This window comes from Micromonospora echinospora (assembly GCF_900091495.1).
Classification (GTDB): Bacteria; Actinomycetota; Actinomycetes; order Mycobacteriales; family Micromonosporaceae; genus Micromonospora; species Micromonospora echinospora.
The window spans coordinates 1940327-1996583 of record NZ_LT607413.1 but is presented as its reverse complement, the minus strand read 5'-3'; the positions used below and the strand labels follow the sequence as shown (position 1 = coordinate 1996583).

General features: G+C 72.7%; 54 protein-coding genes and 2 pseudogenes (2 of these 56 cut by a window edge). 30 read left to right on the top strand and 26 right to left on the bottom strand.

Annotated elements, in window-relative coordinates:
* Positions 1-744, bottom strand: partial view of an LOG family protein gene (locus GA0070618_RS09120; RefSeq protein WP_088981254.1) — the 5' portion only. It extends 474 nt beyond the left edge of the window; the window shows 744 of its 1218 coding nt (coding positions 1-744); it begins with the start codon at positions 742-744; its stop codon lies beyond the left edge, outside the window.
* A 250-nt stretch (positions 745-994) separates the two neighbouring features.
* On the opposite strand from GA0070618_RS09120, the gene GA0070618_RS09115 reads away from it, so the two are divergent.
* Positions 995-1423, top strand: a complete 429-nt coding sequence (locus GA0070618_RS09115) for a DUF3151 domain-containing protein (RefSeq protein WP_088981253.1) — start codon at positions 995-997, stop codon at positions 1421-1423.
* Positions 1424-1598: 175 nt separating this feature from the next.
* Here GA0070618_RS09115 and GA0070618_RS09110 read toward each other — a convergent pair whose 3' ends face one another.
* Together GA0070618_RS09110 and GA0070618_RS09105 are read right to left on the bottom strand one after the other, a co-directional pair.
* Positions 1599-3566 carry a MinD/ParA family ATP-binding protein gene (locus GA0070618_RS09110; RefSeq protein WP_414467602.1) on the bottom strand — a complete coding sequence of 656 codons (1968 nt, stop codon included), beginning with the start codon at positions 3564-3566 and terminating at the stop codon, positions 1599-1601.
* 638 nt (positions 3567-4204) lie between these two features.
* Positions 4205-5221: a diacylglycerol kinase family protein gene (locus GA0070618_RS09105; protein ID WP_088981252.1), complete on the bottom strand. Its 1017-nt coding sequence runs from the start codon at positions 5219-5221 to the stop codon at positions 4205-4207.
* A 125-nt stretch (positions 5222-5346) separates the two neighbouring features.
* On the opposite strand from GA0070618_RS09105, the gene GA0070618_RS09100 reads away from it, so the two are divergent.
* Together GA0070618_RS09100 and purD are read left to right on the top strand one after the other, a co-directional pair.
* Positions 5347-6636: an adenylosuccinate synthase gene (locus GA0070618_RS09100; protein ID WP_088985396.1), complete on the top strand. Its 1290-nt coding sequence runs from the start codon at positions 5347-5349 to the stop codon at positions 6634-6636.
* Positions 6637-6753: 117 nt separating this feature from the next.
* Positions 6754-8001: a phosphoribosylamine--glycine ligase gene (gene purD / locus GA0070618_RS09095; RefSeq protein WP_088981251.1), complete on the top strand. Its 1248-nt coding sequence runs from the start codon at positions 6754-6756 to the stop codon at positions 7999-8001.
* An 82-nt stretch (positions 8002-8083) separates the two neighbouring features.
* Here purD and GA0070618_RS09090 read toward each other — a convergent pair whose 3' ends face one another.
* The 4 genes from GA0070618_RS09090 to GA0070618_RS09075 all read right to left on the bottom strand — a co-directional run bounded on the left by GA0070618_RS09090 (position 8084) and on the right by GA0070618_RS09075 (position 13105).
* Complete coding sequence (locus GA0070618_RS09090) at positions 8084-9628, bottom strand: N,N-dimethylformamidase beta subunit family domain-containing protein (RefSeq protein ID WP_088981250.1); 1545 nt, start codon at positions 9626-9628, stop codon at positions 8084-8086.
* Between the two features lie 73 nt (positions 9629-9701).
* Positions 9702-11264 carry an AMP-binding protein gene (locus GA0070618_RS09085; protein ID WP_088981249.1) on the bottom strand — a complete coding sequence of 521 codons (1563 nt, stop codon included), beginning with the start codon at positions 11262-11264 and terminating at the stop codon, positions 9702-9704.
* Positions 11265-11436: 172 nt separating this feature from the next.
* Positions 11437-12651, bottom strand: a complete 1215-nt coding sequence (locus GA0070618_RS09080) for an acyl-CoA dehydrogenase family protein (RefSeq protein WP_088981248.1) — start codon at positions 12649-12651, stop codon at positions 11437-11439.
* 1 nt (position 12652) lies between these two features.
* Entirely contained in the window at positions 12653-13105 is a 453-nt protein-coding gene (locus GA0070618_RS09075; RefSeq protein ID WP_088981247.1) for an SCP2 sterol-binding domain-containing protein, read from the bottom strand.
* Between the two features lie 120 nt (positions 13106-13225).
* Here GA0070618_RS09075 and GA0070618_RS09070 point away from each other — a divergent pair, with 120 nt between their 5' ends.
* Positions 13226-13864: a TetR/AcrR family transcriptional regulator gene (locus GA0070618_RS09070; RefSeq protein WP_088981246.1), complete on the top strand. Its 639-nt coding sequence runs from the start codon at positions 13226-13228 to the stop codon at positions 13862-13864.
* 84 nt (positions 13865-13948) lie between these two features.
* Positions 13949-15316, top strand: a complete 1368-nt coding sequence (locus GA0070618_RS09065) for a HEAT repeat domain-containing protein (RefSeq protein WP_088981245.1) — start codon at positions 13949-13951, stop codon at positions 15314-15316.
* Here GA0070618_RS09065 and GA0070618_RS09060 read toward each other — a convergent pair.
* The 6 genes from GA0070618_RS09060 to GA0070618_RS09035 form a co-directional block, all read right to left on the bottom strand.
* Positions 15275-16573 carry an adenylosuccinate synthetase gene (locus GA0070618_RS09060; protein WP_088981244.1) on the bottom strand — a complete coding sequence of 433 codons (1299 nt, stop codon included), beginning with the start codon at positions 16571-16573 and terminating at the stop codon, positions 15275-15277. The genes GA0070618_RS09065 and GA0070618_RS09060 overlap by 42 nt on opposite strands.
* The gene (locus tag GA0070618_RS09055; protein ID WP_088981243.1) at positions 16570-17580 is read right to left on the bottom strand and encodes a hypothetical protein; all 1011 of its coding nucleotides are present in this window, start codon (positions 17578-17580) and stop codon (positions 16570-16572) included. Before GA0070618_RS09055 ends, GA0070618_RS09060 begins: the two co-directional genes overlap by 4 nt.
* A gap of 10 nt (positions 17581-17590) precedes the next feature.
* Positions 17591-18574, bottom strand: a complete 984-nt coding sequence (locus GA0070618_RS09050) for a serine/threonine protein kinase (protein WP_088981242.1) — start codon at positions 18572-18574, stop codon at positions 17591-17593.
* Positions 18571-19323 (bottom strand): NUDIX hydrolase, encoded by a 753-nt coding sequence (locus GA0070618_RS09045; protein WP_088981241.1) that lies wholly within the window; start codon positions 19321-19323, stop codon positions 18571-18573. Before GA0070618_RS09045 ends, GA0070618_RS09050 begins: the two co-directional genes overlap by 4 nt.
* Before the next feature lie 90 nt (positions 19324-19413).
* A complete protein-coding gene (locus tag GA0070618_RS09040) occupies positions 19414-20268 on the bottom strand; it encodes a MaoC/PaaZ C-terminal domain-containing protein (protein WP_088981240.1) in 855 nt (284 codons plus the stop codon).
* Positions 20268-21647, bottom strand: a complete 1380-nt coding sequence (locus GA0070618_RS09035; RefSeq protein ID WP_088981239.1) for a 3-oxoacyl-ACP reductase — start codon at positions 21645-21647, stop codon at positions 20268-20270. The genes GA0070618_RS09040 and GA0070618_RS09035 overlap by 1 nt, the downstream gene beginning before the upstream one ends.
* Before the next feature lie 55 nt (positions 21648-21702).
* Between GA0070618_RS09035 and GA0070618_RS09030 the strand changes: the two genes are divergently transcribed.
* From GA0070618_RS09030 to GA0070618_RS09010, 5 genes are all read left to right on the top strand, one after another.
* Positions 21703-22995 carry an acetyl-CoA C-acetyltransferase gene (locus GA0070618_RS09030; RefSeq protein ID WP_088981238.1) on the top strand — a complete coding sequence of 431 codons (1293 nt, stop codon included), beginning with the start codon at positions 21703-21705 and terminating at the stop codon, positions 22993-22995.
* 137 nt (positions 22996-23132) lie between these two features.
* A complete protein-coding gene (locus tag GA0070618_RS09025) occupies positions 23133-23996 on the top strand; it encodes a TNT domain-containing protein (RefSeq protein ID WP_088981237.1) in 864 nt (287 codons plus the stop codon).
* 31 nt (positions 23997-24027) lie between these two features.
* Positions 24028-24276: a hypothetical protein gene (locus tag GA0070618_RS09020; RefSeq protein ID WP_088981236.1), complete on the top strand. Its 249-nt coding sequence runs from the start codon at positions 24028-24030 to the stop codon at positions 24274-24276.
* A 129-nt stretch (positions 24277-24405) separates the two neighbouring features.
* A complete protein-coding gene (locus tag GA0070618_RS09015; RefSeq protein WP_088981235.1) occupies positions 24406-24924 on the top strand; it encodes a SigE family RNA polymerase sigma factor in 519 nt (172 codons plus the stop codon).
* Positions 24921-26228: a hypothetical protein gene (locus tag GA0070618_RS09010; RefSeq protein WP_088981234.1), complete on the top strand. Its 1308-nt coding sequence runs from the start codon at positions 24921-24923 to the stop codon at positions 26226-26228. Before GA0070618_RS09015 ends, GA0070618_RS09010 begins: the two co-directional genes overlap by 4 nt.
* Positions 26229-26425: 197 nt before the next feature.
* Here the strand turns inward: GA0070618_RS09010 and GA0070618_RS09005 are convergent, their stop codons facing one another.
* A complete protein-coding gene (locus tag GA0070618_RS09005) occupies positions 26426-27292 on the bottom strand; it encodes an AraC family transcriptional regulator (RefSeq protein ID WP_088981233.1) in 867 nt (288 codons plus the stop codon).
* Positions 27293-27587: 295 nt separating this feature from the next.
* Here GA0070618_RS09005 and GA0070618_RS33365 point away from each other — a divergent pair, with 295 nt between their 5' ends.
* From GA0070618_RS33365 to GA0070618_RS08990, 3 genes are read left to right on the top strand one after another with little or no spacing between them, the layout of a single operon-like run.
* Positions 27588-28058, top strand: a complete 471-nt coding sequence (locus tag GA0070618_RS33365; RefSeq protein ID WP_157748924.1) for a GNAT family N-acetyltransferase — start codon at positions 27588-27590, stop codon at positions 28056-28058.
* A 50-nt stretch (positions 28059-28108) separates the two neighbouring features.
* Positions 28109-28654: a VOC family protein gene (locus GA0070618_RS08995; RefSeq protein WP_088981232.1), complete on the top strand. Its 546-nt coding sequence runs from the start codon at positions 28109-28111 to the stop codon at positions 28652-28654.
* Positions 28638-29441, top strand: a complete 804-nt coding sequence (locus tag GA0070618_RS08990) for a MerR family transcriptional regulator (RefSeq protein WP_088981231.1) — start codon at positions 28638-28640, stop codon at positions 29439-29441. The genes GA0070618_RS08995 and GA0070618_RS08990 overlap by 17 nt, the downstream gene beginning before the upstream one ends.
* A 64-nt stretch (positions 29442-29505) precedes the next feature.
* Here the strand turns inward: GA0070618_RS08990 and GA0070618_RS08985 are convergent, their stop codons facing one another.
* From GA0070618_RS08985 to GA0070618_RS08975, 3 genes are read right to left on the bottom strand one after another with little or no spacing between them, the layout of a single operon-like run.
* Positions 29506-30714, bottom strand: a complete 1209-nt coding sequence (locus GA0070618_RS08985; RefSeq protein WP_197701736.1) for an MAB_1171c family putative transporter — start codon at positions 30712-30714, stop codon at positions 29506-29508.
* Positions 30715-30717: 3 nt separating this feature from the next.
* The gene (locus GA0070618_RS08980) at positions 30718-31236 is read right to left on the bottom strand and encodes a hypothetical protein (RefSeq protein ID WP_197701735.1); all 519 of its coding nucleotides are present in this window, start codon (positions 31234-31236) and stop codon (positions 30718-30720) included.
* Complete coding sequence (locus tag GA0070618_RS08975; protein ID WP_088981230.1) at positions 31233-31697, bottom strand: helix-turn-helix domain-containing protein; 465 nt, start codon at positions 31695-31697, stop codon at positions 31233-31235. Before GA0070618_RS08975 ends, GA0070618_RS08980 begins: the two co-directional genes overlap by 4 nt.
* Positions 31698-32081: 384 nt before the next feature.
* On the opposite strand from GA0070618_RS08975, the gene purB reads away from it, so the two are divergent.
* Positions 32082-33506, top strand: a complete 1425-nt coding sequence (gene purB / locus GA0070618_RS08970; RefSeq protein ID WP_088981229.1) for an adenylosuccinate lyase — start codon at positions 32082-32084, stop codon at positions 33504-33506.
* 10 nt (positions 33507-33516) lie between these two features.
* Here purB and GA0070618_RS08965 read toward each other — a convergent pair.
* Together GA0070618_RS08965 and GA0070618_RS08960 are read right to left on the bottom strand one after the other, a co-directional pair.
* A pseudogene (locus GA0070618_RS08965) lies at positions 33517-34039 on the bottom strand (YbjQ family protein).
* A 113-nt stretch (positions 34040-34152) separates the two neighbouring features.
* A complete protein-coding gene (locus GA0070618_RS08960; RefSeq protein ID WP_088981228.1) occupies positions 34153-34839 on the bottom strand; it encodes a S1 family peptidase in 687 nt (228 codons plus the stop codon).
* A gap of 377 nt (positions 34840-35216) precedes the next feature.
* On the opposite strand from GA0070618_RS08960, the gene purS reads away from it, so the two are divergent.
* The 4 genes from purS (at position 35217) to GA0070618_RS08940 (ending at position 39747) form a co-directional block, all read left to right on the top strand.
* A complete protein-coding gene (purS, locus tag GA0070618_RS08955) occupies positions 35217-35480 on the top strand; it encodes a phosphoribosylformylglycinamidine synthase subunit PurS (protein WP_088981227.1) in 264 nt (87 codons plus the stop codon).
* Positions 35477-36160 (top strand): phosphoribosylformylglycinamidine synthase subunit PurQ, encoded by a 684-nt coding sequence (purQ, locus tag GA0070618_RS08950; RefSeq protein ID WP_088981226.1) that lies wholly within the window; start codon positions 35477-35479, stop codon positions 36158-36160. The genes purS and purQ overlap by 4 nt, the downstream gene beginning before the upstream one ends.
* Before the next feature lie 73 nt (positions 36161-36233).
* Positions 36234-38987: a phosphoribosylformylglycinamidine synthase subunit PurL gene (gene purL / locus GA0070618_RS08945; RefSeq protein ID WP_088981225.1), complete on the top strand. Its 2754-nt coding sequence runs from the start codon at positions 36234-36236 to the stop codon at positions 38985-38987.
* A gap of 4 nt (positions 38988-38991) precedes the next feature.
* The gene (locus GA0070618_RS08940) at positions 38992-39747 is read left to right on the top strand and encodes a 2-phosphosulfolactate phosphatase (RefSeq protein ID WP_088981224.1); all 756 of its coding nucleotides are present in this window, start codon (positions 38992-38994) and stop codon (positions 39745-39747) included.
* A 136-nt stretch (positions 39748-39883) separates the two neighbouring features.
* Here GA0070618_RS08940 and GA0070618_RS08935 read toward each other — a convergent pair.
* Positions 39884-41940: pseudogene (locus tag GA0070618_RS08935) on the bottom strand (carboxypeptidase regulatory-like domain-containing protein).
* A gap of 103 nt (positions 41941-42043) precedes the next feature.
* On the opposite strand from GA0070618_RS08935, the gene GA0070618_RS33970 reads away from it, so the two are divergent.
* The 5 genes from GA0070618_RS33970 to amcA all read left to right on the top strand — a co-directional run bounded on the left by GA0070618_RS33970 (position 42044) and on the right by amcA (position 46818).
* Positions 42044-42406 (top strand): sterol carrier family protein, encoded by a 363-nt coding sequence (locus tag GA0070618_RS33970; protein WP_172900273.1) that lies wholly within the window; start codon positions 42044-42046, stop codon positions 42404-42406.
* A gap of 153 nt (positions 42407-42559) precedes the next feature.
* Positions 42560-44125, top strand: a complete 1566-nt coding sequence (gene purF / locus GA0070618_RS08925) for an amidophosphoribosyltransferase (RefSeq protein WP_088981223.1) — start codon at positions 42560-42562, stop codon at positions 44123-44125.
* 93 nt (positions 44126-44218) lie between these two features.
* Positions 44219-45376, top strand: a complete 1158-nt coding sequence (gene purM, locus GA0070618_RS08920; protein ID WP_088981222.1) for a phosphoribosylformylglycinamidine cyclo-ligase — start codon at positions 44219-44221, stop codon at positions 45374-45376.
* Positions 45377-45509: 133 nt separating this feature from the next.
* Positions 45510-46613 (top strand): cyclophane-forming radical SAM peptide maturase AmcB, encoded by a 1104-nt coding sequence (gene amcB / locus GA0070618_RS08915; protein ID WP_331253156.1) that lies wholly within the window; start codon positions 45510-45512, stop codon positions 46611-46613.
* Positions 46582-46818, top strand: a complete 237-nt coding sequence (amcA, locus tag GA0070618_RS08910) for a multiple cyclophane-containing RiPP AmcA (protein WP_088981220.1) — start codon at positions 46582-46584, stop codon at positions 46816-46818. Before amcB ends, amcA begins: the two co-directional genes overlap by 32 nt.
* Before the next feature lie 145 nt (positions 46819-46963).
* Here amcA and GA0070618_RS08905 read toward each other — a convergent pair whose 3' ends face one another.
* Positions 46964-47179, bottom strand: a complete 216-nt coding sequence (locus GA0070618_RS08905; RefSeq protein ID WP_088981219.1) for a DUF3073 domain-containing protein — start codon at positions 47177-47179, stop codon at positions 46964-46966.
* Positions 47180-47519: 340 nt separating this feature from the next.
* On the bottom strand, positions 47520-48602 hold the full coding sequence (locus GA0070618_RS08900) for a Glu/Leu/Phe/Val family dehydrogenase (RefSeq protein ID WP_088981218.1): 1083 nt from the start codon (positions 48600-48602) through the stop codon (positions 47520-47522).
* Between the two features lie 175 nt (positions 48603-48777).
* Between GA0070618_RS08900 and GA0070618_RS08895 the strand changes: the two genes are divergently transcribed.
* Together GA0070618_RS08895 and GA0070618_RS08890 are read left to right on the top strand one after the other, a co-directional pair.
* Positions 48778-49617, top strand: coding sequence for a hypothetical protein (locus tag GA0070618_RS08895; protein ID WP_088981217.1), 840 nt, complete (start codon positions 48778-48780; stop codon positions 49615-49617).
* A 251-nt stretch (positions 49618-49868) separates the two neighbouring features.
* Entirely contained in the window at positions 49869-50078 is a 210-nt protein-coding gene (locus tag GA0070618_RS08890) for a BldC family transcriptional regulator (protein ID WP_007073996.1), read from the top strand.
* Positions 50079-50180: 102 nt separating this feature from the next.
* Here GA0070618_RS08890 and GA0070618_RS08885 read toward each other — a convergent pair whose 3' ends face one another.
* Positions 50181-50558, bottom strand: coding sequence for a PPOX class F420-dependent oxidoreductase (locus tag GA0070618_RS08885; protein ID WP_088981216.1), 378 nt, complete (start codon positions 50556-50558; stop codon positions 50181-50183).
* A 54-nt stretch (positions 50559-50612) separates the two neighbouring features.
* Between GA0070618_RS08885 and GA0070618_RS08880 the strand changes: the two genes are divergently transcribed.
* Entirely contained in the window at positions 50613-51392 is a 780-nt protein-coding gene (locus tag GA0070618_RS08880) for a class I SAM-dependent methyltransferase (protein ID WP_088981215.1), read from the top strand.
* Between the two features lie 58 nt (positions 51393-51450).
* Here the strand turns inward: GA0070618_RS08880 and GA0070618_RS08875 are convergent, their stop codons facing one another.
* A complete protein-coding gene (locus GA0070618_RS08875) occupies positions 51451-51732 on the bottom strand; it encodes a hypothetical protein (protein WP_088981214.1) in 282 nt (93 codons plus the stop codon).
* A gap of 91 nt (positions 51733-51823) precedes the next feature.
* Between GA0070618_RS08875 and GA0070618_RS08870 the strand changes: the two genes are divergently transcribed.
* Together GA0070618_RS08870 and GA0070618_RS08865 are read left to right on the top strand one after the other, a co-directional pair.
* Positions 51824-52681: a 3-hydroxyacyl-CoA dehydrogenase family protein gene (locus GA0070618_RS08870; protein ID WP_088981213.1), complete on the top strand. Its 858-nt coding sequence runs from the start codon at positions 51824-51826 to the stop codon at positions 52679-52681.
* 37 nt (positions 52682-52718) lie between these two features.
* Positions 52719-53459 carry an enoyl-CoA hydratase/isomerase family protein gene (locus GA0070618_RS08865; RefSeq protein ID WP_088985391.1) on the top strand — a complete coding sequence of 247 codons (741 nt, stop codon included), beginning with the start codon at positions 52719-52721 and terminating at the stop codon, positions 53457-53459.
* 33 nt (positions 53460-53492) lie between these two features.
* Here GA0070618_RS08865 and GA0070618_RS08860 read toward each other — a convergent pair whose 3' ends face one another.
* On the bottom strand, positions 53493-54833 hold the full coding sequence (locus GA0070618_RS08860; protein ID WP_088981212.1) for an ABC transporter substrate-binding protein: 1341 nt from the start codon (positions 54831-54833) through the stop codon (positions 53493-53495).
* Between the two features lie 171 nt (positions 54834-55004).
* On the opposite strand from GA0070618_RS08860, the gene GA0070618_RS08855 reads away from it, so the two are divergent.
* Complete coding sequence (locus GA0070618_RS08855; protein WP_088981211.1) at positions 55005-55409, top strand: hypothetical protein; 405 nt, start codon at positions 55005-55007, stop codon at positions 55407-55409.
* Here the strand turns inward: GA0070618_RS08855 and GA0070618_RS08850 are convergent.
* The gene (locus tag GA0070618_RS08850) at positions 55403-55834 is read right to left on the bottom strand and encodes a hypothetical protein (protein ID WP_088981210.1); all 432 of its coding nucleotides are present in this window, start codon (positions 55832-55834) and stop codon (positions 55403-55405) included. The genes GA0070618_RS08855 and GA0070618_RS08850 overlap by 7 nt on opposite strands.
* A gap of 136 nt (positions 55835-55970) precedes the next feature.
* Between GA0070618_RS08850 and GA0070618_RS08845 the strand changes: the two genes are divergently transcribed.
* Positions 55971-56257: the 5' portion of a DUF2786 domain-containing protein gene (locus GA0070618_RS08845; protein WP_088981209.1), read on the top strand. 424 nt of this gene lie beyond the right edge of the window; 287 of the gene's 711 nt are visible here — the first part of the coding sequence; it begins with the start codon at positions 55971-55973; its stop codon lies off the right edge, out of view.

Here is a 56257-nt window from a genome sequence, read left to right as displayed (position 1 = left end):
GGTGTACCGGTCGTGGTCGGTGAAGTCCGGCGCGGTGGCGAGCAGGTCGATCGCCGTCGCCAACGTCTCCGCCGGGTGGGAGGACAGGTACGCGCCGAGGTTCGCCGCCTCCATCACCCCCGGGCCACCACCGGTGACGATCAGCCGGTCGGCCCGCGCCAGCTCCCAGCCGAGCATCGCCGCCATCCGGTACGGCACGCTGCCCCGCGCCACCGCGTGCCCGCCCATGACGCCCACCACCGACTGCGGCCCGTGCGTGGCGAGCCAGGCCCGGGTGGCATCGGCCAGCGCGTTGTCCACGCCGTGGTCGTGCAGCCGCTGGCCGAGTGCCTCCTTCACGTCCGGCAGCGCGCCGCCGTGCGCGCGGAAGTGCTCGTACACCCGGGTGTCGTACATCGTGGCGAAGCCGCCCTCGGCGAAGCCGGCAGCCAGCTCCTCCGGGGTGTAGAGGTGCGACGGCTGGGTCGGATAGGGCAGCCCGGAGAAGGGCGGCACCACGTTGGCACCCCGTCGGACCAGGTCGGCGCCGACCTCGCGGGAGGCGAACCGACAGCCGACGAAGAGCGTCCCGGCGACGTCCGTGCCGGTCAGATCGGGTACGGGATCCAGGTCGAGGCGGAGCCCCTGCACGGTCAGTCCGGCCAGGCTGCCGGTGACGAGTCGCCGGTCGAAGGCGGTGCGGGTCTCGATCTCGTCGGGGGCGGTGTGCGGCTCGATGACGTCCGCGGGGGGTGGGGTCGGCACGGGATCATCCTGCCCAGCCCGGTCAACCGGTCAAACCAACCGCTGTCGCCGCCCGCCCGGCGGGAGCCCGGCGACCAGGGTCACCGGGCTCCCGTGAAACCGGTTCCTGGGGAGGCTCCGGAACATCATTTGTAGTCGAGGTGAACAGTGGTCGACATGGGCCACAGGCGTGGCCGGGGCTCAGCCGTTCAGCCGACGACCTGGCCGGACCCGCTCGCGGCCCGGCCGACGAAGCGGGTTGAATGAGACGATGCAGAACCTCTTGCCTGAGCCACCGGCCACCCTCCTGCCCGTCAACGACGAGGCCGAGGCAACGCTGGCCACCGCCTACGAGGCGGACACCGACGAGGCGTACGCCGAGGTGGCGGCCCGCTTCCCGACCTTCAGCGCGGGCTGGGCCGTGCTGGCCACCCGGGCACTCGCGCAGGGCCAGGTCGTTCCGGCGTACGCGTTCGCGCGGACCGGCTACCACCGGGGCCTGGACCAGCTCCGTCGCAACGGCTGGCGCGGGCACGGTCCGGTGCCGTGGTCGCACGAGCCGAACCGCGGTTTCCTCCGTTGCCTGTACGTGCTCTCCCGGGCGGCCGACGAGATCGGCGAGGCGGACGAGGCCGCTCGCTGTGCCCAGTTCCTCCGCGACTGCGACCCGGCTGCCGGCGACGCCCTCGCCAGCGACTGACGTGGTAGCAGGGGTCCCCTGTTACCGCTTTTTGAGTAGCAGGGGGCCCCTGCAGGCACCCAACCCGGCACCCCGCGCACCCCGCGCACCCCGCGCACCCCGCGCACCCCGCGCACCCCGAGCACCCCGAGCGCGCTCCGGGCGCCTCGGGCGGGGTGCGCGGGGTGCCGGTCGCTCAGAGCCCTTCGGCGACCGAGGCGGCGATCTTCAACCAGGCGTCCCGGGTCGCCGAGGAAAGCTGGCCGTACCGGATCGGCTCGCCGGTGTCGATCAACCGCTCGTACGGCGCGAGCAGCACCGCCCTGGTCCGGGCCGCGAAGTGTTCCTGGATCGCGGGCAGGTCGATCTCCTTCCGGGACGGCGGCATCGACACCACCGTCACCGCCTGCCGGACCAGTCGCTGCCGTCCGCTCTGCTCCAGGTGGTCGAGCATCCGCGCGGCGGTCTCCGCCGAGTCGTTCCGGGCGGACATCGTGACCACCAGTTGGTCGGTCGCGTCCATCGCGGCCTGCCAGTTCTGTGCCCGGACGTTGTTCCCGGTGTCCACGAAGATCAGCTTGTAGAACCGGCTCACCACGTCCCGGATCTCGGCGAACGCCGAGGCGGTCAGCATCTCGCCGCCGGTCGCCGACTCGTCCGAGGCCAGGACGTCGAACATCCCCTCGCCCTGGGACCGTACGTACTGCGACAGGTCGCCGACCCGCCCGTGCGCGCCCTGGAACTGGGCGAGGTCCCGCAGCATGTCCCGGACCGTCCGGGCGTGGAAGTCCTGCTGGGCACGCATTCCCAGGGTCCCCTGGGTCTCGTTGTTGTCCCAGGCCAGGACGTAGCCACCGCGCTTCTGGCCGAAGGTCATGGCGAGCAGCAGGATCGCCACCGTCTTGCCGGCACCGCCCTTCGGGTTGACCACCGTCACCTGACGGAGGCCGCCGAAGTTGCGGCGGACCATCTCGATGTCGTGCTTGACCTCCTGCTCGTGCCGCCCGGGTGGAAGCTTGACCAGACCCAGGGTCGTACGGTTCAGCACGGCCCGTACGCCCATGGTCGCCACCGGGTCGGCGGGGCGGGCCTGCCGCCGCCGGGCGAAGTCCTCGGCGGTCGGCGTCGCGCCGTCCGACCAGAGCGGCTCCGAGTAGCTCGCGGGTGGCGTCGGTACCCGGGGCGGGGCGGGCTCCGCCGTCAGCCCGTCCGGCTGGGCGGGAGCCGGATGGTGCTGGCCGGCCGGTGGGCCCGATGCTGCCGGACCCGGGGCGGCGGCGGTGGCCCAACCGCCGCTCACCGGCCAGCCGGGCGGCGTGGCCGCCGGTAGCGGTGCCCAGCCGGACGGGGGTGGGCCGTCGGCTGGCGCGAAGGTGGGGTCACCGTTGCCCGCGTACGCCCCGCCCGGCGGGCCGACCTGCCCGTTCGTCCAGGTCGCGTCGCCCGGCTCGGCCGGCTGCTCACCGACGTGGTACGCCCCACCGTGGAACTGGTGCACATGAGGCGGCAGGTTCGGCGGCTCGGGTCCGAATCTGGTGGCGGGTCCGCCTGCGCCCGCTGGCCTGTCCGCTGGTCCGCCGCCTAGGCCTGCTGGTCCGCCTGGGCCCGCTGGTCCGCCGGCTGGCCCGGCTGCGTCCGCTGGTCCGCTGGCTGGTCCGGCTGGTCCGGCTGCGCTGGCTGGTCCGGACCGGTCCATCGGCGCGATGCGGTCGGCCGGAACCCCGGTGCCCGCCGGTGCTGCCTCCGCTGTCGGCACTGCGTCGTCAGCCGGCAGGTCGGCGTGCGGCCGAGAGTCACCGACCGGCGGCGGAGCGGTGGTGCCCGGCGCCGGGCCAGCGGTCGGCGCAGTGCCAGCCGCGTCCGCGAGGCCGGCCGGCGTCGGGTCGGCTGTCGCGCTGCCGGCGTCGGCCGGCGGCACGTCGGCTGGCCTGGCCGGGTGGCTGCCGGGCGGCAGCGGACCACCGCTCACCGGGGGTGCCGGCAACGGGTACCAGCCGGGGATGCTGCCGCCGTCGGCCTGCTGTTGACGGGGCACCGGCGGCTGGTCGGCATCGACCGGCGCGTGGTGCGACCGTTGCGGCGGGTACGCCCACGGCGAGTCCGCCTGCGGTCGTGGCCCGGCCGCCGGGCGGGCCGGGTCGGGGCGTCCGCCGCCGAGCGCCACTCCACCGCCCGAGCCGTCGCGCGCCGGATCGCCGGCTGCCGCCGCACCGCCCGGACGGCCGGTCGACGCGCCACGCGTGGGGGTGCCGTCGGCACGGCCGGGCGGAGCGCCGTCCGTGCCGTGGGTGGGGGTGGTGTCCGCGCGGCTGGGCGGAGCGCCGTCCGTGGCGTCGACCGGGATGCGGGCGACCGGAGCGCCCTCCGCTGCTGCGCCGTTCGGGCCGCTGTCGGGCGGGGCCGCGCCGAGCGGGGTCCCGGTCGACGGAGGCGCCGGGTGCCAGCCGGGATGTCCGTCCGGCGCCCACACCGTCGGATCGTCCGCTGTCGCGGCATCGCCGGTCGTCGGAGGTGTCACCCGGGACGCCGGTCGTGGCACCGATCCACCGGCCGCCGGGATCGGGGCAGCCGGACTTTCCGTCGGCGTCCATTGCCGGGCGGGAGTCCGGCTCTCCGGGGCCTTCTCGGGCCGGGCCGGATCCGGCGGCCAAAGCGGTTCGATGTCCCGTTCGGGGACCGGTCCCCCCTGCTGGCCCGGCAGACGGACCCGGTCGGCGTTCTCGTGCACCACGGTTCCTCCCCCTGTCCCCTCGTGCCGAGGATAGGCCCTGGAAGTCGCCCATCCGGTGCGGAACAGGGCGGTCAGGCCGTGTAGACCGCCCACGCTCCCGGTTCGGTCCACCAGGATCGCTTCCGGTTCAGCTCGCCCTCGACGCCGTCGTCGAGGTACGGCACCCGTTCGTCCCGGGGCACGACGGCAACCGCCCGGCCCCGGGCCCGGCGTACCTCGAACCGGACCCGCTTCCTGCCTAACCGGGTCCGGGCCACCACGGGAACGGCCACCGCCACCTCGACCACGCCGTCGGTCGGGTCCGGGTCGGTGAGCAGGGGGAGGCCGTCGAGTCGCGCGTACCCACCGGCGTTGCCGATCGCGCAGGCCAGCAGGGGATCGTCCCCGGAGGTGAGGATGGCGTCGTCGACCTCCACCCGTCCCCGCCAGTAGAGCGGCCGTCCGGCCTCGTCCGAGGCGCCCAGCAGCGCCCCGTCCAGGGTCACCGAGCCGCCGTCGTTGCGCAGCAGGTCGAGGCGGCGCACCGGACCGTCGAGCACCGCGGCGGCCACCGCAGCCGGGTCCCGGGGCAGCCCGAGTCGCGCCGCGAGGTCACGCTGTGTCGTGGCCCGCGCCGGATCGAGCGGCAGGACGCCGATCGGGGGCAGGTCCGGCACCGTACGGTTGCCGGCCAGGTCGGCGGGGCGACGGCTGGGCGGTGGGGCGTACCGGCGGACGAGTCGGCGCACGACGGCGCGCAACTGGGCGTCACTGGCGGTGGCGACGACCAGTCGGGTCTTGGAGTCCGGGTCGGGCCAGGTGAGGCCGTCGGGCCGGGCCGGGGCGTCGAGCCGGGCCAGCACCTCGTCGATCTCGGCGTCCGATCGGGCGGTGACCGCCTCCGTCCGGGCACCCCGTTCGGTCAGCGCGTCCACGCAGGCCAGTACCGGTACGCGCGGTGTGTCGCAGCGTTCGGCGGCTTCCGGCGCGCAGTGTTCGGCCGGTTCGGTACCGGTCTTCCCGTCGGCTCCGCAGCAGCCGCCACCGCTACCGCACGTTCCGGCGGCGTCGCGCTCCGAGCCGAGGGTGAGCAGTACCACGTCGTACACGGGAGAGGGCCTCCTGCCTCGTCACGCAGCCCCTGCCGGCTGCGCCTCCACCACTTGTTAGCCTGACACCTCGGGCTCGCCACGCGGTCGCCACCTGGCACCCGAGCCCCCTGGAGGCGGTGAAGATGCCAGCGATCGTGCTCCTCGGTGCTCAGTGGGGCGACGAGGGCAAGGGCAAGGTTACCGACCTGCTGGGCGAGCGGGTCGACTACGTCGTGCGCTACTCGGGCGGCAACAACGCCGGCCACACGGTGATCACGCCCGACGGCCAGAAGTACGCCCTGCACCTGATGCCTTCCGGCGCGCTCTCGCCCAGTGCGATGATCGTCATCGGCAACGGCGTGGTGGTCGACCCGAAGGTGCTGCTCGGTGAGATCGACGGCCTGGCCGAGCGGGGTGTCGACGTCTCCCGGCTGCGGATCTCCGGCGACGCGCACCTGATCATGCCGCACCACCGGGCGCTGGACCGGGTGGTCGAGCGGTACCTCGGCTCGTCCCGGATCGGCACCACCGGTCGGGGCATCGGCCCGGCGTACGGCGACAAGGTCGCCCGGATGGGCATCCGTCTCCAGGACCTGCTCGACCCGGGCATCCTGCGCAAGAAGCTCGAACTGGCGCTGCGCGAGAAGAACCAGATCCTGTTCAAGGTCTACAACCGCAAGGCGATCGACGTCGAGGCCACCGTCGAGGAGTACCTCGCGTACGCCGAGCGGCTGCGGCCGTACATCGCCGAGACCCGGGTGATGCTCTGGGACGCCCTGGACCGGGGCGAGACGGTGCTGCTGGAGGGTGCCCAGGCCACCATGCTGGACATGGACCACGGCACGTACCCCTTCGTGACCTCGTCGAACCCGACGGCCGGCGGGGCGTGTGTCGGGGCCGGTATCCCGCCCACCGCCATCAACAAGGTGATCGCGGTGAGCAAGGCGTACACCACCCGGGTCGGCTCCGGCCCGTTCCCCACCGAACTCTTCGACGACAACGGCCAGCACCTGCGCAAGGTCGGCCACGAGTACGGCACCACGACCGGTCGGGAACGTCGGTGCGGTTGGTTCGACGCGGTGGTCGCCCGGTACGCCTGCCGGCTCAACGGGGTCACCGACCTGGTCGTCACCAAGCTGGACGTGCTCACCGGCCTGCCGAAGGTGCCGATCTGCGTCGGGTACGAGATCAACGGCAAGCGGTTCGACGACATGCCGATGACGCAGACCGAATTCCACCACGCGACTCCGGTCTACGAGGAGCTCGACGGCTGGTGGGAGGACATCACCAAGGCCCGGACCGAGGACGAGCTGCCGGAGAACGCCCGCCGCTACATCGCCCGCATCGAGGAGATCTGCGGCACCCGGGTCAGCGTGGTCGGTGTCGGTCCCGGTCGCGAGGAGAACGTCCACCGCCACCCCCTGCTTCCCTGATCCCCTCCCCGCCGCCTCCCCTCGTCGATCAGGAAGTGGCGGCACCGGACGAGCCGATCCGGACGCGAACTTCTTGATCAACTAGAGCGGGCGGCGGGATGGGTAGGATCGGGGCCCGTGCGGGTACTTCTTGTGGGATCAGGTGGACGGGAACACGCGCTGGCGCTCGGGCTGGCGGCTGATCCGTCCGTCGAACGACTGATCGCGGCACCGGGTAATCCGGGGATCGCGGGTGTGGCGGAGCTTCGGCAGGTCGACACCGCGGATCCGGCGGCGGTGGCCGGGTTGGCCGTCGAGGAGGGCGTCGACCTGGTGGTGATCGGGCCGGAGGCGCCCCTCGTCGCCGGGGTCGCCGACGCGGTCCGCGCCAAGGGCGTCGCCTGCTTCGGGCCGTCCGCCGAGGCCGCCCGGCTGGAGGGGTCGAAGGCGTTCGCCAAGGACGTGATGATCGCCGCCGGGGTGCCGACCGCCCGCGCCTACACCTGCACCGACGAGGCGGGCACCGCCCGCGCGCTGGACGAGTTCGGCGCGCCGTACGTGGTCAAGAACGACGGGCTGGCCGCCGGCAAGGGCGTGGTGGTCACCGACGACCGGGCCGCCGCGCTGGCCCACGCCGCCGAGTGCGGGCGGGTGGTGGTCGAGGAGTACCTCGCCGGCCCCGAGGTGTCCCTCTTCGTGGTGACCGACGGCGAGGCGGCGGTGCCGCTGCTGCCGGCGCAGGACTTCAAGCGGGTCGGTGACGGCGACGCCGGCCCGAACACCGGCGGCATGGGGGCGTACGCGCCGCTGCCGTGGGCTCCGCCCGGCCTGGTCGAGCAGGTGATGCGGGAGGTGGTGCACCCGACCCTGGCGGAGATGCGCCGCCGGGGCACCCCGTTCGCCGGGCTGCTCTACGTCGGCCTGGCGATCACCGCCGCCGGCCCCCGCGTGATCGAGTTCAACGCCCGGTTCGGCGACCCGGAGACCCAGGTCGTGCTCGCCCTGCTGGAGTCGCCGCTCGGCGGGCTGCTGCACGCGGCGGCCACCGGCACGCTCGCCGCGCACCCGCCGCTGCACTGGCGTGACGGTGCCGCGGTGACCGTGGTGCTGGCCGCCGCCAACTACCCCGGCACGCCCCGCACCGGCGACGTGATCACCGGTGCGGAACGACCGGGCGTCATCCACGCCGGCACGCGGCGGGCCGCCGACGGCGCGTTGCTCTCCGCCGGGGGCCGGGTCCTCTGCGGTACGGCCACCGGCCCGGACCTCGCCGCCGCCCGGGACGCGGCGTACGCGCTGGTCGCCGGGGTGGAACTGCCCGGCTCGCACCACCGGAGCGACATCGCCGACGCGGCGGTACGCGGCGAGGTGCGCCTGCCGAGCTGAGGCCGGGACGACGCGGCCGGGGACGGCTGACCGGGGCTGGGGACGGCTGACCGGGGCCGGGGCGGACCGCCCTCCGGCCGGGTCAGCTGCGGATAATGCGGTCCAGCAGGTTGGCGGTGGCCCGCTCCACCCGTTCGTCCCGGTGTCCGTTCCGGTGCAGGGCCATCGTCCAGAAGAGCGTCCCGGCGGCGAAGACCACGCCGCCCCGGGGCGTCTCGTACAGGTGGGTCTTCTGTACCCGCTGCTGCCGGTACCGGTTCGGGTAGGAGGCGGTGCCGAGGGTGACCCCGGTGACCCCGGCGGGACGCGGGTTCCCCGACACGGTGCCGTCGGCCTCCCCACCGACCAGACCGGGGATGCGGTCCCCGTCGGCCACGCCGCAGCCGGCCCAGAACCAGTGCTCCGCGGCGGCGACCACCAGCGGCTGCGGGGTCGCCACGATGCCGTTGTACTGGATGCCGAGCAGGCGCTGTTCGGCGTCGCTGCCGTCCGGGGCGACCGACCGCCAGTGGGTCGTCGCGCCGGCCGCGTCCGCGCCCGGATCCGGTGACGTCTTGTAACAGGTGACCAGCCGCTCGGGTCGCCCGTCGGCGGACGGGCCCAGCCGGATGTGCCAGTAGACGCTGTTCGCGGCGAGGAAGGCCAGGCTGGTCCCGGCCGCCACCGCGCGTTCCGCCGCGATCCGCATCGCCCTCGACCAGTATTCGTCGTGGCCGCAGAACACCAGACCCCGGTGCCGGGCCGGGGCGAGCCGACCGCTGTGCAGGTCCTCGGTGGTGGCGTACGTCAGGTCGTAGCCCCGCTTCTCCGCCCAGCGGACGAAGTCGTGGTCGCGGTCCAGGTGCTTGGGCCAGCCCTCGCCCGCGTACGGGCGGTCGTACGAGACGTCGAAGGACCGCCGTTCGTAGTCGAGCACCCCGTGCCGATAGCCGTAGTAGAGGCTCCGCCCGACGGTGCCGTCCATCGGCCACTGGTTGTACGCCTGGTACGTGGTGAACGGCACCACCACGCAGAGCGCGGCGGCCCGGCGGTCGTCGCGTACCACGAACGGGGTGTATCCCCGCCAGCCCTCGGCCGAGGTGAAGATCGCCTGGTAGAGCCCGGACGTCCAGTCGTCGGGGATGCGCAGCGTCCAGGAGACCGGCCAGCGGCAGGCCAGCGCCCCGGTCTCCGGGTGGGGCACGGGCAGCGGCTGCGGCCCGCCGGTCAGCTCGGGGCTGGTCAGCAGTTCCCGGGCACCCGCCCCGCCGTACCAGCCGAGCCGGACGACCGTGATCCGGTACGGTCCGGCCGGGTCGACCGCGACATGGAAGTCGATGGTCTCGCCGTGGGCGACGCTGGTCGCCGAGGCGTACCCCTGGATCTGCCGACGGCGGTCGTCGACACCCGGCCGCCGGCCGTCGGTGGGCGGCCAGGTGATGCCGGGCGCCTGGTTCTCCCGGACGACCGGGACAGGGCCGGTGGGCGCGGCGGCCCGGGTGGAGCCGATGGAGTTCCGGTCGGAGCCGAGCCGCCCCGCGACGACCCGCCGGTCGTCGGACGCCGTGGGCCAGAAGGCGCCTGCGGTCGCTGCGGACGCACCGAGGGCGAGCAGGCCGAGGGCACGACGGCGACGAACTCCTGCCATGGCGGCTCCTGGACGTTCCCGGACGGGGGAGAAGGCGACCGAAAATACCACTGTGGACGGAATGCGCTGACGGTCAGTCGAGAAGACGACGGAGTTCCCTGGTCACGACCTTGCCGGTGGCGTTCCGGGGCAGGGCCGCGACGAACGTCACGTCCCGGGGGACGGAGAATCGGGCGAGGTGGTGGCGGACGTACTCGCGTACCGCCTCCGGGTCGAGGGTCTCGCCGGGGTGCAGGCTGACGAAGGCGGCGAGACGCTGCCCGTACCCGTCGTCGGGGACGCCGATCACCGCGACCTCGCGTACCTGGGGGAGACGGGCGAGCAGGTCCTCCACCTCGGACGGAAAGACGTTCTCCCCACCCGAGACGATCATGTCGTCGGCCCGGCCGTCGACGAAGAGCCGCCCGTCGGTGTCGAGCCGCCCCAGGTCACCGGTGTCGAGCAGGCCGTCGTGGCGCTCGCGTCCGGCACCGGAGGTGTACCCGTCGAAGAGCATCTCGTTGCCGACGAGGATCCGCCCGACCCGACCCGGCGGCACCGGCCGCCCGGCCTCGTCGACGACCGCCACCCGCGTGCCGTGCGGCGGGCGGCCCGCCGTGGTCGGGTGGGCACGCAGGTCGGCGGGGGTGGCGATGGAGGCCCAGGAGACCTCGGTGGAGCCGTACAGGTTGTAGAGGACGTCGCCGTAGCTGTCCATGAAGGCGCCGGACACCGCGCCGGGCAGCGCCGACCCGCTCACCGCCACCACCCGCAGCGGTGGGCGGGGCTGGGGCGGCGGCACCTCCAGCAGCCGTTGCAGCATCACCGGTACGGCGAACAGCGCATCGCAACGCTGTGCGGCGAGGGCGTCCACCATCGTGGCCGGGTCGAACCGACGGTGCAGCACGATGGTGGCGCGTAGCGCGAAGGACACCTGGAGGGCGGCGTACCCCCAGGTGTGGAAGAGCGGCGCGGCGATCAGGACGCGGTCGTGGACCCGCAGCGGGATCCGGTCGATGATCGACACCAGTGGCCCGAAGCCGTTCGGGGTGGGCCGCCGGGCGCCCTTCGGCGTGCCGGTGGTGCCGGAGGTCAGCACGATGGTCCGACCGCCCCGGGCCGGTGGGACGAGGGTGCCCGACGTCGCCCCGGCGACCAGGTCGGCGTGCCCCCGCTCGTCGATCCGCTGCACCCCGGCGGGAAGGCCGAGGCTCCGGTCGGCGAACTCGTCGTCGTGCACGAGCACGCGTAACCGCTGCTCCTCGGCGACGGTGACCAGTTGACCGGCGGAGAGCCCGGTGTTGACCAGGACGGCATCCGCGCCGAGCAGGGTGGTCGCCACCATCGTCTCGATCAGTCCGGCATGGTTGCGGCAGAGCACGCCCACCCGGTCGCCACCGCGCACCCCGAACCCCGACCGCAGCCCCCGGGCCAGCCGCTCGGAGCGGTCGAGCAGGGTTGCGTAGCTGGTGCCGGTGCCGTGCTCGTCGACGACCGCGATCCGGCGCGGGTCCCGGGCGGCGGCCTGGCGTAGCTCGCCGGCGAGGCTGAAACCCCACCGGCGCAGCGCGTTGAGCTGGGCGGCGACCCGGACCGGCGCGCCGGGGGCGAGCAGCCCCCGCCGGGCCAGCGTGGCGATGACGAACGGCAGACCCATCCCGGCTCCTTCCCCGCGCTGCTCCGCTCCGCCCCCGCTGCCCCGTTCCGTCCCCGCTGCTACGCCGCGTTCCGGCTGGGGTGGTAGCAGGGGACCCCTGTTACCGGATTTTGATGAGCAGGGGTCCCCTGCTACCACCTGACAAACCGCCCCCGGACAGACGCCGAGGTGGTCAGCGCACCTGGATTCCGGAGATGGCGCGGGCGATCACCAGCCGCTGGATCTCCGACGTCCCCTCGAAGATGGTGTAGATCTTGGCGTCCCGGTACCAGCGTTCGACCGGATGGTCGCGGAGGAAACCCGCGCCGCCGAGCAACTGCACCGCCTTCTCGGTGACCGCGACGGCCACCTCGCCCGCCTTGAGCTTGGACATCGAGCCCTCTCCGGCGGCGAACGGCTTGTCGTTGCGTCCCATCCAGGAGGCCCGCCACACCAGCAGCCGGGCCGCGTCGATCTCCATCTTCATGTCGGCCAGCGCGAACGCGACCGCCTGGTTCTCGATGATCGGTCGGCCGAACTGGACCCGCGTCTTCGCGTACTCCAGGGCGTACTCGTAGGCGGCCCGGGCCACCCCGATCGCCTGCGCGCCGACGGTGGGACGGGACAGCTCGAAGGTACGCATCGCCGCCTGACCGGAGGCACGCTGGCCGGAGCGGGCCCGGTCGAGGCGTTCCCGCAGGGCCTCCCGCCCGCCGAGCAGGCAGCGGCCGGGTACACGTACCTCGTCGAGGAAGACGTCGGCGGTGTGCGACGCGCGCAGGCCCAGCTTGCGTAGCTTCCGGGTGGCGTGCAACCCCGGCGTGTCCGGCGGTACGACGAACGCGGCCTGCCCGCGCGAGCCCAGCTCGGGGGCGACCGATGCGGTGACCACGTGCACCCCGGCGATCCCGCCGTTGGTGGCGTACGCCTTCTGCCCGCGCAGCACCCACTCGTCGCGGGCCTCGTCGTAGGTCGCCCGGGTGCGCATCGCGCCGACGTCGGAGCCGGCCTCGGGTTCGCTGGAGCAGAACGCGGCGACGGCCGGGGACTCCGGGTCGCCGAAGCACTGGGGCACCCACTCGACGAGCTGGTCGGGGGTGCCGGAGCCGTAGATGGCGGCGACGGCCAGGGAGGTGCCGAAGATGCTCAGCCCGATGCCGGCGTCACCCCAGAAGAGTTCCTCGCTGGCGATCGGGAGGGAGAGGCCGGTGGGGTCGCCGAAGCAGGTGATGAGGAACTCGAAGCCGTAGAGGCCGACCTTCGCCGCCTCCTGGATGACCGGCCACGGGGTTTCCTCCCGCTCGTCCCACTCGGCTGCGGCCGGGCGCACGACCTCGGCGGCGAAGCCGTGCACCCAGTCGCGGAGATCCCGCTGTTCCTCGTTCAGGTCGAGCGAGAACTCGGACATGTCAGCCCTTGGGGATGTCGAACAGGTTCGGGATGTTGGCGGCCAGGCCCAGGTCGCCCTTGGCCTTCAGCTTGCCGGTCATGAACATCATGGCGGGGTTGGCCGCGCCCGCGACGATCTTGAGGAACTCGACCGGACCGAGGGTCAGGCTCAGCTTCGGCTCCCGCTCCGGGGTGGAGTTGACCGTGCAGGTGCCGTTCTCGATGACGACCTCGTAGGTGTCGGAGCCGCCGTCCGGCCGCCCGGTGATGTTCCAGTGCAGCACCGCGTTGGTGGAGCCGGCCTTCTCGGCGCGGAACAGCGACGGCATCCGGCTGAACACCTCGTCGAGAACCTTGCCCCGCAGATCGCCCGACATCACCTCGGCGATCTTCTTGTCCGGCGTGGACTTGACGAGCTTGGCGAACTCCTTGGGGCCGTACGAGGAGAAGGTGGCCGGATCGAAGTCAGTCATGGAAAACCTTCCGGACGTCGTGACGCCGTCGCGCCGAGCGGGTTCCGCGTCGGTTCGGGGCGCACGGGTAGATTTGCCTACTCTGGCGTAACCTTACGCACGAGTAGGTATGCTCGCAAGGTGTCCAGCCTTCCCGCGTTCCGTCGTCTCCCGCGGGCCGTCCGCGAGCAGCAGATGCTCGACGCGGCCGTCCGCGCCTTCTCCCGTCGGGGTTTCCACGCCGCCAGCATGGACGAGATCGCCGAGGATGCCGGCATCTCGAAGCCGATGGTCTACGCGTACCTCGGGACCAAGGAGGAGCTCTTCATCGCCTGCCTGCACCGGGAGGGCACCCGCATGGTGGAGGCCATCGCCGGGGCCGCCGCCCCCGACCTGCCGGCCGACGAGCGGCTCTGGCGGGGGCTGCGGGCGTTCTTCGGATTCGTCGGCGCGCACCGGGACGGCTGGGTCGTGCTCTACCGGCAGGCGCGGGGCGAGCAGCCGTTCGCCGGGGAACTGGCGGTGATGCGCAGCCGGATGGTCGAGGTGGTCGCCGGCATGCTCGACCACGCCCTGCGCGCGCAGGGCCGCGAGGTCCGCGAGACCGACCTGGAGGTGATCGCGTACGCCCTGGTCGGCGCGAGCGAGTCGCTGGCCGACTGGCTCGCCGACCACCCCGAGGCCGACCCGGCGAAGACCGCCACCCGGATGATGAACATCGCCTGGCTCGGCGCCGACCAACTGCTGCGCGGCGAGACCTGGCATCCGGCCACGGAGTGACGACGTCCCCCGGCGCGACGACGCGCTCCGGGCCGCCGGGAGTGGGCGGCCCGGCCTGTCGGTGGCGTGCGCGAGGATGGGCGGATGCTCGACCGGATCGACGACATCGACTGGCGGCGGCTCGGCCATGCCTACGGGTCGGCCGGGGACGTCCCCGACCAGCTTCGCGCACTGTGCTCACCGGACCCGACCGCGCGCGAAGGCGCCTTCGGTGACCTCTACAGCAACATCTTCCACCAGGGCAGCCGGTACGAAGCCAGCGCCTACGCGGTGCCGTTCCTGCTCGACATGGTCGCCGACCCGGCCACGCCGGACCGGGAGCTGGTGCTCTACCTGCTGACCTGCCTGGCGATGGGCTACGACGCGAGCTGGCTGCCGGACGGCTTCCCGGTGGCGGAGTACCGCCGGGTGTCCGAGGGCGGCCGGGAGCTGCTCGCCGCCAAGCCGCCCAGCTCGGCGGAGAAGGACGACCCCGAGGCGCTGTACCTGCGGGCGTTGGACAGGGACGACCAGAACCGGCTGTACGCCTACTACGAGCTGGCCACGTACGACGCGGTGCGGGCCGGGGTGCCGATGTTGCGTACCCTGCTCGCCCACCCCGACCCGGGACTGCGTGCCGGGGCGGCGTACGCGCTCGCCTGGTTCCCGGAGGAGGCGGACGGCAGCCTGCCGGCGTTGCGTGCGGCCGTCTCCGCGGCGTTGGCGGCCGACGACGGGATCACCGCGCAGGCGGCGGACGGTCCGGCGGTGGACAGCTCGGCGGGATCGGCGGCGGTGGACGGGCCGGCGGCGGTGGACGGCCCGACAACGGACGGCCCGACGACGGACGGCCCGGCGGGCGGGGCGACCGCCGGCCAGCCGGCGGGTGTTCGGGAGGCGGACGTGGCGGCGACCGCGCTGGTGGCCGCCGGGTTGCTCGGGTCCGCGCCGGACGCGGCGCTGCTGACCGACCCGCGTCCGGTGGTCCGTTGGGCAGCCGCCGTGGCACGGGCCCGGGTGCTCGGGCCGGACGCCGACGACGCGACCGTCGAGGAGCTGCTCGGCTGGACGACCGCCGCCCCGCGCGGTCGACGGCGGTCGGCCGAGGACGTCCCGGTGCCGTTCCTGGACGGCGACCTGGCCGGTTACGCCGCACTGGCGCTGCGGCAGGTCGGGCCCCGGCACGCCGACCGGGCGTTCGACGCGTTGCTCGACCGGCTGCCCGTCGTCGACGGCGTCGAGGCGCTGCCGGTGGCGACCGAAGCGCTCCGCCTGGCCTTCCCCGACGGTCCGCTGGTGGCCGGGACGCCGCCGGAGGCGCTGACCGGCCGGCAGCGGCGGCTGGCCGAGGTGCTGGCCACCTCGCCGCTGCCGTGGTCGGTCGACGGCCACCGGTTCGTGAACTTCTCGCTGCTGCTCGACGAGTACGGGCTACCCCGTAGCCACGACGAGATGGTCGCCTACCTCCGCTGACCCCCGCCACCCCGCCCCGAAAGGCGGGGCCGGCGAGGCCGGTCGCTTGTCCTCGGCGGTGGGGCCGTGCGAGGTGAGCACCACCGGGGCGGCCAACGCCTCCTCGACGGCCGGCACCCAGTCGGCCGGCGGGTCGTCGTAGACCGGCTGGGCGGACAGCAGGCGTTCGGTGAGCGCGGCCTGCCGGTCCAGGTCGCCGGGAGGACCGACCGGCAGCCGGTCCAGGGTGTCGTAGCGGTGGCAGATCCGCAGCCCCTGGTCGGCCAGGTCCAGGTGGGTGAGCGCCAGCCCGTCCACCCCGCCGGCCACCTCCAGGGCGTACCGGTGGGCGACCGCGTCGAAGTGGCCGAACCGGAAGCGGCCCTGCCACGGGTTGGTCGGGTTGCGCGGGTCGGTCAGCGGCAGCTCCCGGTCCTCGGTGACCAGCGGACCCGGCCCGTGCCGGGTGGTCACGGTACGCAGCACGCCCAGCCGCCGGGCGGTGCCGGCCAGCCCCGCCTCGGCGAGCAACTCCTCCGCGTTGGCGAAGGTGGTGGTGCTCCACGTCGTGTACGGGTGGAAGCCGTGCCACTCGTCCAGCAGCACCCCCTGCGCTCCCTCGAAGACGCAGGTGCCCGCCCGCAGCACCCCGGCCAGGTACGACCCGTCCACGATCGCCACCCGGGCGGCGAACCCGGTGAACGCGGGCAGGCAGTCCTCGACCGGCGGCGCGTCCAGCGGACCCAGTTCGGCGGTCAGCCGGTCGCGCAGCCGGGTCAGCCGGTCCCGCAGCAGTTCCGGGTGGCGGCAGTCGGCCACCCGGGGCGCCTCGTCGGGGTGGGCGAGACCGTACGCGACGGTCTCCCCCACCCCCAGCCCGCAGGAGCCGTGCCGGTCGGCTCCCCGGGCCAGTTCCCGGGCCCGGTTGGCGGCCCGGTGGTACGGCGTGGCGAGCAGCGCCTCACCGTCGACGGTGAGCCGGTCGAGGGCGTCGGGCACCCCGACCGAGGTGAGGTGGTCGGCCTCGGCGGCCAGGGCCAACGGGTCCACCACCACGTGCCGGGACAGGTGGGTCCGCACGCCGGGGCGGAACGTACCCGCCCCGAGCTGCGCGAACGTGTGCTGCCGGCCGTCGGCGAGCACGACGTTGTGCGCCGCCTGCGCGCCCCCGTTGAACCGGACCACCGTGTGCACCGGCCGGGTCGCGCAGAGCCAGTCCACGACGGTGCCCTTGCCGGCGTCGCCGTAGCCGAGGTCGACCACCACCATGTGGTTCACAGCCGGGTGACCCCTCCGGTCGAGCCGCCGCGCGGGGCCGGCAGGGTCGATCCGCCACGCGGGGCGGGCAGCGTCGAGGTGGCCGGGGGCAGCGCCGACACCACCGTGCGCCGGCCGCCGCCGAGCCGGGCCAGCGCCTTCGACACCGTGCCGGTGGCCGTTGACCCGTGCTGGTTCAGGTCCCGCAGGCCCTCGTCCAGGTCGATGGCCTCCTCGCCGAGCCCGACGGTGAGCGCGATGGTCTCGCAGACCGCGTCCAGGTCGTCCAGCTCGATGGCGTTCTGTCCGAGCAGGTCGCGCCAGAAGTCGAGCACCTTCCGGTTGCCGGAGTAGTGGCTGCCGGCCGGGAGGAGGTAGTACGTGTCCCAGCGCCGGGTCACCTCGTCGACGACCTGCCGCAGCGGCACGTCCTCGCCCAGGCCGTCGCCGATCAGGCGGGCCACCTCGCGCTGCTTGACCTTCCCGTAGGCCAGCTCGTCGCCGATGATGAAGAGGTAGCCGCGGCGGCCCCGCTTCTCCCAGGAGTCGGTGACCGTGTGCCGGGCCATGAAGTACATGGCCAGCTCGTACGACTCCATCATCTGGCCGCCACCGCCGCCCTCCAGCACGATCTTGCCGAGGTCGTCGTCCATCCGGTTGTCCGACTCGAACTGCCCGACCTGCAACGGCACCCGGTCGCAGGTGGCGTCGCCGATCGCGCCGAACATGACCTGCGGGTCGCGGGCGTAGCCCTGGCGCAGCAGCAGCCCGAGCAACTGCGGCAGCTTGGCCTGGAGGGTGCGCGGCACGTGCCCCATCGAGCCGGTCACGTCGAAGAGCACCGTGATGGGGGTCGACTGCGGGTGCTCGGCCGAGTCGCGGCTCTCCCGGGTCGCGCCGCGCGGGTCGAGGTCGGGGTGCACGGTCCGGGCCCCGCTGTCGCTGTAGGAGAAGGCGCTCTTCCCGGTGGCCTTGCGGTAGCGGTCGGCGGCGTCGTACACGTTGGTGGACCAGATTCCACTGCCCATGGCAGCCTCCCTAGGGGTTGAGGGTGAAGGGCCGGAAGGTGCGCGGCCCGTAGAGCCGCTCCAGCACCTCGTCGAGTTCGCCGAGCAGTCGCCAGGCGTCGTCGGGTCGGGCGTTCAGCGCCGGCAGGTGGCAGCCGTCGGCGAAGGCGCGCAGCTCGCGCGGGGCACGGTCGCCCATCAGCCAGGTCATGCAGCGGGCGGCCATCGCCAGGTCGGTGCCCGGCCCGCAGGGCCGCTTCGCGGTGACCTCGGCCGGATACCAGTCCTCGTGACCGGGCACCATCGCCGGAAGCGTGCCGTCGCCAACCACCGCGAAGCACCAGTCGACCAGCACCACGCCGTGCGCGTCCGGCTCGATCAGCACGTGCCGGGGAAGCACCGCGCCGTGGACCACGCCGGCCCGGTGGGCCAGGCCGAGAGCGACCAGCAGCCGCCGCCACATCCAGGCCGCGTCCCGGCCGTCCAGCCCGTCCGGGTACGCCCGGCGCACCTCGTCCAGGCTGTGCAGGTTCGGTACGGCGGCCAGCACGTTGACCCGCCGCTCGGCACCGGTGGCCGCGTCCCGGTGCCGGAACGAGTCGACCAGCCGGGGCACGTACGGCAGATGGCGCGGGTCGCCCCGCTCCTCGATGGTGCGCAGCGCGTGTGCCTCGCGGGCCATGAGGTCGTTGTCGCCGGGCTGACGGGGCAGCTTGAGCAGCCGGTCCGCCCCGACGTCGTAGAGGTCGGCCAGGTCGCCGGCGTACGCCAGCCGGCCGAGCCGGTAGTCGCCGAGCAGGATTCCCGGGCCGTGGGTCGTCGCCCGCCAGCGGGTGGTGACCTCGACGAACGCCTCGGTGGCGGCGGCGCGAACCCGGTCGTCGGCCCGGCCGAGCCGGTCGGGGTGCAGGGCCGCGACCAGTTGCCGGTACCGCTGGGCCGGCGCGTCGACGCCGAACAGGTCGTCGTCGGTGCGGGCCGCCGCGACCAGGCTGATCGCCTCCTCCGTCCTCACCGGATCTCCTCCTCCCGGGCGGGGCGCAGCAGCGCCGGGTGGAGCAGCCGGGCGTCGCCGGCCCGGTAGAGCTTCGCGCGGGGGCCGCCCCGGACCCCGCCGCGCTCGGTGGTCGCGCCGGTGCTCTCCACGAAGCCCGGCACGGAGAGCACCTTGCGGTGGAAGTTGCCGGCGTGCAGCGGGTGCCCCCAGACCGTCTCGTAGACGCCGCGCAGCTCGCTGATGGTGAACTCGGCGTCGAGGAAGCGGGTGGCCAGTGGGGTGTACTCCAGTTTGGCGCGGGCCCGCTCCAACCCCTCGTCGATGATCCGGGCGTGGTCGAAGGCGAGCTGCCGGTTGCCGAGCGCGTCCACCGGCAGCCAGGCCGCCTCGGCGGCGTCGCTGGCGGCGACCGGGTCGGGCAGGTCGGGGGCGAACGCCAGGTGGGCGACGGAGACGATCCGCATCCGGGGGTCGCGGCCCGGGTCGCCGTAGCTGCCGAGTTGTTCGAGGTGGACGCGGCGCATCCGCTCGTCGCCGAGGCCGGTCTCCTCGGCCAGTTCCCGGCGCGCGCCGGTGGCCAGGTCCTCGTCGGGTTGGACGAAACCGCCGGGCAGCGCCCAGTGCCCCGCGTACGGCGGTTGACCGCGCTGGACCAGCAGCAGGTGCAGCGCGCCCTCGCGGATGGTCAACGCGACCACGTCCACGGTGACCGCGACCGCCGGATACGCCGAGGGGTCGTACCTCGCCAGGAACTCCTGCTCGTCCACGCGCCCATCTCTCTCACTTTGAGAACAACTCGATCTGAGAACAACTTAGCGCAGGCGGCGACTTCCGTCCACCCCCGACCAGGCGGGACCTCAGGTGAGCTGGCCCACCAGGTGGGGGCGGCCGGTGCGGGCGTCGTTCAGGGCGAAGCCCCCGTCGGGTGTGGCGCTGAAGACGACCGTCGAGGGCAGCGCAACCGGCAACTTGAACGCCACCTCCACCGTGTACGCCGTCGGCAGGCGGGGTGCCAGCGCGGCCAGGCACCGGGCCTTGCTCCACATGCCGTGCGCGATCGGACGCGGGTAGCCGAGCAGCCGCGCGCCCAGCCGCGAGGTGTGGATGGGGTTGTGGTCACCGGAGACCCGGGCGTAGTCCCGACCCACCCGCGGGTCCACCCGCCACCGTGTCGGCCCGATCGGCGCGGGCGACCACTCGCCCTGCTTCCGCTGGCCGCCGGTCGCCGACCGCTCCCGTCCGAGGTACGTCGACACGCCCCGCCAGACCTCCTCGCCGTCGACCGAGGCGACCAGCACCACGTCGAGCTGCCGGCCGCGTGCATGTGGACGCAGGTTCTCCGCGTACGTGGTGAAGTCCAGGGCCTCGCCCGCGTCGACCGGCCGGCGCACGGTGATCCGGTTGCCCACGTGCACCACGCCGGCCAGCGGGATCGGGAAGTCCGGGGCGCTGATCAGCCGCAACGCCAACGGGAACCCCAGGACGTGCGGGTACGTCCCGGGCAGCGCGTCGGTCAGCCGGAAGCCGCAGACCCGGTCGTAGTCCGCCAGGTGCGCCCGGTCCACGGTGACGCCCCGGACGGTCAGGGCGGTGTCCGGCAGCTCACCGGAGCGCCGGCCGCCGCCCACCCCGGGCAGCGAGCCGAGCACCGCCCGCCGGTAGAGCGGCCCGGAGGCCGGCAGTCGGGGCAGCTCGATCTCCCGCCGGTCCATCACGCCCCCAACAGGCTCTGGCCGCAGACCCGGACCACGTTGCCGCTGACCGCGCCGGAGGCGGGCCAGGCCAGCCAGCCGATGGTCTCCGCGACGTCCGCCGGCAGGCCGCCCTGGGACATGCTGTTCATCCGGCGGCCCGCCTCACGCAGCGCCAGCGGGATCCGGGCGGTCAACCGGGTCTCGATGAACCCGGGGGCCACCGCGTTGACGCTGATGCCCCGCTCGGCCAGCGCCGGGGCGAGCGAGTCGACCAGCCCGATCACGCCGGCCTTGCTGGTGGCGTAGTTGGTCTGGCCCCGGTTGCCGGCGATCCCGGCGATCGACGACACGGAGACGATCCGGCCGCCGCGCGGGATCAGCTCCCGTTCCAGCAGCACGTCGTTGATCCGCTCCTGGCTGGAGAGGTTGACGTCGATCACCTGGTCCCACCGGTCGGCGTTCATCCGGGCGAGGGTCTTGTCCCGGGTGATGCCGGCGTTGTGCACGACCACGTCCACCCGGCCGTGCCGGGCGGTGAGGTGGTCGGCGAGGCGGGTGGCGGCGTTCGGCGCGGTCAGGTCGAGCTGCACGGCGCTGCCGCCGATCTCGTTGGCCACGGCGGCCAGCTCGTCCCCGGCCTCGGGGATGTCCAGCACCACCACCTGCGCGCCGTCGCGGGCGAGCACCCGGGCCAGGGCCGCGCCGATGCCCCGCGCCGCCCCGGTGACCAGGACGACCTGCCCGTCCAGCGGGCGGTCCCAGTCGGCCGGTGCGGTGGCCGGGCCGGTGCCGACCCGGATCACCTGCCCGGAGACGTACGCCGAGCGGCCGGAGAGCAGGAACCGGAGGGTCGCCTCCAGGCTGGTCTCCGTGCCGGCGTCCCCGTCGGCGGTGACGTACACGAGCTGGGCGGTGACGCCCCGGCCGAACTCCTTGCCGATGCTGCGGGTCAGCCCTTCCAGGGCCCGCTGGGCGGTCGCCTCACGTGGGGTGGCGCACTGCTCGGGCGGGGTGCCGAGCACCACCACCCGACCGCTGGCGTGCAGCGACCGGGCGTACGGGTGGAAGAAGTCGTAGAGCTGCCGCAGGCCGGTGGAGTCGGTGATGCCGGTGGCGTCGTACACCAGGGCGCCGAAGCGGGTGTCCGCGTCGGCGGCGGCCACGTCGCCCCCGACGGCCGAATCGACGGTGGCCGGCTCGACCCCGGCGGCGCGGAGGATCCGGCCGACCGGCTCGGCGAGTCGGCCCCCGGTCGCGGCGCCCAGCAGGGCGGGGCCGGGCAGCAGCGGGTCGCCGGGACGGTGCCGGCGCAGGCGGGGCGGGTCGGGCAGCCCGAGGCGCTTGACCAGCGCGCGACCGGCCCCCGATCGGACGAAGCTCGCGTACCTGTCGGTCATAGGCGTAGCCTACTGGCGAGTAGGGTTGGGGCAAGTGTTTCGAGGAGGCGGGATCGTGCAGAGCATCCGACGGGTCGCGGTGATCGGCGGGAACCGGATCCCCTTCGCCCGGTCCAACTCGCGGTACGCGAACGCGTCCAACGCCGACATGCTCGGCGCGGCGCTGGACGGGCTGGTCGCCCGGTTCGGCCTGGCCGGGCAGCGGCTCGGCGAGGTGGTCGCCGGGGCGGTGCTCAAGCACTCCCGGGACTTCAACCTGACCCGCGAGGTGGTGCTCGGCTCGAAGCTCGACCCGCACACCCCCGCGTACGACATCCAGCAGGCCTGCGGCACCGGGCTGGAAGCCGCCATCCTGGTCGCCAACAAGATCGCCCTCGGACAGATCGACGCCGGTGTGGCCGGAGGTGTGGACACCACCTCGGACGCCCCGCTCGCCGTCAACGAGGACATGCGGCGCACCCTGCTGCAACTCAACTCCGCCCGCACCCTCGGCCAGCGACTGAGGATCGCCGCGAAGCTCCGCCCGCACCAGCCCTTCAAGCCGGAGATCCCGCGTAACGCGGAACCGCGCACCGGGCTGTCGATGGGGGAGCACGCCGCCCGCACGGCGCTGCGCTGGAGCGTGGACCGGCAGGCCCAGGACGAGTTGGCGCTCCGCTCGCACCAGCGGCTCGCCGCCGCGTACGACCGGGGGTTCTTCGACGACCTGGTCACGCCGTACCTGGGGCTGACCCGCGACCAGAACCTCCGCCCGGACACCAGCCTGGAGAAGCTCGGTGGCCTGAAGCCGGTCTTCGGCACCAGGGGTCCGGACGCCGGGCTGGCCACCATGACCGCCGGGAACTCCTCCCCGCTCACCGACGGCGCGTCCACCGTGCTGCTGGCCAGCGAGGAGTGGGCGCGCGAGCGGAGCCTGCCGGTGCTCGCCTGGTTCACCTGGTCCGAGACGGCGGCGGTGGACTTCGTGCACGGTGACGAGGGGTTGCTGATGGCCCCGGCGTACGCGGTGCCCCGGATGCTCGCCCGCGCCGGGCTCACGTTGCAGGACTTCGACTACTACGAGATCCACGAGGCGTTCGCCTCGCAGGTGCTGGCCACGCTCGCCGCCTGGGAGTCGCCGGAGTTCTGCAAGGAGCGCCTCGGTCTGGACGCGCCGCTCGGCGCGATCGACCGGGAGAAGCTCAACGTCAACGGCTCGTCGCTGGCGGCCGGGCACCCGTTCGCCGCGACCGGCGGCCGGATCGTCGCCACCCTGGCGAAGCTGCTCGCCGAGCAGGGCGGTGGCCGGGGGCTGATCTCGATCTGCGCGGCCGGCGGTCAGGGCGTCACGGCGATCCTGGAGCGCTGACCCCGCGAGGAGATTCGGACAAAAAGCGAGATGCGCGCATGTTCCTCCTTTCAGGTGTGAAAGGTATAACTACTCATATTCACGTGCAAACCTCCTGAAGATGAGGGTCTCTGACCCATCGTCTTCAGGAGGTTTCCATGGCGGTCGACCGTCGTCGACTACTGGCGCTACTGGCCGGTGTCGCCTTCGTCCTGCTCCCCCTGCCCGCCCAGCCGGTGGGCGCGGTCACCGGGCAACCGCTCACCGCACCCGTCACGCCGACACCCACGCCCAGCGTCGGGCAGAGTCCGACGCCCTCGCCCCCGGGTGCTCAGGCCGGCGGTCAGCAGCCCGGCTCACGCGGCGGCCAGCAGCCGGACAGCCGGGCAGCCACCTCGCCATGCCGCCCGGGTACGCCCCCGAACGCGCCGCCGACCACCGCGTACGATAACAACCAGCTCCTCGGCCCGGCCCAGGCGCTGACCGCCGACCCGGTCGGGCCGCTGCTCGGCGACTACAGGCGTTTCGGCGCGCTCACCCAGCAGGAGTTCCTCGACCAGTACACGAACGCGGCGCAGAAGGCGTACGTGTACCCGCCGGCGGGCGGATTCGTCGTCGGGTCGGACGGCAGCCCGGTCAAGACGGCGCAGACCCTGCTCCCCGGCTACCGGCTCGACCGGTTCGGCTTTCCCGGCGGCGCCTACCTCGCACCGCTCGGCACGCCGTTCGGCTCCCGGTCGCTGCCACCCGCCAACCTGAGCACCCCGGCGACCGCGCCCCTGGCCAACTACCACGTCTACTGTGTGCTCAAGCCGTTCACCGTCGACTCCGGGCCGGTCGCGCCCTGGTTCGCCCAGCCCGGCATGGGCACCCAGTTCAAGCTGGAGCAGCGGTACCTGCCCGAGGCCGGCGGGCAGCTCAGCATCACCTGGCTGATCGAGAACGGTTACCTGGTGGAGGAGGACCTCACCACCAGGCCGCACGGGCAGTGCGGGGCCACGGCCGGTGCCACCATCTGCTGAGCGGTGGTGGATCGAGGACAGGAGGCGGCGGGTGGACCGGCACGAGTTGCGTAACGTCCTGCTGCACACCGGGCTCTCCCCGGAGGCCTTCGAACTGGAGGACGTCCACGAGCACGTGCCGCTCCCGCCGGACTTCTGGTTCCTGCGCCGGGCACCCGATGGCCGGTGGGAGATCGGCCTCTACGAGCGCGGCGTCCACGACGTCCGGGAGACCCACGACACCGAGGACGCCGCCTGCCGGGCCCTCCACCATGCCCTGACCGGCCGCCCCGCCCCGTGAAACCAGATCGCACCGTGGATCGTGGTGGCGAACGGCCTCCCAGCGGGCCGTTCGCCACCACGATCGAGGCAACCCCGGGGGCCGTGCCCTCCGTCCCCTGGACATGACGGTAAACACGGGTTCCGCGCGGTGAGGCGCGCGGACGAGGAGGAGTACCGGCAGTTCGTGGCCGCCCGGCTGGAGCCGCTGCGCCGGACGGCGTACCTGCTCTGCCGGGACTGGCACACCGCCGACGACCTGGTCTCGATCACCATTGGCAAGCTCTACCGGCACTGGCGTCGGGTCCGCGCGGTGGAGAACGTCGACGCGTACGTGCGCGGCATGCTGACCAACGCCTGGCTGGACGAGCGCCGACGGCCGTGGCGACGCGAACGCAGCGTCGACGAACTCCCCGACGAGGTGGACCTGCACCCGGCCGAACCCACCCTCGCCGACCGGGAGATGCTGCTCGACCTGCTCGGCCAGCTCCCCGCCCGGCGTAGGGCGGTGGTCGTCCTGCGCTTCTACTGCGACATGTCCGTCGAGGAGACCGCCGGGATCCTCGGCATCAGCAACGGCACGGTGAAAAGCCAGGCCGCGCGCGGCCTCGACGCGCTGCGCGCCCTCGCCACCAACCCGGCCGGACGCCCCAGGGAGGAGTGGGCATGAGCTACCGACAGGCACTGGACGAGGCGATCGGACACTCGCCGGTCTCGACGGTCGACGTCGACCGGATCATCTTCAGGCAGCGGCGGGCCAGGAGGCTGCGGATGTGGGGAGCCGGCGGAGCCGGAGCGGCGGCCGTCCTGGCGGTGACCCTCGCGGCGGGCCTGCTGGGGGGGCCGCAGCCGTCGCCCGCCCCACCAGCCGTACCGCCCTCCCCGTCGGTCCTGCCGATCCCCTCACACCCCCCGGCTCCGAGGATCACCACCGTGGCCGGCGCCGAGGCGGACTGGCAGCGCCTGGAGGCCGCCGTCGAGGCGTCCCTCAAGCGGACCGCGCCAAGCATCAGATGGCCGGACTCCACCGCCCCCGGTCTGGACCGGCCGGGTTGGCAGTCGGGCAGCCGGGGTGGCTGGACCACCGTGGACCGGTTCTCGGTCAATGGTGAGATCGTCGCCGACGGCAAGCGCGGTGACCTGCTCCTCGTGGTCAAGCGGCAGGGACTGGTGGGCTTCCACTCGTCCCGCTGCGAGCGTATGTCGAAGATGACAATCGACTGCGTGGAGGCGGCCGGCCCGGACGGCTCGCGGATCAGGACCAGCATCATGGACATGGGAAGCCGGTTCACCCCGCCACTCACTGTGGAACTGCTGCGGGCCGACAACTCGGCGGTGACCCTGACGTTGAGGGGCCACACGCCGCCGGGGCCACTCCCGCTCACCGTCGAACAACTGATAACCATCGCCACCGATCCGACGCTGAACCTCGGCCCGCTGCCGCCCGGCGTCGAGGTGCCGGTGCAGACGTTGCCGCCGAGCGCCCCGGCCGACCCGGCACAGCAGGAACGGCTCGACAAGGCGGTCATCGCCGCGCTGCGCGCCCAGATCCCCGACGTCACGTCGAGCGCCGCCCTGGAGGAGGCGTGGACGGGCTCCGGCGGCGACAACGACAGCGACAACTACTGGGGGCAGGCCCCGATCACGAACGGGAAGACCCGCCCGGCGCTCTTCTCCGTCCAGATCTGGCGCAAGTCCCCGAGCTCCGGCAGCCTCACCTGCGGCAGGCCATCCGGGTCCTACAGCTGTCGAAAAGGCGAGGGGCCGAATGGCGAGCAGTACCGGATCGTCACCACCATCAGCGGAAAGGGCAACACCCGTACCGGCGAGCGGTCGATCGACGTGCGCCGCAAGGACGGCTCCTGGCTGAACGTCAACCACGCCAGCGGCGGTACCGGACCGACCTTCGCGCTGACCGAACAGCAGCAACTGGCCATCGCGCTCTCCTCGACCCTCACCCTCGCACCCCAGTAGCGACGAACTCCGGTGGCGGCCGGTCTCCGACGAGGCCGGCCACCACCAGTGGTCAGCGGCTGCGGGGCACCGGGCTTTCCACTCCGTCGATCATGAAGTTGTGGCGCCCGATCGCCGGCATCTACGGGTGTTCGGCAGGTGCCGCGAGTCCATGACCGACACGGTGATGAGTGTGGGTCAGGTGTTTGCGGGGACGGTCACGTGGGCTCTACGGGGAGCCACAGCTCGCAGGTCGCGGTGCTGAAGTCCTCGGCCCGTTCGAGCACGGCCACGATCGACGGCCCCGGCCGCAGCCGCCAGCGGTTCGAGGGGAACCACTCGGTGGCGGTCGCGGCCCAGGTCTGCTGGAGCGTGCTCGGGTACGGCCCGGAGCTACGGAAGACCGCCCACGTGCCGGGCGGGACCTCGATGGCGTCCAGCCCGTCCGGCGCCGGGGTGTCGCCGCTGATCGCGACCCCGTGCAGGTAGGTCAGCTCGGTGCCTTCGGCGGCGTCGGCGTCGAGGTCGTCGCTGACCGCGAGGATCCCGGCCGGCTCGGTGTTGCTCATGGCCTTCAGCCGCAGGTGCTCCTCCTGCGGGAACGAGGTGACGTGCCGCTGGATGTGCGGGTTGACGCCCTCGTAGATCAACGGGACCCGGGCGGCGTGTCCGACGAGCCGGAACGCGGGGCGGTCGACGATTCGGGTGTCCATGGGAGTGCTCCCTTCGACGGTCAGGCGGAACCTGAGCTGCGGTTGTGTGCGAAGGGGGCCTCCGTCGCGGCGTACCTCGCTGGGACCGGCACCGTGCACCGCCCGGAACGCCCGCCCGAACGCCTCGGTCGAGCCGTACCCGTGTCGGACCGCGATGGACAGCAGGTCGTCGTCGCTGACGACGTCAGCCGCGGCGACGGTCATGCGGCGTCGGCGTACGTACTCCGAGAGCGGCATGCCGGCCAGCGAGGAGAACATCCGGCGTAGGTGGTACTCGGTCGTGCCGAGCTTCCTGGCCAACCCGTCGAGGTCGAGCTCCTCGGTGAGGTGCTTCTCCACGTGGTCGACCAACCGGTTGAGTGCCGAGATCAAGAGGACCTCCCTTCCGGTGTCAACTCTGGGCTTCGACGCCTGCTCCGCGCCCGATCGCTGCGGTCCGATCCGATCATCCGCTGATCATCCGGGCCGGGTGGCGCGCTCGACCGTTGTCGAAACGTCGGCAATTCGGTTCTCGTCGAGGTCCGCCGTCGTTACGCTGGCACGCCTACCCGGCGGTGGCCGGACCCGTTGTGTCCGGCGTTCCCGCGACCGGACGCGTCCGCGCCGATGCCGAGCGCTGGTCCGTCGTCGCCGGAGCCACCATCGGCTACGGGGGAGGGGACGGCGCGTGGAGCTGGTGCGGTTCGACGGGGCGTACGCCGGGACGGTGGCCGGGTGGGCCGCGTCGGTCGAGGAGACCCGGTGGTGGTGTTCCCGGGACGAGGTCACCCCGGAGACGGTCGCCGGCTGGGTGGCACAGCCGGACACCGAGGCGTACGGGCTGATGGCCGCCGGTGAGCTGGTCGCGTTCGGCGAGCTGTGGGTGGAGGAGGACGAGGCCGAGGCGGAACTGGCCCGGCTGATCGTCGCGCCGGGGCACCGGGGTCGTGGCCTGGGGCGTCGGTTCGTCTCCCTGCTGACCCGGGAGGCGCTGCGCCGGAAGCCGGCGGTGTGCCTGCGGGTGAACCCCGCCAACACCCGCGCACTGCGCTGCTACGCCGCCGTCGGGTTCCGGGCGGTGCCGCAGGAGCGGGCCGACGAGTGGAACCGGGACCAGCCGGAGGCGTACGTCTGGCTCTGTCACGAACCGGCAGCCTGACCACGGAACCGGCTTGACCCTCACGGTGCGTGAGGCCGGAGGGTGGACACATGAGCGACTACTACGACGCTTTCGAGATCAGTCCCGTGCCCGATCCCGGCCCGGACGCGGTCGCGCCGGAGCCGTTCCGGGGCATCTACGGCATGCCGGCCTTCGCGACGATCCCCACGAGCGATCTGGCGGCGTCGGTGGACTTCTGGATTCGTGGACTCGGGTTCATCGAGCTGTTCCGCATCCCCGGCACGCTCGTGCACCTGCGGCGCTGGGCGTTCCAGGACGTACTCCTCGTCTCGGCGGCGAGCGCGCCGGCGCAGGCACCGGCGATGAGCGTCAGTTTCGCCTGTGTGCTCAACCAGGTCGACCCCCTTGTCGAAGCCTGTCGTGCGTTGAGCCCGAACTCGGTCGACGGCCCACGGGACACGCCTTGGAACACCCGCGACGTGGAGGTGATCACGCCCGAGAACGCACGGATCGTCTTCACCGCGGCGAAGCCCTTCGACCCGGCCAGCCAGGAGGCGCGGAACCTTGAAGCCATCGGGATCACCCCACCGGGCGTCCGCCGTGGCGACAATGAGGAGCATGCCGGACGCCACTGACGCCGACGGCCTGACCGTCGGTCAGGTCGCGACGCGTCTCGGCGTGACGGTCCGCGCGTTGCACCACTGGGACGACATCGGTCTGGCGCGACCGTCGCTGCGCACGGCTGGCGGATACCGGCTCTACACCGCTGGCGACCTGGAACGCCTGCACCGCATCGTCGTGTACCGGGAGATCGGCCTCGGCCTGGACAGGATCCAGGCCATCCTGGACGACTCGACCGCGGACGTGACCGGCGCGTTGCGTGCGCAGCGCGCGCAGATCGCCCAACGGATCGACCGCCTCCAGCAGCTCGGCGCCGGACTGGATCGGATGATCGCCGCCCACGAGCGCGGGCTGCTGCTCACCGTCGAACAGCAGGCCGCGATCTTCGGCTCCGAGTGGAACCCGGACTGGCCCGCCCAGGCCCGTCAGCGCTACGGGGACACGACGCAGTGGCAGCAGTACGCCGAACGCTCAGCCTCCCGCAGCTCGGAGGAGTGGCAGGCCATCGCCGGGGCCGTCACCGACCTCGACCGCGCCCTGGCGGACGCGATGGACGCCGGTGTCACCCCGGGCAGCCCGGAGGCGAACCGACTCGTCGAGCGGCACCGTGAGGTGTTCGCGTCGTACTTCCCCCTCAGCAGGCAGATGCAGGTCTGTCTCGCCCGCATGTACGAGACCGACCCGGCCTTCGCCGCCCACTACGACGGCATCCGCGTCGGCCTCGCCACGTGGTTCCGGCAGAGCGTCGACGCCAGCGCACGCGCCCACGGCATCGACCCCGACACCGCCACCTGGCAGTAGCGTCCGGGCTGAGGTGGTTGCAGGGGACCCCTGCTCGGCAAAATGCGGTAACAGGGGTCCCCTGCTACCACCCACCCCCACCCCCGGCCGCGTCCTCGGCGGTCTCCCGGACGGCGGCACCGACCAGGGGTGAGGTGGCGAACGCGCGGGCGACCCGGGCGAGCTGTTCGACCTCGCGTACCTCGTCGAGGGCCGGATCGGGCGGGCCGGGCAGCTCCGGGCGGCGCGGACGGACGTCGGCGCGCATCGCGGCCAGCGCGGCCCGCAGCTTCGCGGCCTCCACCACGGCGGCCAGGTCGTCGCCGCCGAGCCCGCCGGCCTCCGCGTGCCGGCGGGCCCGGTCCCCGACGGCTTCGCTGAGGTACGGCCGCAGCACCAGCCGGGCGTCGTAGATCTCGATCACCCGGCGGTGCAGCCGGTCGGCCGGCCGCCACCAGCGCCGATCGTGGGCGAGGCGCACGGCCGGAACGGCGGCGCAGAGCGCGGACCAGAGCGGGCGCAACTGTCGGAGCAGCCGGATCCGGTGGGCGGTGCCGGGCACGGCGGCGAGTCGGGGACCCCAGGCGGGCATGGTGAGCCCGCCGATGACCAGCAGCGCGCCGGTGCTGGCGGTGATCGGGACGAGCCGCTCCAACCTGGGCAGGTCGTCCCAGCAGATGGCGGCGACCACGTCGCGCACGCGGGCCAGGGTGTACACCAGCCCGACGGCGGCGCCGACCGCCGTGGTGCGCAATCCCCGGCGCAGCCAGCCGGGGCCGACCAGCCGGGCGTACGGCCAGCAGATCCGGATGATGTCGACCAGTCCCGCCGAGAAGGCGGCGAGATACATCAGCAGGTAGGCGGCGAGCTGGGGCCGGTGGGCGTAGGTGGCCACGAAGTCGGTGCTGTGGGTGTCGGTCGGGCCGACGCCGCCGAACAGCACCACGAGCACCAGGACGACCACGGCCAGGGCGACCAGCCGGTAGCGGCTGTGCCGGCCGGCCCGCTCGGGCGGGTTGGTCCACCAGAGCAGCAGGACCTGGATGCTGGTGGAGAAGCCGACCACGCAGAGGTGGGCGATGAGCGCGGCGATGTTGTCGACGCCGACGGCCCGGTCGGCGAACGCCCAGACGGCCGGCGTGGAGACGGTGAAGGTCAGTGCCAACAGGGCGAACGTGCCGGTGACCGCGTGGCGGGCCGGGTTGCCGGTGCCGTCACGCAGGGTGGTGGTCAGCCGTACGCCGGCCGCCGTCCAGGCCAGGACGGCCAGCCCGGGGTAGAGGAGGGCGTGCACGCCTCACGGCCCGCCGAGGGACTGCCGGATCCGGTCGACGACGGCCGCCGTCGACGGGTCCGCGTCGACCGTCGGCGTGGCCTTCCGGCGGGCGGTGTGCCGGCGGAGCAGTCCGGCGATGACCTCAGCTTCCCACTCGGCCCGTTCGTCGTAGCCGGGCACCCGGCCGAGCACCGAGGTGACCATGTCGGGGTCGAGGGTCGGCATGAGCAGGCGGGTCAGGTCGCTGGCGTCGACCGGTCGGGCGGCGTGCCCGGCGAGCAGGTGGCCCAGCTCGTGGGCGACGATGTGCCGCTGGTGCAGTGGGCTGGTCTGGTTGTCGTACGCCACGTAGTGGCTCTGCGGTGTGGAGATCACGATGCCGCAGGGCGCGTCGGTGGGCAGGGGCAGGGGGAGGAGCTGGATCGGCCGGTCGAGGTGTTCGGCCACCGCGCCGCAGAGCGCCGCGCTGTCCGCCGTCGCCGGGATCCGGATACCGCTGGTGAGGCGCGTCAACCGTCGTTTGGCACGCCACCCGGTCATGACCGTCCGACCTCCGTCGACCCGGTCTCCCGCCCGGCCAGCCCCTCCAGTTCCAGACAGCGGTCCACCATCTGCTGGATGACCTGCTGACTCGCCGGGGAGAGCCCCTTGTGCTGGAGGACGGTACGCAGGGACACGTGCTGCACCTGGAGTTTGCGCAGCGCGTCCAGCGTGCGGAGGTCGGCGATGGTGTGCCGGGCCTGCTCGTCGTCGAAGAAGTAGGCCGGACTCACTCCGAAGAACTGCGCCAACGCTTCTATGTGCTCTTTGGTGGGGTTCGTCCGACGGCCTGTACGTAATTGCCAGATATATACGTCGGAAATGGACCCGCCGGCCGCCCGAATTGCGCCCGCCGCGTCCTTGTTGCTGTGCGGGGCCTCCCGGCCGGCCGGTCGGATCGTCTCGAAGAGCAGGTTGAGCCGGTCCGCGAACGACGTGCCACCCTCGGCTGTGCTGCTCACGGCGTCACCTCCACCATCGGGGGAAGCTGGGATTAATTGATGTTCACACGCCATTAACGTCAGTTGACGTCCTTGACGCATCCATCGTAGGCTCATCGATGTTGGCGCGTGGGCGGGACCTAGTCGCCATCTCATTCCGGTATCGCGTCCGGGGGGACAAGCGTCGATCCGGTAATGCAGAGGCCGGCATCCACGGGGGGAGATGCCGGCCTCTGCCACGCACCTTAGCGACGCGCCCCGGTCGGTGCAACGGGTGGCGGGAGATCCGTGACCGTCGTTGACTCCGCAGGCCCGCCCGGGCCTGTTCCGATCCCGTCCGGGGTGCGGCCGGACGGGGTCTGACCTGGGTGGGGCGTCGCGGCGGGCGTACCGGAGAATGGCCGGGTGACGACGATCCCGAACGTGCTCGCCAACCGTTACGCCTCACCCGAGCTGGTCGCCCTCTGGTCCCCGGAGGAGAAGGTCCGCCTGGAACGGCGGCTCTGGCTCGCCGTGCTCCGGGCGCAGCGCGACCTCGGGGTGGCGGTGCCGGACGGGGTCGTCGAGGCGTACGAGCGGGTGCTGCCCGAGGTCGACCTGACCTCGATCGCGGCCCGCGAGCGGGTCACCCGGCACGACGTGAAGGCCCGGATCGAGGAGTTCAACGCCCTCGCCGGGCACGAGCACGTGCACAAGGGGATGACCTCGCGGGACCTCACCGAGAACGTCGAGCAGCTCCAGGTCCGCCGCTCGCTGGAGCTGGTCCGGGACCGGGTGGTGGCCGCGCTGGCCCGGCTGGCCTGGCTCGCCCACGAGCACTCCGGCCTGGTGGTGACCGGGCGGTCGCACAACGTCGCCGCGCAGGCCACCACGCTGGGCAAGCGCTTCGCGTCGGCCGCCGAGGAACTGATCATCGCGTACGAGCGGCTGGTGGACCTGATCGACTGGTACCCGCTGCGGGGGATCAAGGGGCCGGTCGGCACCGCCGCCGACCAGCTCGACCTCTTCGACGGCGACGCGGAGAAGGTCGCCGAGCTGGAGCGGCGGGTCGCCGAGCACCTCGGGTTCAGCCGGGTGCTGGACAGCGTCGGGCAGGTCTACCCACGCTCGATCGACGTCGCGGTGCTCGCCGCGCTCTCCCAGGTGGCCGCGGCTCCCTCCTCGCTGGCCACCACGATCCGGCTGATGGTCGGTCAGGAGTTGGTCACCGAGGGCTTCAAGCCGGGTCAGGTCGGTTCCAGCGCGATGCCGCACAAGATGAACACCCGGTCCAGCGAGCGGGTCAACGGCTTCGCGGTGATCATCCGGGGTTACCTGTCGATGGTCGGCGAGCTCGCCGGCGACCAGTGGAACGAGGGGGACGTCTCCTGTTCGGTGGTGCGCCGGGTGGCCCTGCCGGACGCCTTCTTCGCCGCCGACGGGCTGTTCCAGACCTTCCTCACCGTGCTCGACGAGTTCGGGGCGTACCCGGCGGTGATCGAGCGGGAGCTGGAGCGCTTCCTGCCGTTCCTGGCGACCACGAAGATCCTGGTGGCGGCGGTGCGCCGCGGCGTGGGCCGGGAGGTGGCACACGAGGCGATCAAGGAGCACGCGGTCGCCGTGGCCCTGGCCATGCGGGAGCGGGGCGTGGCCGGGAACGACCTGTTCGACCGGCTGGCCGCCGATTCCCGGCTCGGCCTCACCCGGGCCGAGATCGACACCCTGGTCGCCGACCGGGGCGCCTTCGTCGGGGCCGCCGCGGCCCAGGTCGCCTCGGTCACCGCCCGGATCACGAAGATCGTCACCCAGCACCCCGAGGCCGCCGCCTACTCCCCGCCCCCCATCCTCTGACCCGTCCCGGTCAGGAGCGCGGGGTGGGGGTCTCGGCGGCGGTGGAGAGGTTCGGGGCGCTCGCCGGCTCGGCGATGCCGCCGGGAGCCTCGGCGATCCCCGCCTCGTGGGCGGTGTCCGCCGCGACGACCGGCTGGTCCGGGGGCATGGTCGCGGGCGCCCGGGGTACGACGACCACGGCCGTCCCGTAGGCGCACACCTCCATCCACATCTCGCCGCAGTCCCGGCTGTCGAACCGCATCCCCAGCACGGCGTTGGCGCCGAGGCGGCGGGCCTCCTCGCCGAGCCGGGTCACCGAGTCGGTACGCCAGCGGGTGAGGTTGTCCGAGGCCATCGGGTCGTACGCGCCGCCGCGCAGGTTCTTCACGCCCTCGCGGTAGGGGTTCCGGGTCCTGGCCATCGATGACACCACTTCGCCGAGGACCTGGCGGATCTCGTAGCCGGGCAGCGTATCCGTCGTCACGACCAGCACGTCATCGATGCTGGCATCCGCCCCGGCGGGCGGTTCGCGAGCCGTGTTCACCTCGCCGCATGCTGCGAAACGGCGCGGCGCGGACGGCCGGCACGAGCCGGACCGTCCGCGCCGAGTCGGCACGTCGGGTCAGAAGGCGGTCAGCGGGGTCGCATCCCGCCTCGACCGGGCAGGTCAGACGCCGGAGACCGAGGTGATCCAGGCCCGGTTGTACGCGACGCTGCCGTAGTTCTGGATGGTGCGGCCGTCGGCGGTGGAGGCCACGCCGACCTGGAGGCCGTTGTAGAACTGCGGGCCGCCCGAGTCGCCCCGCCACGCGTTGCCGTTGATCCGGCTGCTCCGGATCGCCTGGCCGCCGTACGCGTCGGTGGTGAGGCCGGTCACCTGCACGGTGGCGGTCTTCAGCTGGCTGGAGGCGGAGCAGCCGCTGTAGCAGGTCATGCCCCAGCCGTAGATGGTGTTGGTCGAGCCGACCGGCGGGTTGCTGCTGGCCAGCGAGACGTACGAGGTGCTCACCGGGCTCGACAGGCGCATCAGCGCGAGGTCGTAGCGGCTGTAGGTGGCGCTGACGGTGCGGGTGGTGCCGCCGGAGGCGTAGTAGACGCTGCCGATCCGGACCGACATCGTGCCGCCGACGCAGTGCCGGGCGGTCAGCACCCACTCGGAGGAGATCACGCTGCCGGAGCAGGTGAACGAGCCGTTGCTGAACACCGCGGCGGCCCACGGCGCGGAGGAGACGTAGCCGCCTCCGATGATGTACGGGGTGACCGGGGCCGGCTCGGAGGCTGCGGCGGGCGCGCCGAGACCGATCATGCCGACGAAGGCGGCGCTGAGGGCGGCGACGAGGGAGCGGATTCGCATGGCGGGGGGACTCCTTCACGGGGTTTACCGGGAACCGGGTCGGGAGAGCCGTCGACGGGGTCGGTGGATCCGCCGGACGGCCGGACTGCCATCGATATCTGTCGACGTACAGTAGGGGTTCGCCGCGTTCGCCGACAAGAGCTGCATCGATACTGATCGCTACATATCAGATTGCCCGAGTGCCCTCCGGCGGGTCGACGCGACACGACCGGCGCGGTCCGCCCGGTGCTGGCCGTCGCCGGTTGCGCTCGGTAATGTGGATCACTGCGCGGGCTGTCGCCGGCCGGTGCGTCCGGACCGCTATCTGCCAGGTAGGCTGGCTGCGCTCGCCCCTTTGTGGGTCGGCACCCAACTGCGTACACAGTCAGGAGTGCCCAGTGCCTCGCGTCGTCGTCGACGTCATGCTCAAGCCCGAGATTCTCGATCCGCAGGGCCAGGCCGTCGCAAACGCGCTGCCGCGGCTCGGCGTCAGTGACGTCGCCTCCGTCCGGATCGGCCGGCGTGTCGAGATCGAGTTCACCGGTGAACCGGACCTGGACCGGGCTCGGGAGATCGCCGACAAGCTGCTCGCCAACCCGGTCATCGAGGACTTCACCGTCCGCCTCGTCGAGGCCGACGACGCTGTGGAAGCGCGGCCGTGACCGCCCGCATCGGCGTGGTCACCTTCCCCGGTTCGCTCGACGACGGGGACGCCGCCCGCGCCGTCCGGATCGCCGGGGGTGAGCCGGTCCGGCTCTGGCACGGCGACGCCGCCCTGCACGGCGTCGACGCCGTGGTGCTGCCCGGCGGTTTCTCCTACGGCGACTACCTGCGCTGCGGGGCGATCGCCCGGTTCGCCCCGGTGATGGAGACGATCGTCGACGCCGCCCGGGGCGGGCTGCCTGTCCTGGGCATCTGCAACGGCTTCCAGATCCTCTGCGAGGCGCACCTGCTGCCGGGTGCGCTCACCCGCAACCAGCACCTGCACTTCCGTAACCGGGACCAGCTCCTGCGGGTCGAGGCGACCGGCACCGCCTGGACGAACACGTACCAGCCCGGCCAGGAGATCCTGATCCCGGTCAAGAACGGCGAGGGCTGCTACGTCGCCGACACCGCGACCCTGGACCGGCTGGAGGGTGAGGGCCAGGTCGTCGCCCGCTACCTCGGTGGCAACCCGAACGCGTCGCAGCGGGACATCGCCGCGATCACCAACTCCGCCGGCAACGTGGTCGGCATCATGCCGCACCCGGAGCACGCGGTGGAGGCGCTCACCGGCCCGTCCCTGGACGGCCTCGGCTTCTTCACCTCGGTCCTCAAGCACCTGGTGGGAGCGCCGGCGTGAGCCAGCCCCACCGGAACAACGGTCGGCTCAGCCACCCCCGACGCGGTGGCCACGAGCGCAACGAGGAGAGGTCATGACCACCCACCCGGACCCGGCGGCGCACCCCACCCCGGGCGCCCCGGCCACGCCGCGTCCGGTGGCCGCCGCCCCGGCCGGCCCCGCCGGCCCGTTCGGCCGCCTCGACACCGTGCCCCGCGCCACGGACACCCCGGACGAGTTGCAGCCCTACGCCGAGCTGGGCCTGCGTGACGACGAGTACGACCGGATCCGGCAGATCCTCGACCGGCGTCCCACCCAGTCCGAGCTGGCGATGTACTCGATCATGTGGAGCGAGCACTGCTCCTACAAGTCGAGCAAGGTGCACCTGCGCCAGTTCGGTGAGAAGGCCCCGCCGAGCGACCGGCTGCTCGCCGGCATCGGCGAGAACGCCGGCGTGGTCCAGATCTCCGACGAGCTGGCGGTGACCTTCAAGGTCGAGTCGCACAACCACCCGAGCTTCGTCGAGCCCTACCAGGGCGCGGCGACCGGCGTAGGCGGCATCGTCCGGGACATCCTCGCCATGGGCGCGCGTCCGGTCGCGGTGATGGACCCGCTGCGCTTCGGCGCGGCCGACCACCCGGACACCGCCCGGGTGCTGCCCGGCGTGGTGGCCGGCGTCGGCGGCTACGGCAACTGCCTCGGCCTGCCCAACATCGGCGGCGAGGTGGTCTTCGACCCCTGCTACCAGGGCAACCCCCTGGTCAACGCGCTCTGCCTCGGCGTGCTGCCGGTCGACCGGCTCCAGAAGAAGGAGGCCGCCGGCCCCGGCAACGTCGTGGTGCTGATGGGCGCCAAGACCGGCCGGGACGGCATCGGCGGTGTGTCGGTGCTGGCCAGCGCCACCTTCGACGAGGGCAGCGAGCAGCGCCGCCCGTCGGTGCAGGTCGGTGACCCGTTCATCGAGAAGCTGCTGATCGAGGCCTGCCTGGAGCTGTACGACGCCGAACTGGTCGTCGGCATCCAGGACCTCGGCGGCGCCGGGCTCACCTGCGCGCTCACCGAGACCGCCGCGGCGGCCGGCACCGGCATGCGGGTCTGGCTGGAGCGGGTGCCGCTGCGCGAGCCCTCGATGGAGCCGCACGAGATCCTCGCCAGCGAGTCCCAGGAGCGGATGCTGCTGGTGGTCGAGCCGGACAAGCTGGAGGCGGTGCTCAAGGTCGCCGACAAGTGGGGCGTGCTCGCCACCGCCATCGGCGAGGTCACCGCGCCGACGCCGGACGGGCAGCCCGGCCGGCTGTACGTCACCTGGCGCGACCAGCTCGTGGTGGACGTGCCGCCCGGTTCGCTGGTCGACGACGGGCCGGTCTACGCCCGCCCGATGCGGGAGCCGGCCGACCTGATCCTGCTCCAGGCCGACCGGGCCGAGACGCTGCCCCGGCCGGCCACGCCGGACGCGCTGCGGGACACCCTGCTCCGCATGATCGCGTCGCCGAACCTCTGCGACCGCACCTGGGTCACCGAGCAGTACGACCGGTACGTGCTGGGCAACACCGTGCTCGCCCAGCCCGAGGACTCCGGCGTGATCCGGATCGACGAGCGCACCGGGCTGGGCGTCGCCCTCTCGGTGGACGGCAACGGCCGGTACGCCCGCCTCGACCCGTACCACGGCACGCGCCTGGCGCTCGCTGAGGCGTACCGGAACGTGGCGGTGACCGGTGCCAAGCCGATCGCGGTCACCAACTGCCTGAACTTCGGCTCGCCCGAGGACCCGGGCGTGATGTGGCAGTTCGCCGAGGCGGTGCGCGGCCTCGCGGACGGCTGCCAGGAACTGGGCATCCCGGTCACCGGCGGCAACGTCAGCTTCTACAACCAGACCGGCGCGGCGGCCATCCACCCGACCCCGGTGGTCGGCGTGCTCGGCGTCCTGGACGACGTCGCCGCGCGGGTGCCGATGGGCTTCGCGTCCCGGCCGGCGGGCGAGCACGACCTGATCTTCCTGCTCGGCGAGACCCGCAACGAGCTGTCCGGCTCCGAGTGGGCCTGGGTGACCCACGGTCACCTCGGCGGCGTCCCGCCCCGGGTCGACCTGGCCCGCGAGCAGGCGCTGGGCGACCTGCTGGCCGAGGCCGCCCGGGTCGGGCACCTCAGCTCGGCGCACGACCTCTCCGACGGTGGTCTCGCGCAGAGCCTGGTCGAGTCCTGCCTGCGGCGGGGCATCGGCGCGCGGATCGCCCTGCCGGAGCGCTTCGCCACCGGCTCGCTGCCGTTCGTCTACCTCTTCAGCGAATCCGCGACGCGGGCCCTGGTGTCGGTGCCGCGCGGACACGAGAAGGCGTTCACCGCCCTCTGCGCCGAGCGTGGGGTGCCGGTGGAGGCGATCGGGGTCACCGACCCGACCGGCGGTGTGCTGGAGGTGCGCGGGCAGTTCCAGGTCGGCCTGGACGAGCTGCGGGACGCGTACACCGCGACCCTGCCGCGGCTCTTCGGTGCGGCCGAGGTGGTCGACGTGCCCGCCCCGGCGACCGGGGTGGCCGGCGCCGTCGAGGCGGTGCCGGTGGCCGGTGTGACGCCGGTCGGGGACGGGTCCGTCACCTCCGGTGCTGCGGACACGTCCGGCCCGGAGGCGGTCGCGGGCTCCGCGGCGGCCGTCGAGGCCGCGTCGGCCGGCGGGACCACGCCGGCCACGGAGCGTGCCGCGACCGGAGCCCACCCGGTCGACGTCGACCCGGTGGCGACCGCCGACCAGCCGGTCGCGGACGTCGACGACCCGTCCACGGGCGACGCCCAGGACACGCCGACGGCCGACGTCGACGCAGCCGGGGAGAACACCGCCACCGACCGGCACTGAGGCCGTGTCCGCGGCGGTCCACACCCAGCCCGGTACGGGCGCCCGGTTCGACTGGGGGCTCGCCGGCGCGGCGGAACTCGGCCGGGTCTGTGCCGTCCTGGTGGTGGTGGACGTGCTCTCCTTCACCACCTCCGTGGAGGTCGCGGTCGCCCGAGGGGTGCGGGTCCACCCGTTCCCCTGGGGCGAGCAGGCCGCCGACTACGCGCTCCGGGTGGGCGCGGTGGCGGCGGTCGGGCGGCGACAGGTGACCCGAGACCACCCGTGGTCGCTCTCGCCGGCGGCGCTGCGGGCCGCGCCGGTCGTACCCGACCTGGTGCTGCCGTCGCCGAACGGCTCGGCGATCTGCGCGGCGGCCAGCGCGACCGGCCTGCCGGTGGTGGCGGCCTGCCTGCGCAACGCCGACGCCGTCGGGCACTGGCTGCGCGAGCGGGGGTACGGCACCGTCGACGCGCCGATCGGGGTGGTCGCCTCGGGCGAGCGCTGGCCGGACGGCTCACTGCGCCCCTCGGTGGAGGACCAGTTGGGTGCGGCGTGTGTCCTCGACGCGCTCTCCGGGGTCCCGGGTGGGCTCTCGGTGGAGGCGGCGATGGCGCTCGCCGCGTTGGCGAGCACCCCCGACGTGCCGGCCGCCGTGTGGGGCTGTGTCTCCGGGCGGGAACTCGTCGAGCGGGGCTTCGCCGGTGACGTCGACATCGCGGTGGAGGTCGGGGCCTCGGCGGTGGTGCCGGTGCTGCGCCACGGCGTCTTCTCCGCCGCCTGAGCCGCACGTACCCGCATCGCCGCGTGGCACCCGTCCGGCGCCCGGCCACGGCTACTCAGAGACTCGGCGGCGATGTGGGAGATCCACATCGCCGCCGACGTCCGTCACGTGAACGGGGAACGAGCCCCGGGACGGGTCAGTCGTCCAGCCAGTCCAGACGGCGGTTGCCCCGGTCCTGCTGCGGGGGCTGACCGTCCCGGCCCCGACCACCCTGCTGGTGCTGGTCGTAGTCGCCGTAGCCACCGCCGGGCTGGCCGTAGCCGCCCTGCTGGCCGCCGTAGCCACCCTGCTGCGGATCCTGGCCGTACCCGCCCTGCTGGTTGCCGTAGCCGCCCTGCTGGTCGTAGCCGCCACGATCGGAGCCGTAGCCACCACCCTGCTGGCCGCCGTAGCCGCCCGGCTGCGGATCCTGACCGTACCCGCCCTGGGGGGCTTCCTGACCGTAGCCGCCCTGCTGGCCGTAACCACCGTAGCCACCGGTCGGCTCCTGGCCCCGGCCGTAGCCGGCGCCCGGGTCCTGGCCGTAGCCCCCCTCCGGGGGTTGGTAGGTCGAGGTGGGGTACGGGTCCGCTGGCGGGGTGTACGCCTGGGTGCCCTCGGAGTAGCGGCCGGTCGGCTCGTTGTACTGGTCGCCGTAGCCGCCGCCCTGGCCCGGCGGGGTGTAGCCGCCACCGGGGTTGCCGTAGTCCTGCTGGCCGCCGTAGCCACCGCCCGAGGACGGCGCGGCGCCGTACGGGCTGCCGGAGGAGGGGGCGGTGCCGTAGCCACCGCCCGAGGCGGGCGCGCTGCCGTACGGGCTGCCCGACGAGGGAGCGGTCCCGTAGGGGCTGCCGGAAGCGGGCGCGTTGCTGCCGTAGCCGCCCGTGCCGTAGCCACCGGCCTGGGTCTGGCCCGAGTCGCCGTAGCCGCCTCCGGCCCAGCCGCTCTGGCCGGCCGAGCCGTAGCCCTGTCCGGGCTGGGGCGGCGGCGCGCCGTACGGGTCCGGCGGGACGTCGTCGACGAGCGGTCGGTTGTGCATCATCGTGGGCGCGTCCGCGAGAGAGGCGCCGCCGACCATGGTCGCGTCGGGGCCGACCCGGTTCACCACGCGGGTCGCGTCGTCCGCGCCGCCGCGGTACGACCCACGCGCGGCCGGGACCGCTCCCGCCGCCGCGCCACCGGCGTCCTCGGCGTCCTCGTCGTCGGGGTTCTCCCGGCGCCTCATCCAGAGCAGCACGATGGTGCCGACGCCGATGGCCACGAAGAGGCCGCCGAGGATGATCAGCAACCAGGAGCCGAACCCGCCGGAGTCCTCCTCGGCGGCGTTGTTCGTCGCTCCCGAAGTGGCGCCGGGCTCCTCGCTGGTCTCCTCGGTGGGTTCCTCGGTCGGTACCGGGTCCTCCGTGGCGCCCGGCGTGGGGGTGGCGGTCGCCTCGACCGGCAGGCCGAGGGAGATCCGCTGCCCGGTGATGCTCTGGCCGGCGCTGGCGTTGATCGTGACGGTCTTACGGACGTCGTCGAAGCTCGCGCCGAGGACGATCGCACCGGGGGCGATCGGCCTCTCGGTGGAGCCGTCGAACCGCCAGTTGCCGTCCTCGTCCGTGGTCGTCGTGTACTGGCGACGCTGGGGATCCATCAGGGCGACGGTGGCGTTGGGCACCGGCTTGCCGTTGGTGGCGTTGGTCACCTTGCCGGAGATCCGCCGCACGGTCTGCGCCTGCGAGGGCGTGGTGGGCGCGGCCCGACCGACCAGCGTGACGGTGGTGCTGGCCTCCTTGGTGTCACCCTGGCCGACGGCGTCGGTCGCCCGGACGGTGATCACGGCGGAGCCGTTGCTCGCGTCGTCGGCCAGCCGGAACGTGGCCTCCTGCCGGCCGCCGTCGGTGATCCGGCTGAAGGAACAGCCGTCGACACAGGTCAACTTCCCGTTGTTCGAGGAGACCTGGATGTTCGCCGGGACAGGTTCGTCGCCGAAGTCGAGCGAGAACCTGACCTTGGTGGTCTTGCCCGCCTCGACCGAACTCGGCGATGCCGACACGTTGTTGACGTCCGGGGCGGCCAGGGCGGGTGTGGCGGGGATGGCGAGCAGAGCGCCGGCAACCAGCGCTACGACCACACCGGCCCGTTGTTTCCAGGCTCGTCGGTGTGTTGACACGTCCACCGCCTTCCGGTCTGACTTCCCCGGCCCGGTGGGGGCCGGGCTCCGGGGATCATCACGGTTTGAATAACGCCGTCGGCAACTATGCCTTGTCGGACCGGACGAGCGCGACCCAGGGCCAACGTCGGTAACCCTACTGGCGGGTCGTATCGTCCCGTCGTGTCCTCTCCGCACATAAAGTCCGCCGCGGTCACGGCGGCCCTCGTGGCGCTTGACGAAGGGCGTACGCCAGAACGGCCGGTCCTGCGGGACGCGGTCCGGACGCTGCTGGCGACCCTCGCGGAACGCGCCCCCGGCCGATCGGTGGAGGTGCGGGTTCCACCATACGGCGCGGTCCAGTGCATTCCCGGTCCGCGACACACCCGGGGCACGCCACCCAACGTGGTGGAGATGTCACCGGAGGTGTGGCTCGCGCTCGCCTCGGGACGGCTGGAATGGGGCACGGCGATCACGGAGGGTCGCGTTCGGGTGAGTGGAACTCGGGCGGATCTTTCCGCCCATCTCCCGCTGGAGCTGGGATGATCACCATCCGTCGATGACCGATAGGAGTGGGTTCGTGACTGTCGGTATCACTATGGGCTCGCGTACACTAAGAGTCGACGTCCCGGCAGAGCGCGCGAATGCGCGTGCACGACACCCACCCCAGCAGACAGAACAGCAACGAGGGAGCGGCAGGTGCCCCGAGGCGACGGCCGGCTGAGCCACGACCTGGACCCCCAGCGGCCCGGCCCCCAGGACGCCTGTGGCGTCTTCGGGGTCTGGGCGCCGGAGGAAGAGGTCGCCAATCTCACCTACTTCGGGTTGTACGCGTTGCAGCACCGCGGCCAGGAGGCGGCCGGCATCGCGGTGAGCGACGGGTCCAGCGTCGTGGTCTACAAGGACCTCGGTCTGGTGGCCCAGGTCTTCGACGAGCCCACCCTGGCGAGCCTGCGCGGCCACCTGGCGATCGGGCACACCCGCTACTCGACCACCGGCGGCTCCACCTGGGAGAACGCCCAGCCGACCATCCGCTCCACCAGCGCCGGCACGACCGTCGCCCTGGCCCACAACGGCAACCTGGTCAACACCGCCGACCTTCAGCGCGAGGTCGCCGAGCAGGGCCTCGGGTCGGACGGCTCGACCAACGACACGTCCCTGGTGACGATGTTGCTGGCCAGCTACCCCGACCTGTCCGTCGAGGCGGCGGCGTTGCAGGTGCTGCCCAAGCTGCGGGGGGCGTTCAGCTTCGTCTTCATGGACGAGACCACCCTCTACGCCGCCCGGGACCCGCACGGCGTCCGTCCGCTGGTGCTCGGCCGGCTGGAGCGCGGCTGGGTGGTCGCCAGCGAGACCGCCGCCCTGGACATCGTCGGCGCGAGCGTGGTGCGCGAGGTCGAACCGGGTGAGCTGATCGCCATCGACGCCGAGGGGCTCCGTTCCACCCGGTTCGCCGCCCCCGAGCCCAAGGGCTGCCTCTTCGAGTACGTCTACATCGCCCGCCCGGACGCCACCCTCGCCGGGCGTAACGTGCACGCCACCCGGGTGCAGATCGGCCGGCAACTGGCCAAGGAGCACCCGGTCGAGGCGGATCTGGTCATCCCGGTGCCGGAGTCCGGCACCCCGGCCGCGATCGGGTACGCGGAGGAGTCCGGCATCACGTACGGCGCGGGTCTGATGAAGAACCCGTACGTCGGGCGGACCTTCATCCAGCCTTCGCAGACGCTGCGCCAGCTCGGCATCCGGCTCAAGCTGAACCCGTTGCGGGAGAACGTGCGCGGCAAGCGGATCGTCGTGGTGGACGACTCGATCGTGCGGGGCAACACCCAGCGGGCCATCGTGCGGATGCTGCGTGAGGCGGGCGCCCTGGAGGTGCACGTCCGGATCTCCTCGCCGCCGGTGAGCTGGCCCTGCTTCTACGGCATCGACTTCGCCACCCGGGCCGAGCTGCTGGCCAACGGGCTCGACAACGACGGCATCCGTCGCTCGATCGGCGCCGACACCCTGGGATACGTCTCGCTGTCCGGGTTGATCGCCGCGACCGAGCAGCCGAAGACCCGACTCTGCCGGGCATGCTTCGACGGGGAGTACCCGATCGAGCTGCCGGCCGGAAACCTGATCGGCAAGCACGTGCTCGAGGGTGTGGGCCGCCGGGTCACCGGTGCCACGCCGGAGGCCGCCCGGTCCGCGCCCCGGGGCGCGGAGCACGGGGACACTCCACCACTCGTCGCCACTCCGGGCGGCGCGACCGTACACCGCCCATAGCACCAACCGGCGCGGGTCGCCGGCGGCAGTGATCGACGGGTCGACGGGACCCGCCGCGGTGTCGGCACCGCGAGGACCACAAAGGGGAGAACCGTGACGCACGTGTCCGAGCGCAACGGCGCAGCAAGCAGCAGCCCGTCCGGCACCGGTGGCGAGCGCCAGCCCTGGACGGCCGGGACGGGTCGTACCGCCCGCAAGCGGTCGGCGTCGTACGCGGAGGCGGGGGTCTCGATCGAGGCGGGTGACCGCGCGGTGGAGTTGCTCAAGTCCAAGGTGCGGCAGACCCGGCGGCCCGAGGTGCTGGGTGACCTGGGTGGTTTCGCCGGCCTGTTCCGGTTGGACACGAAGAAGTACACGAACCCGATCCTGGCGTCGTCGACCGACGGGGTGGGCACGAAGCTGGTCATCGCCCAGCAGCTCGACATCCACGACACGATCGGTATCGACCTGGTCGCGATGGTGGTCGACGACCTGGTGGCGTGCGGGGCCGAGCCGCTGTTCCTGCTCGACTACATCGCCTGCGGCGAGGTCGTGCCGGACCGGGTCGCCGAGATCGGTGCCGGGATCGCCGACGGCTGCCGGTACGCCGGTTGCGCGTTGCTCGGCGGGGAGACCGCCGAGCACCCGGGGGTGCTCCGCCCCGACGAGTACGACGTCTCCGCCACCGGGGTCGGTGTGGTCGAGGAGAGCGACATCCTCGGTCCGGATCGGGTCGAGGCGGGCGACGTGGTGATCGCGATGCGTTCGTCCGGTCTGCACTCCAACGGTTACTCCCTGGTGCGGCACGTGCTGCTCGGTGCGGGCCGGATGCGGCTCGACGTGGTGATCGAGGACTTCGGCCGGCAGCGCACCCTGGGTGAGGAGCTGCTCACCCCCACGAAGATCTACGCGCAGGACTGCCTGAAGCTGATCGCCGAGGCCGAGGTCCGGGCCATCGCCCACGTCACCGGCGGCGGTATCCCCGGCAACCTGGTGCGGATCCTGCCGGAGACCGTCGACGCGGTGGTCGACCGGGCCACCTGGAAGCCGCAGCCGATCTTCGACCTGATCCAGGCCAAGGGCCGGATCGAGGACTCGGAGATGGAATCCACCTTCAACATGGGCGTCGGCATGTTCGCCATCGTCTCGGCCGAGGACGCCGACCGGGCGCTGGCCACCTTGGCCGGCCGGGGGGTCGACGCCTGGCAGGCCGGTGAGGTCATCGAGGGCACCGGCAACGTGCGGATGGTGGGCCAGCACACCCGAGGGTGACGGTCACCACGTGACGATCAGTCGTACACCCGATGAGGGGTTCACCCGGACAGCCATCGCCGCCTAGCCTGAAGGTTCCTCAGGTGAGCGGCGAAGGAGGGCGATGCCTGCCCGGCAGCGGACGTTCAGCGGGATGCGCGGCGTCGCCGCCGTCCCGACGTACGTCGTGATGCAGCCGACCACGCTCTGCAACCTGGACTGCCGATACTGCTACCTCCCACTGCGCGCGGCGGACCGGCGGATGCCGGTCGCCGTCGCCGAGGCGGTGGCAGCGGCGGTCAACCCCTGGGCCGAACGGGGCCGGTTCTCGGTGGTGTGGCACGGCGGGGAGCCGCTCGCGGCCGGGCGGGACCACCTCGCCGCGCTGATCGCACCCTTCGGGCCGTCGGTCGAGCACCACGTCCAGACCAACGCCACGCTGATCGACGACGACTGGTGTGCGTTCTTCGCCGAACACCGGGTGCGGGTCAGCGTCAGTGTGGACGGCGGGCGGGAGCGCAACGCCGAGCGGGTCACCCGGGCCGGCCGGCCGGCGTACGACCGGATCGTGCGCGGCGTGGCCACGCTGCGCCGGCACGGGCTGCCGTTCTCCGCGCTCGCGGTGGTCAGCCGCCCGGAGCCCGGGCTCGCCACCGAGCTGTACGACTACTTCCTCGAACTGGGGTGTGACGTGCTCGGGGTGAACATCGAGGAGACCGAGGGGGTGAACCTCCGGGGCAACGCGCACGACGCCGCCACGGTGACCGCCTTCTGGGCCGAGCTGGTCGCCGCCTGGCGGCGCGATCCCCGGATCCACCTCCGCGAGGTGGAGTGGTCCCTGCGGTACGCCTCGGCGATCCTGGACGGGACGGACGACGACGTGCTGCCCCGGCGGCTGGACCCGATTCCCACGGTCGGCCACGACGGCTCCGTGACGCTACTCTCCCCGGAGCTGGCCGGTTTCTCCGACTCCCGTTACGGAGACTTCAGCAGCGGAAACGTGCTGGACACCCCGCTGGCCGAGATCCTGTCCGACGCGGAGCGGACGTCCTGGGTGGGCGAGTTCCTCAGCGGTGTCGAGGCGTGCCGCGCCTCGTGCCCGTACTTCGGCTTCTGCGGCGGCGGTCACGCCGCCAACCGCTACTTCGAGCAGGGGCGCTTCGACGGCACGGAGACCGAGCACTGCCGCAACAGCAAGATCCGCCTACTGGAGGGAGTGTTGGAACATGCCCGAGACCACCAGTCACCGGCTGCCTGAGCCGGTCGGAGGAACGCCCAGCGACCTCGTCGCGGAGCGGGTGCGCCAAGCCGAGGCGGGCCTTACCGCACTGCTGCACGAGGCCGAGACGGCACGCCGGCTCCGGGCGGAGGTCTCGGGTGGGAACGGGGCCAGCGCGGTCTGCGCGTGGAACCACTTCGAGAACATCCCGACGTTCTACAACTGGAACAACCGGCCCAGGTGAGGGCACGGAAGGTCGATCGAGGGCCTGCCGGGGCAAGCCGGACAGCGGGCACGGCAGGCCCTCGATCATCAGTTGGTACGCCGGACCCCGCAGGGCACATACGTGAGCACGCGGGCCTTACCGCGTGCTCAGATGTGACCGTGGGTCAGCGGGCAGGACGGACCCAGGGATCCGAGTCGTCGTCCGGATGGTCCTCGTCATCGTCGTCGACGTACTCTTTGTAGTCGTCGTCGAAGTCGTGGTCCGACTTACGGCTGCCGCCGAGTTCTCGCTGCAAGGCGGCGAGGTCGGTGTTCGGGGAGTGGTACTTCAACTCCCGGGCCACCTTTGTCTGCTTGGCCTTAGCACGGCCGCGCCCCATGGCTCGACCCCCTCGCACAGAATTCGGGGCAGCCCGAAGGCGGGCCCCGATGACGTCAGGCATCTCTCGTGGCTCTTACGGTACATGGGGATGCCCACGTTCGGCACCTCGGGTTACCGTCGACCGGCCCTGCGCGTCGCAGTCAACCAGCCGTTACGAAGTGTACCCGGTAAGGAGTGCCCTCGGACGTGGGCGTGACGCTCGTCGAAGCGGTCCCCACGGGCCCGGCCGTCGGGGCCGGCGGATGCGTCATTCCCGACATGAGCGCCGCTTGTGTCCCGAAGGGGGCCTACGGGGACGGATCGGGTCGTACCATCCGCCCCCGGAGCCCCCGACCGGGTCAGGGCAGCAGGATGGTCCGGAGCCGGCCGACGTCCGCCATCCGGCGCTCGGCGAGTCGGTCCGCGGCCTCGGCCGGCGGCACCCCGTCGGCGTCGGCGAGCTTGAGGATCTCCCGGGTGGTGTCGTAGATCCGGGTGGCCCGCAGCTTGGCCCGCTCGAAGTTGAAGCCGTCGATCTCGTCGGCGACCTGGATCACCCCGCCGGCGTTGACCACGTAGTCCGGGGCGTAGAGGATGTCCCGCTCGGCGAGGAGCTTCTCGACGCCCGGGTGGGCGAGCTGGTTGTTGGCCGCCCCGGCGACGACCTTCGCGCGCAGCGCCGGCACCGTGTCGTCGTTCAGGGCGCCGCCCAGGGCGCACGGGGCGTACACGTCGATGTCGGCCGTGATCAGGGCGGTGGCGTCCGGGACCAGCTCGACCTGCGGGTAGGTCTGCCGGGCCCACTCGCACGCCCGGGGGTTGACGTCGGTGGCCACCACCCGCGCGCCGTCCTCGATCAGGTGACCGGTGAGGTGCCGGCCGACCTTGCCCAGCCCGGCCACGCCGACGGTGCGCCCGGCGAGCGTCGGGGTGCCCCAGACGTGCTCGGCGGCGGCCCGCATGCCCTGGAAGACGCCCCAGGCGGTGAGGACGGACGAGTCGCCCGCCCCGCCGTGCTCCACGCTGCGACCGGTGACGAAGCGGGTCTCCCGGGCGATCACGTCCATGTCCGCGACGTAGGTGCCCACGTCACAGGCGGTGTAGTAGCGGCCGTGCAGCGACTCCACGAAGCGGCCGTAGGCCCGCAGCAGCGCCTCGCTCTTCAGCTTCTCCGGGTCACCCCAGATGACCGCTTTGCCCCCGCCGAGGTCGAGCCCGGCCAGTGCGTTCTTGTAGGCCATGCCGCGCGACAGGTCGAGCACGTCGGCGAGGGCCTCGGCCTCACTGGCATAGGGATAGAAGCGCGTCCCGCCGAGTGCGGGGCCCAGCGCGGTGGAGTGGATCGCGATGATCGCCCTGAGCCCGGTCTGCTTGTCCTGACAGAAGACGACCTGTTCGTGTCCGGACGACCCCGGGTCGTCGCTGCTCGCGAATACGCCCATGACTGCTCCTGGTCTCGGTGTGTGTCCTTGTGGGACATGAACCTGGCGGTGCCCGGCGGGATGGTGCCGGCGCTGCCGAGCCTAGTACCGGATCGTCTCCGTAGCGCCTCCCGTGGTCGCCGCGGATCAGGGACGTCGGCGCGGTCGGACCAGGCTTTCGTGGGAGGATCGCGCCGTGCCGTCGCTCTTCGCTTCATATCTGCGTGTGTACGAGCCGCTGACCGCCTTCGACCGGGACCGCCAGGAGTACTGGCGGTCGTACGTGCGCCAGGGCCGGGCGGTGACCCCGCAGGAGGGGCCGGTCCGGCAGCGGACGGCCGTGATCGAGGCGCTCGGCGCGGGCTGGACCCGCCTGCCCGACCTGCCGGACGAGGCGTACGTGCTGGAGACCGGCGAGGCGATGCTGGTCTGCCCGTGGAACCTGCGGGTCCGGGTGGCCGAGGCGGCGTTGAGCGCACGCGAGGGCGTGCCGGCGGTGCTCGCCGACGCGTTCGTCCCGCCGGTGCTGGCCGGTCAGGCGAAGGCCGTGGTGGAGGACTGGCGCAGCGGTGCCCGGGTGCTGGAGCACGGGGTGCCTCGGTTGCACGAGCAGATCTCCACCTGGGGCGTGCCGTTGCGCTGGTTCGTCCTCGTCGACCCCGAGGAGCGGGAGCTGGACGTCGCGGCGGGGCGTGGGGTGCTGCGCTACCGGACGGAGATCTCCAAGGCCCGCCGACGGTCCTCACGGGCCCTGTCGGTGCTGCGCAAGTCGGTGGGGGAGGTGCCGATCACCCAGGCGGTCGAGGAGGCCGCCCGGTGGCTGGAGGAGTTCCATCCCCGGTCGGTGGTGGAACTGGACTACGGCGGCCTGGTGGACCTGCTTTCCGAGGAGACCCTCCGGGCGGACGACTCGCCGGCCCTGGTCGCGGCGGGGCTCGCCGGGTTGGCTCGGGGCGAGGCCGAGGAGGCTTCGGCGGCGTACGACAAGCTGGTCGCCCGGTGGCGGGCGGTGCAGCTGCTGGAAAGGTGCAACTAGCACCAAAGCGCTCAATGAGTACCACCGATGAGAGCGGGCTTCGTAATTGGCGCATCACGAACCGTGATCATGAGTCCGAATAAGGTAGTTTCTGGCGCATAAAAGTCGTATAAATCGGGCATGGTTCATCCGTCCGTCTAGGGACCTTCGGCCGTTCGGCCCATGTCGGACATCGGGGACTAGCCGGACCATGGGAGACGCGTCGGCCGGCGGGACCCCGGCCGATGTCTATACATGTGGAGGAGTGACCGATGGCATCGCGAACGCACGAACCAGAGCCGCTGCTCACACCGGCCGAGGTGGCGTCGATGTTCCGTGTCGACCCGAAGACCGTGACCCGGTGGGCGAAGGCGGGCAAGCTCAGTGCGATCCGCACCTTGGGCGGGCACCGTCGTTACCGCGAGTCGGAGGTACGCGCCCTGCTCCAGGGGCAGATCCCCCAGCAGCGCCAGGGGGACTGAACCGGGAGGCACAGAGACGTTCCGGATCAGGGGCGGCGGACGAGGGTCCGCCGCCCCTGACCATGTCCGGACCCGTCCGCGCCGGACCGGCCCGTCGGGCGCTCAGCCCAGGGTCACCCGTACGCCCACCGTGCCCTGCTCGCCCCGACGCAACCGGCTGCCGAGCAGGGTCAGCCGCCCCAACAGCCGGTACTTCTGCTTGAGCAGGCTCCGGATCCGCCGGGTCTCGGCCGGTGGGCAGAGCGTCGCGTACCCCTTGATCGCCGGTCCGTGCGGACGCCCCCGGACATCGCACGGCGCCACGGTCACCGTCGGTTCCCGCCGGATCCGCTTGACCTTGCCGGAGTCGGCGACCGTCCAGATTGCCAGGGCGTCCCCGTCACGCACCGCCCAGACCGGGGTGGGCACCGCCCGACCGTCCCGCCGGAACGTGGTGAGCAGGACGTACTTCTCCGCCGCCAGGTCGTCGAGATCAGTCACGCCGCCACGATACGGCCGACCGGCCCGGCCGGTACGGCGGATAGCGTGCAGCCTATGAGTGGCGGACCACGACCCGGTGACGTCTTCGGCGCGATGATCACGGACGCGTACGCGGTGGAGACCGGCACCGGGACCCGGCCGTTGGCCGGTGGACGACTGCCGCGCCCGGTCATCGAGATCATCGAGCGGGACGACGGGCTGATCAACGGCGCGCCCTCCGCGCACTACTTCGCCGACCCACCGGACTGGGAGCCGTACGACCGGCGCGCGGTGAGCCGGGTCCGGGGCGCCACGCTGGACGTCGGCACCGGTGCGGGCCGGATCGCCCTGCTCCTCCAGGAACAGGGCACCCCGGTCACCGGCCTGGACACCTCGGCCGGGGCGCTGGCGGTGTGCCGCCGACGCGGCGTCCGGGACCTGGTGCACGGCACGGTGGACGCGCACGTCGCCGACGGGCGGCGGTACGACACGTTCCTCCTGCTCGGCAACAACGTCGGGCTGCTGGAGGGGGTGGCACGGGGCCGGGCCTTCCTGGCCGCACTGGCGGCGATGGCCCGACCGGGGGCCCAGGTGATCGCGCAGGGCACCGACCCGTACGGCACCCGGGACCCGGTGCACACCGGCTACCACGAGCGGAACCGGCGGCAGGGGCGGCTCGGCGGCCAGCTGCGGCTGCGGCTGCGGTACCGGGAACTCGGCACCGACTGGTTCGACTACCTGGTCTGCTCCGCCGAGGAACTGGCCGCCCTGGTCGACGGCACGCCCTGGCGGCTGGTCGACGTCGACGACCGGGACGCGCCGTACTACCTGGCTTTCCTCCGCCTCGCCGGCTGAGGTGGTAGCAGGGGTCCCCGGTTACTCAAAGCGGTAACAGGGGACCCCTGCTCGTATGTCAGACCTGGACGGTCGGGGGGAGCTGGCGGGGTGGCAGGCCGCCGTCGCCGTCGACGACCTCGTCCGGGGTGCCGTCCTCGTCGATGTCGACCATGGTGATGTCGACCTTGCCGTCGTGGTCGGTGTCGAACTGGAACAGGTCGGCCCTGCCGTCGCCGTCGGTGTCGACCACCCAGACGTCGGTGCGGCCGTCGTTGTTGGTGTCCGCGCGGAGCAGTTCCACCCGCTGGTCACCCCGGGTCTCGACGGTCTCCGACGGTTGTCCGGTCGCCTCGTTCATCGATCGTCCTTCCCTTGGTTGCCGGCGGCAGTACCCGGTTTCCGCCGCCCCCACGCATGCCATCCGGATCGCGGCTGCATAGGGTCGCCACATGAACGATCGTTTCGTCGTCGTCGGAGCCGGCACCATGGGGCTCGGCATCGCCTACGTGGCGGCCGGGGCGGGGTACGCCGTGGAGCTGGTGGAGGTGGATCCGGGCCGGGCCGCCGACGCCCCGGCGCGGCTGGCGTCGCTCTGGGAACGGGCGGTCCAGCGGGGAAAACTCGGCGCCGACGAGGCGGCGGCGAACCGGGAACGCCTGGTGGTGCGTACCTCGCTCGCCGAGGTGGCCCCCGGGCCCGGGGTGCTCGTGGAGGCCGTACCGGAGCGGCTGGAGCTGAAGCGGGCGGTGCTGGCCGAGGCGGCGGCGCTGCGGCCGGAGCTGCTGGGCAGCAACACCTCCAGCATCTCGATCGGTGAACTGGCCGCCGGCCTGGCGCAGCCGGAGCGCTTCGTGGGGTTGCACTTCTTCAACCCGGTCTGGGCGATGGCGTTGCTGGAGGTCGTGGTCGGCCCGGCCACCACGCCGGAGACCACCGACGCGGCCGTCGCGCTCGCCGGTCGGCTGGGCAAGGACCCCGTCGTGGTACGCGACATGCCCGGTTTCGCCACCTCCCGCCTCGGGGTGGCCCTCGGGTTGGAGGCGATCCGGATGGTCGCCGACGGTGTGGCCAGCCCCGCCGACATCGACAAGGCGATGGTGCTCGGCTACCGGCACCCGGTGGGGCCGCTGGAGCTGACCGACATCGTCGGGCTCGACGTGCGGCTGGACATCGCCCGCACCCTCCAGGCCGCGTACGGGGACCGGTTCGCGCCGCCGCCACTGCTGGCGGAGATGGTCGCCCAGGGGCGACTCGGCAGGAAGTCCGGCCAGGGCTTCTACCGCTGGCAGGACGGGGTGAAGCAGTGAACGACCGACCCGCGGTCGCGAACGGGAGGTGGGCACGGTGAGCCTGCGGATCGAGGAGCGGCCGGACCGGCTGGTGGTGACCCTGGACCGGCCGGAGAAACGCAACGCCATCGACGCGGACCTGATCGGCCAGCTGCACGAGGTCTGTGCCGAACTGGAGGCCCGCCCCCGGTTGCTGCTGCTCACCGGCGGCACCGACGGCATCTTCGCCGGTGGCGCGGACATCGGCCAGCTCCGCGAGCGGGGACGGCTGGATGCGCTCGCCGCGATCAACTCGGCGGCCTTCGCCCGGATCCGGGCCCTGCCGTTGCCGACCGTGGCGGCCGTGGACGGGCCGGCGCTCGGCGGTGGCGCGGAGCTGGCGTACGCCTGTGACCTGCGGGTGTGCACGGCGCGGGCGGTGTTCGGCCAGCCGGAGGTGCGGCTGGGCATCCTGGCCGGCGCGGGCGCGACGCACCGGTTGCCGGCGCTGGTCGGCGAGGCGCGGGCCAAGGAGCTGCTCTTCACCGGCCGGCGGGTGGACGCCGAGGAGGCGCTGCGGATCGGGCTGGTCAACCGGGTCGTACCGGAACCGGACGGGCTGCTGGCCTGCGCACACGAGCTGCTCGACGAGATGGCGAAGGGCTCGACGCTGGCGTTGCGACTGACCAAGCTGGCGGTCGACGCGCCGGCGGCGGCCCACCCCCACCTGGACCTGGTCAGTCAGGCGGTGCTCTTCGAGGACGACGAGAAGTACCGGCGGATGACCGACTTCCTGGAACGGCGTCGACCGCGCTAGGCACGGGGGTGGAGGCGGACCCGCCCCCACCCGTCACTGCTGGATCTGGACACCCGCCTCGTCGAGGGCGACGATCACCGCGGCCGACTCGGCGTAGCCGATGAGGAGTACGGCGTCCGCGCCGAACTCCTTGATCTCCCGGGCACCCGCGCTGAAGTCCACCGGCGGGGCGTCGGCGTCCGCCGGGGGTTCGTAGGTGAGCAGCTTGACCTTGTCGTCGCCGAGGCCGGCCCGCTCCAGCTCGGTGCGGACGTAGCCCTGGAGGCCTTCGCCGTAGGAGTCCTTCCGGGCGACTAGGGCGACCTTGCGCGGTCCGTCCCGAAGGATCACGTCGGCGAGCGCCCGGCCCTGGAGGCTGTCCGGCGGGGCGGTGCGGAAGTAGAGGCCGTTGTCCTCGATCGTGGTCAGGCTGGCGTCGGTGTTCGCCGGGGAGAACATCACCAGCCCGGCGGCCACCACGTCCGGCAGGATCGCCTTCGAGACACCGGAGGCGCCCGCGCCGATGATGACCTGCACGTTCTTCTCGACGTGGGAGGCCAGGGTGGCCTTGGCGACGGCGGGGTTGGTGCCGTCGTCGCCGTCGATCCAGACCACCGGCTCGTCGAGCACGCCACCGGCGGCGTTGATCTCCCGCACCGCCAGGGCGGCTGCGGCGGCCTGCGGCGGGTAGGCCAGCGCGAGCGCCCCGGTACGCGGCAGCAGGCCACCCAGGGTCAGCGGCGCGCCGCTGTCGCCGCGCGGCTTGCGCCCCTTCGGCGGGGCCTTGGTGCTCGCCTTGGAGTCGTCACCGGCCCCGACGAACTCGGTCTTGGCGTCGTTGAGCTTCTGGTCGTCGAAGTGCAGGGTGGCATAGCTGGCGGTGGCCGGCTCGCCGGCCTCGGTGAACCCGGCCCGGGTCAGTGAGACACCCCGGTACTCGATGTCCTGCCCGGCCCGGGCGAGCTTCAGGCAGCCGGCCGCGTCCTCGCAGCGCTGACCCTCGTTCGTCACGCCGACGATCTGCTTGGCGATGGCGGCGGGGTCGGTGGTGCCGGCGAGTTGGGTGGCGAACGCGCTGATCATCACCGCGTCGTACGCCTCGGCGGCGTAGAGGTAGTCCCGCAGGTTCGGGTCGACCGCGCGGAGCCGGGTCTTGAAGTCCTCCGGCAACGGGGTCATCGGGGTGGTGCCCTTCATCCCGTCGACGAGGTGGGCACGATCCTTCAGCTCCAGGGGGAACGTGTTGAGCATGTTGCCGTCGTTGCCGTAGAGCCGGACCTGCTGGCTCTCGTTCTCGGGCTCCTCGGGCTGCTCTGTCCCGCACGCGCCGGTGGTGAACAGAAGCGCCACGCAGGCCGCCAGTGTGGCGACTCGCGAGCCGCGTGATACGCGCATGATCGTCGTTCCCCTCAGGCGAAGGTTCGCTGCGCACATTAGCGTGCGTTCCCGATCGGCGGGACCGTGAGGCCGGATGGATGTACAGGTCGACGGGCGTGACTGCGTAAAGTAACCGGACGGTGGACGTTGGGTGGTGATCACTTGACGCAGTCCCGTACTGTTCGCCGCGTGACCGACTCGCCCCAACAGACGCGTGACGACGCGGCCGCCGTCCTGCACTCCGCTCTGGCCGGAGACGGTGACGCCGTGGTGGGAACCTTCGACGCCGTGGTGGACCGGGCCGGTGTGGCCGGGGCGTACGGGGTGGCCTGGTGTCTCGCCGCCACGATGGTCGGGGACGACGTGCCCGCCGGTATGGCCGCCCTCGACTTTCCCGGCATAGACCAGGCCAACTACGACACCCGCTGGGTGGCCCGCTTCCTCAGCGCGTACGCCAACCGCGACCCGGAGACCGGCGAGGCGCTCTTCGGCGCAGCCATCGCCGACGGGCTGCTCCCGGACTGTCTGCTCACCCTCGCCGGCTCGGCGGTGGCCACCCTCTACGGCCCGAAGCGCCCCTCCGCCGGTCAGTAGGCGTGGTAGGCCACCAGCGGCTCGTACTGGTAGTAGTTGTTCGAGAAGCGGACCTTGAAGTTGACCCCGTCCCGGACGTTGGTGGCGATCGTCGTCCAGTTGGAGTTGGCCGGTAGGTACGTCCAGTAGTTGCAGTTGCTGGTCTGGTCGATGAAGATCACGCAGGCCTGGGTGCTGAAGGCGCTGGCGTTGCGGACGTTGATGTCGACGCACCGGCTGCTGGTCCGGTACGGACCGGCCTGCCCACCCCAGCCGCCGGTCTGGAAGTAGGACCGACTCGTGGTCCCGTAGCAGGTCGCCTGGCTGCCGAAGTTGGTGGTGGAGGCATCGTGCGGGCCGGCGGCGACGGCCTGGGCGGGGGTGGCGACGGCCAGCAGCGCGACTGTCGTGGCGGTGGCCAACAGGGGAGCGACCGGAAATTTCATGGGCTTCTCCAACCATGGACTGACCGCTCACGGTCGATCATTCGCGAACCGTGACGATGGTACTGATCAATGCGTCGGTCCGCTGTCCCCGCTGGCCACGCCAGGGGTCGCCGGCCGGTGTGGTAGCTGTGGTGGCATGTCCGACGCCATGCTCAGCAAGGTGCGCAAGCTGCTCGCCAAGGCGGAGGATCCCGCCTGCACCGCCGCCGAGTCGGCCGCCCTGACCGCCAAGGCGACCGAACTGATCGCCCGCTACGGGGTCGACCGGGCGCTGCTCGCAGCCCGGGACCCGGCCACCGACCCGGTGGGCGACCGGGTGGTGGACGTCGTCGCCCCGTACGCCCGGGACAAGGCCGGCCTGCTCGCGGCGGTGGCCGACCCGCTGCGCTGTCGCTGCGTACGGCGGCGCGAGGGCAGCGGGTT

What these genes read in the sequence shown, in the direction of transcription:
- GA0070618_RS09115 (WP_088981253.1), top strand. Translation starts at nt 995, where the DNA reads ATGCAGAACCTCTTGCCTGAGCCACCGGCCACCCTCCTGCCCGTCAAC.
- GA0070618_RS09100 (WP_088985396.1), top strand. Translation starts at nt 5,347, where the DNA reads ATGCCAGCGATCGTGCTCCTCGGTGCTCAGTGGGGCGACGAGGGCAAG.
- GA0070618_RS09090 (WP_088981250.1), bottom strand. Translation starts at nt 9,628, where the DNA reads ATGGCAGGAGTTCGTCGCCGTCGTGCCCTCGGCCTGCTCGCCCTCGGT.
- GA0070618_RS09085 (WP_088981249.1), bottom strand. Translation starts at nt 11,264, where the DNA reads ATGGGTCTGCCGTTCGTCATCGCCACGCTGGCCCGGCGGGGGCTGCTC.
- GA0070618_RS09080 (WP_088981248.1), bottom strand. Translation starts at nt 12,651, where the DNA reads ATGTCCGAGTTCTCGCTCGACCTGAACGAGGAACAGCGGGATCTCCGC.
- GA0070618_RS09075 (WP_088981247.1), bottom strand. Translation starts at nt 13,105, where the DNA reads ATGACTGACTTCGATCCGGCCACCTTCTCCTCGTACGGCCCCAAGGAG.
- GA0070618_RS09065 (WP_088981245.1), top strand. Translation starts at nt 13,949, where the DNA reads ATGCTCGACCGGATCGACGACATCGACTGGCGGCGGCTCGGCCATGCC.
- GA0070618_RS09055 (WP_088981243.1), bottom strand. Translation starts at nt 17,580, where the DNA reads ATGGGCAGTGGAATCTGGTCCACCAACGTGTACGACGCCGCCGACCGC.
- GA0070618_RS09040 (WP_088981240.1), bottom strand. Translation starts at nt 20,268, where the DNA reads ATGGACCGGCGGGAGATCGAGCTGCCCCGACTGCCGGCCTCCGGGCCG.
- GA0070618_RS09035 (WP_088981239.1), bottom strand. Translation starts at nt 21,647, where the DNA reads ATGACCGACAGGTACGCGAGCTTCGTCCGATCGGGGGCCGGTCGCGCG.
- GA0070618_RS09025 (WP_088981237.1), top strand. Translation starts at nt 23,133, where the DNA reads ATGGCGGTCGACCGTCGTCGACTACTGGCGCTACTGGCCGGTGTCGCC.
- GA0070618_RS09010 (WP_088981234.1), top strand. Translation starts at nt 24,921, where the DNA reads ATGAGCTACCGACAGGCACTGGACGAGGCGATCGGACACTCGCCGGTC.
- GA0070618_RS08995 (WP_088981232.1), top strand. Translation starts at nt 28,109, where the DNA reads ATGAGCGACTACTACGACGCTTTCGAGATCAGTCCCGTGCCCGATCCC.
- GA0070618_RS08990 (WP_088981231.1), top strand. Translation starts at nt 28,638, where the DNA reads ATGCCGGACGCCACTGACGCCGACGGCCTGACCGTCGGTCAGGTCGCG.
- GA0070618_RS08980 (WP_197701735.1), bottom strand. Translation starts at nt 31,236, where the DNA reads ATGACCGGGTGGCGTGCCAAACGACGGTTGACGCGCCTCACCAGCGGT.
- GA0070618_RS08960 (WP_088981228.1), bottom strand. Translation starts at nt 34,839, where the DNA reads ATGCGAATCCGCTCCCTCGTCGCCGCCCTCAGCGCCGCCTTCGTCGGC.
- purL (WP_088981225.1), top strand. Translation starts at nt 36,234, where the DNA reads ATGACCACCCACCCGGACCCGGCGGCGCACCCCACCCCGGGCGCCCCG.
- amcB (WP_331253156.1), top strand. Translation starts at nt 45,510, where the DNA reads ATGCGCGGCGTCGCCGCCGTCCCGACGTACGTCGTGATGCAGCCGACC.
- amcA (WP_088981220.1), top strand. Translation starts at nt 46,582, where the DNA reads ATGCCCGAGACCACCAGTCACCGGCTGCCTGAGCCGGTCGGAGGAACG.
- GA0070618_RS08905 (WP_088981219.1), bottom strand. Translation starts at nt 47,179, where the DNA reads ATGGGGCGCGGCCGTGCTAAGGCCAAGCAGACAAAGGTGGCCCGGGAG.
- GA0070618_RS08900 (WP_088981218.1), bottom strand. Translation starts at nt 48,602, where the DNA reads ATGGGCGTATTCGCGAGCAGCGACGACCCGGGGTCGTCCGGACACGAA.
- GA0070618_RS08890 (WP_007073996.1), top strand. Translation starts at nt 49,869, where the DNA reads ATGGCATCGCGAACGCACGAACCAGAGCCGCTGCTCACACCGGCCGAG.
- GA0070618_RS08880 (WP_088981215.1), top strand. Translation starts at nt 50,613, where the DNA reads ATGAGTGGCGGACCACGACCCGGTGACGTCTTCGGCGCGATGATCACG.
- GA0070618_RS08875 (WP_088981214.1), bottom strand. Translation starts at nt 51,732, where the DNA reads ATGAACGAGGCGACCGGACAACCGTCGGAGACCGTCGAGACCCGGGGT.
- GA0070618_RS08870 (WP_088981213.1), top strand. Translation starts at nt 51,824, where the DNA reads ATGAACGATCGTTTCGTCGTCGTCGGAGCCGGCACCATGGGGCTCGGC.
- GA0070618_RS08860 (WP_088981212.1), bottom strand. Translation starts at nt 54,833, where the DNA reads ATGCGCGTATCACGCGGCTCGCGAGTCGCCACACTGGCGGCCTGCGTG.
- GA0070618_RS08850 (WP_088981210.1), bottom strand. Translation starts at nt 55,834, where the DNA reads ATGAAATTTCCGGTCGCTCCCCTGTTGGCCACCGCCACGACAGTCGCG.